Source organism: Nannocystis pusilla (assembly GCF_020073745.1).
Lineage (GTDB): Bacteria > Myxococcota_A > Polyangia > Nannocystales > Nannocystaceae > Nannocystis > Nannocystis radixulma.
In genome coordinates this window covers 57,672-115,342 of the sequence record NZ_JAIRAU010000043.1, presented here as the reverse complement: position 1 = coordinate 115,342, position 57,671 = coordinate 57,672, and the positions used below count along the sequence as shown (strand labels likewise).

Here is a 57,671-nt window from a genome sequence, read left to right as displayed (position 1 = left end):
ACCTGGGCGACGTCGGAGGCGATGAACACGATGGCGAAGTTGGCGGGCGTCGGGTTGGCGCTGGCGATCTCGACGACCTTCAGCGGGATCTCGCTCGGGTCCCGGTACTCGTCGAGCTCGACGCCCTTGAAGCTCTTCTGCAGCTCGATCGCCAGGCCCTTGCCGTAGGTGTTGCCCTCGTAGACCACCACCGCCCTGGTGACGGCCTCGTCCTGCATGTACTTGGCCAGCTTGGCGCCGAGCACCGAGTCGGGCGGCGCGGTGCGCCAGAACAGCCCCGGCCGGTCGGGGTCGATGTCGGTGAGGCTGGGGCTGGTGGCCGACGGCGAGACGATCAGCGTGCGCTCGGCGTGCTCCGACTTGGCCAGCTCCTTGTACACCGCCTCCGCCAGGCCCGAGGTGCCGGGGCCGATGATCGCCGGCGTGCCCAGCACGTCGACCAGATACTTCGCGCCGGCGATCGCGGCGTCCTCCGCCTCGAGATCGTCGAGCTGCGGGTTCTCCTGGTAGTCGCAGTGGACGATGGCGAAGCTGCGGTCGCCCAGCTCGCTCATGTTCGCCTCCATCACCGCCAGCGTCGCCGAGTTGACGAGGATCGTGTCGCCGGTGGTCTTGGTGTGGTCGAACAGCGAGCCGAGCACGATCACGTCGCGGTACTTCTCCGGCGCCTTGAGCAGGTCGACCGGATACACGCCCTCGCAGCGCTCGAGCGCCTCGCTCTTCTCGCACAGCTCCTCCGCGCCGCACACGTAGCCGAGCCCGAACGCGTTGCGACAGTCGGCGCTGCTCGAGCAGGGCGCGTAGTCGACACTCGAGACGGCCGAACAGCCGAGGACCGACGCGAACGCGGCCCACAACGCAGGCGAGCCAGCGCGTCGAGAAGAGAGGTGCTGCATCGGCGGCATCTTATGCAAAAAGACCCCGACTTCCTACCGCCGCCCTCCCGCCGCCACCGTGACCCGACACCACGCGGCCACGTCAATGCATCGTCAATTTACGGTTAAAATCCGCATTTACACCGTCGCCGACGGGTGCTCCCGCGGCCTTTGCAGGCGGGCGGCGCGAGCGCGCGCACGCTCGCGGCGAGCCCCGGGGGCGCCGATTTCTGGCCGTTCGGGCATGTCCAGGGGGACATGTCGTCAAAGCCACGTCAAGGCGACGGCTCACGCGGCTCGGTCGCCTCGGCGAGCAGCGCCGCGGCCTTGAGCGCCCCCTCGAGCGCGCGCGACCCCTGCAGGCGATCGCCGCTGGCGAGGTGACCCGCTGCCGCCGACCTGAACCAAGGGCCAGCCGCGGCCGCCGCCCGCCGGGCCCGTGCGCGCGCCGAGGCGGCCCGCAGCGCGAGCGCGAGGGCATCGGCGCCGGCGGACGCGGCGGCGCGGCGCCAGTGACCGGCGGCCTCGAGGGCGCAGCGGGCCTCGGCCAGCCGCGAGGCCCCGACCTCTTCCTCGGTGAGGCAGGTCGGACGCGGAGGCTGACGCGCCCGGGCGGCCTCGACCTCGCGCTCGCGGTCGCCGGCGATCTGCTCGTACAGCCCCGCCGCGGCCTCGGCGGCCTCCGCCGCTCCGACCTCGGCCCCGGCGTGGACCGCCCGCGCGGCCGCCTGCGCCCGCTCCAGCAACGCGGGCGTGATCTCGCCGGTCGCCGCGAGGCCCAGGTGACGCTGCAGCGCCTGCACCGCGGCGTCCGCCGCCGTCGTCGCGTCGACGTCCGCGAGCGACGCGAGGGCCTCCAGCACGCACCGGAGCGCGCGTCCGGCGGCTTCTGGAGCGAGCTGCGGTGCGTTGGGCTCGTGCGCCTCGCTCAAGCGTCCTCGGCGGGCCGGATGGTACACTGCCGGCCCGTTGGAGTCCAAGGAACCGAGCCGCCCGACGCATGCGAGCGTGAGCTTCGACCGCACGCTGGCCGGACCGGCGCAGCCGAAGCGGCCGCAGAGCCTGGTCGACACCCGGGCCGAGACCCACGGCGGCGGCGGCGACAGCCGCCAGGTGTCGGGGGACCGGCAGATCCAGCACGGCCACCTGGTCGGCCGTTACGTCGTCCTCAGCCCGCTCGGCTCCGGCGGCATGGGCGTCGTCTACGCCGCCTACGACCCACAGCTCGACCGCAAGGTCGCGCTCAAGCTGCTGCACCCCGAGGCGGTGTCGGCCAGCGGCGCGACCCAGAGCAAGATCGACGGCCAGGAGCGGCTGCTGCGCGAGGCCCAGGCGATGGCCCGCCTGCACCACCCCAACGTCGTCGCCGTGCACGACGTCGGCAAGTACGACGAGCGCATCTTCATCGCCATGGAGTTCGTCGAGGGCGGCACGCTCAAGCAGTGGCTGCGCGCCCGCCCGCGCACCCGGCAAGAGGTCATCGCCGTGTTCACCCAGGCCGGGCGCGGGCTGCAGGCCGCGCACGAGGCCGGCCTGGTCCACCGCGACTTCAAGCCCGACAACGTGCTGGTGTCCGACAAGGGCCGCGCGCAGGTCCTCGACTTCGGGCTCGCCAAGCAGACCGAGGACGGCGAGCGACCGATCCCCGAGCGGCCGACCACCGGCGGCACCGTGTCCCTCAACACCGCCCTCACCCAGGTCGGCGCGATCCTCGGCACGCCCGCGTACATGTCGCCCGAGCAGCACCTCGGCGAGGCCACCGACGCCCGCACCGACCAGTTCAGCTTCTGCGTCGCCCTCTACGAGGCGCTCTACGGCAACCCGCCGTTCTACGGCGACAGCCTGGTCAGCCTCGCCAACGCGGTGCTGTCCGGCGACGTCGCCGAGGCCCCGCGCGAGTCGTACGCCCGCGTGCCCCCGTGGCTGCGCAAGATCCTCCTGCGCGGCCTCGCCGTCGACCCCGAGGGCCGCTACCCCTCGATCGCCGCCCTCCTCGACGACCTCGCGCGCGACCCCAGCTCGCAGCGGAAGCGGTGGATCCTGGCCGTCGGGGCCGCCGCGGCGGTGGCCCTCGGCGCGGCCGGCTGGGCCCAGCTGCGGGCCGAGAGCGAGGCGGTGTGCGACGCGGCCCGCGATCAATTGCAGGGCGTGTGGGACCCCGCGCGCAAGCAGCAGGTCCAGGCGGCCTTCGCCGCCGCGGGCGACCCCGCGTTCACGGCCGAGACGTTCCGCCGCGTCGAGGGCGTGCTCGACGTCTACGCCGCGACGTGGGCCTCGGCGCAGACGGCCGCCTGCCGCGCCGCGCAGGAGGGGCTCGCCGTCAGCGACGAGGTCGCGCACCTCAAGAGCGCCTGCCTGGCGCGCCGGTTCGGCGAGCTGCGCTCGGCGGTCGACGTGCTGGCCCGCGCCGACCGCCAGGTCGTCGAGCGCGCCGTCAACGTCGTCGCCGGGCTCGGCGACGTCGGCGACTGCAACGAGGAGGACCTGCTGACCAGCAGCGCCGTCCCGCCGCCGCCGCCGGCCGCCCGCGCCCCGACCTCGCAGCTGCGCGAGCGCCTCGACGCCGCCCGCGCCGAGGCCCGCTCCGGCCAGTACGGCGCCGGCCTGTCGCAGGTCCAGGCGGTGGTGGTCGAGGCCCGCGCCCTCGCCTACGCCCCGCTGCTGGCCGAGGCCCTGCTCGCGCTGGGTGACCTCGAGGCCATGTCCGGGAGGGCACGTGAGGCCGAGGCCGCCTACGCCGACACTATCCGGGCCGCCGCCGAGGGCCGCCACCCGCGCGCCGCCGCCGAGGCGTGGATCCAGCTGATCGACAGCATCGGCAGCCGCCAGGCCCAGGCCGAGCGGGCGCTCGGCTTGCGCCTGGCGGCCGAGGCGGCGCTCGCGTGGGACGGCTCCGACCCTGTCCTTCAGGCCAGGTTCCTCACCGCCCTGGCGCGGATCCGCCTCAACCAGGGCGACGCGGTCGAGACCACCGAGCTGGCCACCCGCGCGCTCGCGCTGCTCGGCGACAGCGGCGGCGACGTCGGCCGTCAGCTCGAGCGGGCCAACGTCGACACCACGCTCGGCAAGGCCGCCTACTCGCGCGGCGAGTTCGAGGCGGCCGACCGTCACTTCCAGGCGGCGCTGGCGATCCGGCGCGAGGCGCTGGGGCCCGACCACCCGGACGTCGCCTCGGCGCTCAACGACCTCGGCGACAACGACCGCGCCCGCGGCCGCTACGCCGAGGCCCGCGAGGCGCTCGAGCAGGCCCTGGCCTCGCGGACACGCGTGCTCGGGCCCGACCACCCCGACCTCGGCAACACCGAGACCAGCCTCGGGGCGCTGTTCTCGGCCACCGCCGACTACCGGGCCGCCCGCGACCACTACGCCCGCGCGGTCGCCATCCGCAGCGCCGCGCTGGGGCCCGACCATCCGCGCACCGCCGGCGCCCTGATGAACCTCGGCAACGCCGAGATCGTGCTCGGCGACCTCGACCGCGCCTACGAGCACTACGAGGCCGCGCGGGCGATCCAGGAGCGCGTGCTCGGGCCGGAGCACCCCGAGCTGGCCTACTCGCTGACCAACCTCGGCTTCGTGCTGCGCAACTCGAGCGCGCCGGACGGCCTGGCCGAGAGCATCCGCTACTACGAGCGGGCGCTGCAGATCCGCGAGAAGACCCTCGCGCCCGACGACCCGGCGATCGGCCACACCCTCGACAACCTCGGCGAGGCCCAGGCGGCCGCCGGTCACCTGCGGCAGGCGCTCGCCACTCTCGGGCGCGCCCGCCAGATCCGCGAGAAGGCGCTCGGGCCCGACCACCCCGACGTCGCCGCCACCCTGCTCAACCTCGGCGACGCCACCGCCCGCAGCGGTCGGCCGCAGGACGGCCTGGCGCTGCTGCGGCGCGCGCTCGAGATCCTGGTCCGCGCCCTCGGGCCCGACCACCCCGACGTCGCCACCGCCCTCGTCACCCTCGCCCGGGTCGAGGTCGAGGTCGGCGACGCCGCCGCCGTCGAGCACGCCGAGCGGGCCGTGGCGATCCGCGACGCCACCGCCGACGTCGCCGCCAGCGACCGCGCCGAGGCCCAATTCCTGCTCGCGCGGGCCCTCCCGGCCGACCGGCGCGCGCGGGCGATCGACCTCGCGACCGCCGCGCGCGACAACTACGCCCGCGATCCCAACGCCGACCCGCAGGCGATCGCGCCGCTCGACGCCTGGCTCAAGAGACAGGGCAAGCGCTGATGGCCCGGCCCGCGCGACCCGCGCCCGGATCGGCCACTATGCGCATTGTCTCCCTGAGATCTATCATAATACATGGTCTCAGAGACATGTCCGATGTGACATAAAAACAGGCCGGGTCGATCACCGGATCGACCCGGCCCGGAGGACGGCGCTGCGAGGCGCGTTCAGGGGGTCTTGGTCCAGAAGTAGCCGTCGGAGACGTCGCCGAGCTTGGCGTCCTTGCAGTCCGGCAGGGCATAGCCGCTGCACTGGACGCCGGTGAGCTGGAACTCGGGGCGGCGCGGGCGGGTGACGCAGGCGGCGCCCTTGGGCCCGAAGAACGCCTCGGTCTTGAGCGTCGGGTCGAAGAACGTGTTGTAGCCCCACTTGTCCTCGAGGTCGATCGCCGTGCCCGACCGGGTCCACGAGTCGCCGTCGCCGCAGTAGTCGGCGCGGATCGTGCGGATGGCGCCCATGAACTCGTAGTAGCCGATGTCCCACGGGCGGTAGCCCCACAGCGCGGCCTTGCCGATGCCGCCGTCGAGACAGGCGATGTTGATCAGATCCGGCGTCTCCTTGACGTAGCCGCTGCCCATGTCGACGCGGAGGTTCTCGTACACCACCGCCTCGATGCCCTCGCCGTTGACGTTGCCGCAGGCGGCCGCCAGCGCGGTCTCTTTGATGTACTGGACCTTCTTGGTGTAGAAGTTCGCCCCGTAGCCCGCGTCCTTCGGGTAGCCGAACACGTACTTGTGATTGCCGTCGACCTCGTCGAAGCGGTACGCGTGGATGTACATCGTGCGCTTGACGGCGCCGCCGCCGTAGGTGGCGAGCTCCCAGCGCGAACCCTTGAACTGGTCGCCCTTGTAGATGACGTCCTTGTAACGGCCGTGGAGCTGGCCCTTCTCCGACCACTGCTCGTCGAGCTTGATCCAGGTGACCTGGTTCTTGTACGTCTGCTTGATGTAGACCGCGATCAGCTGGACGTTCTCGTGCAGCTTGCCGAGGCGGTTGATCTCGTGGAGCGGGTGATCTCCGAGCGCGTTGGTGTTGAGCAGCAAGCCGCCCGCTCCGAAGCCACCGGGGCGGAACGCGATGTCGTCGTCTTCGGCGCCGAACTCGTTGTCAAGGGCCTCGTCACAGGCAGAAGCGGCCGAAACGGCCAGGGCGAGGGCGAGGAAGAGATTGGTGCGGGACATCATACGCTCCGTTGTGGGGCTTCGCTTTCGCATTCTCCTTACAGGTGATCCTGGACGGTCGAACAATTGCGTCCGCGGCAAATTTTTTCCGCGCGCCACGACCCGATTTCGTGCGCCAGCGCTTGCAGACGCGCCGAATTTGGCGATCCGCCGGGGCCCCCTCGTGCACTCACGGTGGGGTATGATGTCGACGCCGATGCCTGACGATCAGCAGCTCCTCGAGTCCTGGCGGCGAGGTGATGAGGACGCCGGCGAGCAGCTCTTCGAGCACTACTACGAGGGGCTCGCTCGCTTCTTCCGCTCCAAGGCCGGCGACGGGGCCGCCGACCTCATCCAGCGCACGTTCCTCATCCTGCTGGAAACAAAGTCTCGCATGCGCGAGGGCACCAGCTTCCACTGCTATTTGTACGGCATCGCCCGCAACGTGCTCTATGAGCATTACCGCGGCAAGCGTCGCGACGGCGAACGCTTCCAGCCCGACGAGAACTCGGTCGAGGACCTCGGCCCGACGCCGACGACCCTCATGGCGCAGGCGCAGGAGACCCGGCTGCTGCTGCAGGCTCTGCGGCACATCCCGCTCGAGAGTCAGCTCATTTTGGAGCTGTATTACTGGGAGCAGATGACCGCGAAAGAGATCGCGGACGTGCTCGAGGTGCCCGAGGGCACCGCCCGCACGCGGATCCGTCGCGCCAAGCAGCTCCTCGAGGCCCAGCTCGCCGCGCTCGCCGATACCCCTCAGCTCCTGCAGAGCACCGTCACCGACCTCGACAGCTGGGCGCAGCACCTGCGTTCGGCCCTGAAGCCGCGCTGAATGCCGTTCTGCCGCGATTTGCCGTTGCGGCGATCGCGCAAACACGAATGGCGCAATTGCCGGACGGCCCTCGGACACTGATCCGGGGAGATGGTCCCTCTTCGCCGCGTCCCCGTCGTGACCGCCGACAAAGACATCAGCCTCGAGCAGACGGCCATCTCGGCCGATGGACATTTGTCCGCGCCACCGGCTCGTTCACGGGCGCGGATCGCCTTCCAGGAGACGCGCATCGGCGAGTCGAGCGCGGACGACGACGCAGACGCGGAGCCGCCGTCGAACGCCGACATCGGCCTGCTCGAGACGCACATCTCCGCGGCCCCACCCGGCAAGCTGGCGCTGCTCGCCGACGGCGACGACGAGCAGCGCATGAAGGCCCTGATCAAGGGCAAGCTGTTCCGCACTCGCAGCACCCCGCTCAAGATCAGCCGCTACACCGTGCTCGATCGCCTCGGCGAGGGCGGCATGGGCGTCGTCTACACCGCCTACGATCCGCAGCTCGACCGCAAGGTCGCGCTCAAGGTCCTGCGCGACGAGACCACCCGCACCGACGCGGTCGGCTACAAGCGCCTGCACCGCGAGGCGCAGGCGATGGCTCGCCTGTCGCACCCCAACATCGTCACCGTGCACGAGGTCGCCGAGCACGACGGCCAGCTGTTCGTGGCGATGGAGTTCGTGCGCGGCATGAGCCTCGACGCGTGGATGCGCCGGCGCGACCGCTCGTGGCGCGAGGTCCTCGCGGCGTTCGTGCAGGCGGGTCGCGGCCTGGCGGCGGCCCACGCCGCGGGCATCATCCACCGCGACTTCAAGCCGCACAACGTGCTCGTCGGTGACGACGGCGCGGTCAAGGTCCTCGACTTCGGCCTCGCCCGCGCCGTCGAGCACGCCGGCAGCGACGAGCTGCTGATCACCGCGAAGAGCGGCGAGTCGGCCGGGCTGCCGCTCCAGTCGTCGCTGACGCAGACCGGCGCGATCATGGGGACGCCGGCGTACATGGCCCCGGAGCAGCACGAGGGCCGGCCGGCCACCGCGGCCAGCGACCAGTTCGCGTTCTGCGTCTCGCTGTTCGAGGGCGTGTACAGGCGCCACCCGTTCTCGACCGAGTCGCTGGCGAGCCTCATCGGCGACGCGATCGTCGGCCGCGTCGCCGCGGCCCCGCCCGGGTCGGGCGTGCCGGGGCGGATCTACAAGGCGCTGGTGCGCGGCCTCGCCGTCGCCGGGGAGCAGCGCCACCCGTCGATGAACGCGCTGCTGGCCGAGCTCGAGCGCGATCCCGAGGCCCAGCGCCGCCGCGTGTTCGCCTCGACCGCGTTCGCCGGGTTCGTCGGCGCGGCCGGCTTCGGCCTGGCGGCGCTGCAGCAGCCGGCCGCGGGCGCGCCGCTGTGCGGCAGCGCGGCCGACGAGCTCGCCGGGGTGTGGAACAGCGAGCGCAGCGAAGCTGTCCGTTCGGCCATGTCGGCCAGCGGTGTCGCGTACGCGCGCGACACCTGGTCGCAGGTCCAGCCGCAGCTCGACGCCTACGCGAGCCGGTGGATCGCCATGCGCGAGGAGGCGTGTACGACCCACGCGTCCGGCCACCAGTCGGACCACCTGTTCGACCTGCGCACGGCCTGCCTCGACCAGCGGCGCGCCGGCTTCGCGGGGCTGGTCGACACGCTCGCCTCGGCCGACGCCGAGGTGATGGAGAAGGCGATGCAGGCGCTGTCGAGCCTGCCCCCCATCGAGCGCTGCGGCGACGTCGCGGCGCTCAACGCCGACGTCGCGCCACCCGACGATCCTCGCGCCGGTGTGCGGGTGCAGGCGGTGCGCGAGACGCTGGCGCGCGCCGCCGTGCAGGAGGGCGCCGGCCGCTATCAGGCCGGGCTGGCGACGATCGCGGCGGTGGCCGACGAGGCCTCCGCGATCGACTACCCGCCGCTACGCGGCGAACTGATGCTGCGCCAGGGCAGCTTGCAGATGGAGGCCGGCGACTTCCCGGGCGCCGACGCGGCCTTCAGCCAGGCGCTGTGGACGGCGCTCGCCGCCGACGACGCTCGCACCGCGGCGCAGGCGGTGTCGAAGCGGATGTTCCTGCGGGCCGCTCGCATGAATCAGCCGAGCGAGGCCCTGCGGGACCTCGAGCTCGCGCAGGCGCTGCACGTCCGCGTGCGCGGGGACGTCGAACTGGTCGCCGAGTTCGAGAACAACCTCGGCGCGGCGTACATGATGGCCGGCGACTACGCCGGCGCCCGCTCCCACATGCTCGCGGCCGTGTCCTCGCGCGCCGAAGCCGGCCTCGGCGACTCGGTGCTCAACGCCTACTCGCACAACAACCTCGGCTACCTCGCGACCTTCCTCGGCAACCAGGCCGACGCCGCCCAGCACTACGCCGACGCACTGCAGCTCGGCGCTCGCCTCCTCGGTCGCAACCACCCGAGCGTGCTCCTCGTGCGCCTCAACCTCGGCACGGCGCTGGTCTGGCAGAACCACCTGTCCGAAGGCGCATCCCTGCTGACGATCACCACCGACGCGCTGGAAGCAGCGCAGGCGACCACCTCGCCGACCTACGCGTGGGCGCGGACACGACTCGGGCTCGTCGCATTGAAGCGACGCGAACTCACGCGGGCCCGGACCGAGTTCGAGGCAGCACGCACCGCCTTCAACGCCACCGACCCCGACGAGACCAGCGCGCGCGAGGCCATCTACGGCCTCGGCGACGTCGCCGCGGCGAAGGCCGAGCTCGGCGAGGCGCAGGCGATCTACGACGGCATCGTCGACAGCGTCGAGCGCCGCTTCGGCGCCGACCACCCCGAGGCCCTGCTCGCCCGCATGCGCTTCGGCGAGATGTGGCTCGTCCACCTCGATCGTCCGCTCGAGGCGCTGCCGCAGTTCGCCCGCGTGACCGCAAAGTGCGGCGACGCGGCGCCCGACATGGCGGTGCTGTGCGGCGACGCGGCCCGCATGACGGGCGACGCCAAGCTGCGCCTCGGCGCCCCGGGCGAGGCGAGCGAGCCCCTGCAGCAGGCGCTCGCGCTGTACGAGCGGATCCAGGGCGAGTCGAGCCCGGAGATCGTGGCGACGCTGCGGTTGCTCGGCGAGGCGGAGCTGGCCCAGGGCCGAGCCGACGAGGGCGTGTCTCACCTGCGTCGCGCTGCCGCGCTGGCGCTCGCCGACTTCGACGCCGACCACCCCGACCTGGCCCAGACTCAGTTCAGCCTGGCGCAGGCGCTCGCCGCCGACAGCGCGACCGGGGCCGAGGCGCGCCGGCTGGCCGCCAGGGCGCTCGCCATCTACGAGGCCCGCGGCGAGGCGTTCGCGCCCGAGATCCGCAGCATCGAAGACTGGCAGTCGACGCACTCGACATGACCCGAAGGCCAGGCGCTCGGCGCTTCGGCCGGCCCCTCGACGGCGACCGCCGCCCGGGCAGCGGCGTCGCTGCCGAGGCGGCGGAGGTCGAGCGCGGCGCTCACACGCGCGACAGCGCGGCGAGCAATTGCTTCCCGAGCTTCTTGTCGGTCATGTAGATGTAGGCGATCCGGCCGGCCAGGCTGGACAGCGTCTCGCCTTCCTTCAGCGGCTTGCCGTGGGCCAGGTTGTGCACGGCGGCCCGGACCTCGCGCTTGAACTCGCGGGGCGCGCGGGGGCCCTGCCCGCCGTTCACGACCAGGCCGGTGACCTGCTGGCGGCCGCCGGAGCGGTGCACGCGGGTCTTGTCGGGGTGGACGGTGAAGCCCTCGGCGGCGGCGATCATGGAGATCCCGCCGAGCAGGCTGCCGACGTGCGGCTTGCCCTTGTGGTCGTTCGGCAGGCTGAACGTGAGGTCGTCGGCGTAGCGCGTGTATCGCCAGCCGTGCTTCTTGGCCAGGCCCTGCAGGCGGCGGTCGAGCCGCAGGCACAGCGTGTTGGTGATCGCCGGGCTGGTCGGGGCGCCCTGCGGCAGGCAACGTGGCCCGAGGGACAGGTAGTAGGTCGTGCCCTCGACCTCGGCGACGTGGCGCGGCGCCTCGGTGCACAGCAGCGCCAGCAGCGTCGCGATCTGCTCGCGGTAGCCGGCCTTGCGGAACACCCCCTTCACCCGCGGCAGCGTGACCGTGGGGAAGAAGTCCTTGAGGTCGACCTTCAGCAGGATCTGCGAGTCGCGGTGGACCGCCGCGTTGCTGGCGGTCGAGCGGCCGTGGAGGAACCCGTGGGCCGCGCCGTGGACCGGCAGGCGCTCGACCACCTCGCGCAAGATCCACCGCTGGGCCGCCTTGAGCGTGCGGTGCGGGGCCCAGATCGCCCGCTTGCTGCCGTCGCGCTTGGGGATCTCGAAGCGGTAGTAGTTGAGCTTGGTCGCCGCGTCGCGGTGGTAGGCCAGGCGGCGCAGCTCGGCGATGCTGACCCCGAGCGCCTCGGCCAGCTCCTTCGGCTTGTCGAGCTTCGGCAGCTCGTTCTCCGCCTGGCGCTCCTCGGCGCCGGGCAGGTCCCACTTGTCGTGGTCGAGCTGGTCGTTCCAGAACACGCCCTCGCCGAGGTGGACCAGGTGCGCGGCCTTGTAGGCGAGCCACGACTCCTTGGCGAGCCGGCGCTTCTCGGCCGCCTCGTCCTTGAGCGACTTCTTGTAGCGCTCGAGCTCGGCCTTGCTCATGCTCTCGGTCGGCTTGCGCTCGACCAGGTAGCCCTTCTCCTTGAGCTGGGCCTCGATGTACTTGTCGCGCCCGCCGGCGGACTCGACGGCCCGCCAGGTCTCGAGCATGCGGTTGTAATCAATGCGGTTGGTGGTGGCCATGGTGGTCTACCCCGCGCTCCCGTCGAGAAAGCCGCGCGCCTCGAGGTCGTCGACGCGCTCGAAGAAGGCCGCTCGCGCCTCGGCGACCGAGCCGAACACGAAGCTCTGCACGCGCAGCTTGGCGCCGCGCGGGCCCCAGCGGATCCGCAGGCGCTGGCGGTCGAGCGAGAGCTGCACGATCTCCTCCGACTCGCCCGTCGCCCCCGCCGCGACCGGCAGGCGGCGCGCGTAGGTGCGGGTCTCGAGCGTGATCGTCCCGCGCTCGGCCCCGCGGGCCTGGCGGCGCCGCTCCTCCTCCTGCGCCTGGGCGATCCGCAGCCCGATCAGGTGGGCGCACGGGCCCTCCTTGAGCTTGTGCTTGCGGTAGAACGCGCAGGTGCACTCGGCCCCGCGCACGCGGCCGTCGTCGTCGAGCGTCAGCTGCGGGCGGTAGTCGCGGCGGTCGGCGGTGACGGTGACCTTGCCGGTCAGCTCGAGGCCGACGCCGTAGATCCGGTTCTCGCTGGCGATCTTGACCGCGCCCTTGGCCACGAGGTCGTGCGCGGCCTTCTCGCGGGCGTTGCGGTAGACGAGGCGACCGAGGTCGATCGCGCCGCCGAGCAGCGGGCGGTAGCGGTAGCGGTCCTGCGCCAGGTCGTACATCACCTGGCCGTGCTGGCAGGCCAGCTGCAGCGCGGCGCGCACGTCGGCGATCGGCTTCTTGGTCGACTTCGCCAGCTCGTCGGCGGACGCGACCCACACCTTGCCGAGCTGCTCGAGCACCGCCGACAGCGTGGCCGCGGCCTCCTTGCCGCGGTCGCGCGGGAGCAGCTGGTCGAAGCCGACGGCCTGCGACCAGTTGGCCGAGGTGAAGCCCGACAGGCCGAGGGTGAAGGTGACCGGGCCGGCGCGCAGCACGTAGAAGCTGGGCAGGCCGGAGCCGAGCAGGTGGATGTCGACGGTCTCGACGAACGGCAGCAGGCGGCGCAGGAGGCTGAGGCGGCGGCGGCCCCAGATCCGCACGAGCGCCGGCTGGCGGCCGGTGAAGGGCCCGGCGCTGGTGGCGAGGACCAGCTCCCACGGCTCGAGCACCAGGCGCGGCGGCTCGCCGGGCACCAGCTCGACGCGTACGCCGCGGCCGCCCTGCTTCTTGTCGGCGTTGAGCCGCAGGTGACGCAGCACGTTGTAGAGGTCGATCGCGGCGATCCGCACCGCCGTGGTCGGCAGCGTCGCCGCGGCCTGGACCTGCAAGAACCCGCGCAGCCAGCTGTCGGGCAGCTGGATCGACTTCTCGATCACCGGCGGGCGCGTCGCGTCGCTGGCGACGGTGACGGCGTCGGTGCCGATCGCCAGCCGGGTCTCGCGGTAGCTGCGGATCCGCTGCACCCCGTCGAACAGCGCCTTGCTGTAGTCGATGTTGGTGGTGCCGTGGACCAGCTCGCCGACGCGGTCGACGGCCGACCAGTCGATCGCCATCTGCGCGTAGGCGCCCTCGTCCTTGGAGAACACCTCGAACAGCAGCTTGTCGGGGTGCACGGTGACGACCGGGTCGAGCACCACCCACGCCGACGGGTCGTTGCGCGCCAGCCAGTCGAAGTAGGCCTGCTGGGCCTGCCACGCGCTCTGGCCGGCGGTCTGCTTCTTCAACCGCATGTACGCGAGGTACGCGGTCCTGTCCTTCGGGACATAGCGGAAGTCGGAGCTGACGACCTCGTACAGCGCCGACAACGCCTCGCGCACCAGCAGCGGCTGCTTGAGCGCGCCCTCGGCCCGCACCGGCCGGCGCTCGGTGTTGGCGAAGATCTGCAGCTTCGCCGACCCCTCGCCCGCCTCCAGCTGACTGGCCCCGGCGTAGCCGAGGCGGACCGGCGTCCGCGGGTCCGTGAGCTGCTCCTCGGGCTTGCCCGACTCCGGTTCCTTGGTCTCCTCGCTCACAGCGACACCTCCCAGCGGCTACGGCGTACCTTCGGCGATGCGGCGGCGGCCTCGATCCGCTTGGCCCGCCTGAGCGCGCGCCAGGCCGCCTTGCGCAGCTCCTCGTCTTCCTGCTCGTCGGCGCCGACCTTGCTCAGCGCCTTGAACGCCGCGTCGTCGCCGATCTGGCCCAGCGCCTCGACCAGGGCCATCCGCGCCGTCTCGCTGGCGTTCTTGTCGGCCAGCGCCTTGGCGAGGCCGGCGACGTCGCCCAGCTTCACCAGCCAGGTCAGGACCACGCCCTGGCGGTGCGCGTCGCCGGCGGCGCCGCGCAGCGCGGGCTTGGCGTCGTCTGCCCCCTGGGACAGGAGCCGCGCCAGCGGCCCGGCGTCGTCGAGCACCGTCGCCGCCAGCGGGGCCGCGGAGCCCTTGCGCTGGCCGAGGCCGGCGGCGGCCAGCGTGCGCAGCTCGCCGTCGCTGCCGCCGAGCACCGCCTTGAGGGCCTTCTCGCCGGCGGCGCCACCTGCCCCTGCGGCCAGGTCGATGACGGCCTGGCGGCGGATCTTGCGGCCGTGTACGGCGTGGGCGGTGCCGTCGGCGGCGAGCGAGGCGGCGGCCACCAGTTCGTCGCCGCCGACGTCGAGGCGGGCGCAGGCCCACAGCAGCGCGAGGTACGGGCCCTCGAGCTCGCCGAGGCGGTGCGTCTCGCCGTGGACGAGGCGCCGGTACTCGCCGAGCCAGGCCTCGCGGTAGGCCTTCGTCGCGGCGACCAGCGCGTCCTTGTGCTTGTTGGCCCCGGCGCCGGCGCGGCCGATCACCTGGGCCGCGACCATCGCCGTGCGCGGGTGCGCGAGGCCGAGGTGCGGGGCCGCGGCGTCGATCGGCAGCGGGTCGCGGTTGGTGAGGATCTGGACCAGCGGACCCATGTAGAGGTCCTGCCGGCGCAGCTTCGGCAGCAGCGAGAACAGCCGGACCACGTCGCCGCGGTCGCGCAGGCGGTTCAGCAGCTCGCGCTCGAGCGGGGCGTGGTAGCTCAGCACCATCGCGTAGTCGGGCTCGAGCGAGTCGGGCCCGTGGTGCTTGCGCAGGCTGAAGGCCAGCGCCTGGGCGACCGCGCTGAAGCGCTCCTCGCCGAGGCGGGCGGTCAGCAGGTCGGCGGTGGTCGGGTCGGCGCAGTGCTCGAGCAGCGCGGCGACGGTCTGGCGCACGCCGGGGTCGGCGTCCTCGACGCGGCCGCGGATCAGGTCCCACGCCTCGCGCGTGCCGAAGTAGCGCAGGCCGATCAGGGCCCGGCGGGCGACGCCACCTGTCCCCTTGGCCAGGCGCGTGAGGATCCCGAAGATCCGCTGCGGCTGGCCCGGCTGGGCCTCGGCGGCCTTGCCCATGTGGCCGAGCGCCTCGGCGGCCTCCTCCTGCAGCGCGTGGCCCTCGTCGGACACAAGGCGCAGCAGCGTGTCGAGCGCGCGGATGTCGGCCAGGGCCCCGAGCGCCCGCACCGCGCGGCGGCGGATGTCGAGGTCGGGCTGGAGGTCGACGCTGGTGAGCAGCACGCTGCTGCCCTCGCCGCGGCCGCCGAGCGCCAGGCCCTCGGCGGCGAGGAACGACACCATCGGGTCGCTCGACTTGAGCGCGGCCAGCAGCGGCTCGGCCGGACCTGTCCTTTTGCGCAGGCGCCAGCCGAGCGCCTCGGTCGCGCGGGTCGCGATCTCCGGCTTCGGGTAGGTCCACAGCGGCGCGAGGCTGGGGTCGACCTCCTTGCCGCGGGCCCAGCGGAGGCCGGGCAGGATGTTCTGCAGCGTGCGGTCGTCGGACAGCCGGCGCGCGGCCTCGGTGATCTGGACCAGCACGGCGTCGTGGCGCGGGAACTGCTTCGACTCCCAGTCGGCGACGCGCGGGCCGCTGCTCACGTCGTCGTCGTCGTCGTCGTCGTCGTCGCTGGTGAAATCGTCGTCGTCGTCGTCGGTGAAATCGTCGTCGTCGTCGTCGTCGAAGTCATCGTCGTCGTCGTCGTCGTCGTCGTCGAGGCCGGCGTCGCGCAGCGAGGTCGGGCTCTGCGGACCGGTGTCGTCCGGATCCTCGATGCGCTGGTCGTAGCCGGAGATCGTGATCAGGGCGCCGAAGGCCGCGGCGCGGCGCTTGGGGTTGTCGACGTAGGCGAGGATCCGCGGGACCTCGGCGACCTGGCGGAAGCCGGCGGCGGCCTGCAGCAGGTTGTCGACGCGGGCGGTGCCGGCCGGGTCGCGGTCGATGCGGTCGAGGAAGGCCTGGGCCGCGCGACCGTCACCGAGCCGCTGCAGCGCGCGGATCGCCTCGCTCTGCTCGTTCGCCTGGTCGGAGCGCAGCATCTCGACCAGCACGTCGAACGCGGCCGCGTCCTTGTGGGTGGCCAGCTGCAGCGCCGCGGCGAAGCGGACCGCGCGGTACTTGGACTTCAGCGCGCCGCGCAGCGCCTGGGCCGCGGGGCCCTTGCCCTCCGGCTCGTAGGCGCCGGCCAGCCCCTGCACGCCGGCCAGCCGCAGCTTCTCGGCGCGGGCGCCGAGCGACAGCGTGTGCACGTACACCCACGCGGCAGCGCGGGCCTTTTGGCCGGCCTCGGTCTCGGCCTCGGGCGAGCCGGGGCGGACGCCGCTCTTCTTCTCCGCCAGCAGCTTGGCGGCCTCCTGCTCGAGGCCGTCGTCGCGCTGCAGCAGCGTCTCCTCGAGCACCTTGAGCCCGACCGCGGCGCCGCCCTCCTGCGACAGCAGGCCGAGGCCCCACGAGCCGGTGTCGCTCTGGCCGGTGGCCAGCGCCTCGGCGGCGAGGGTGGTGTTGTCGACCCCGAGCGCCTTCAGGCCGTCGAACGCCTGGCGGCGGATCGTCGCCTGGCCGTCGCCGAGCGCCGGGACCAGCACCGAGATGGCCGCGGCGACATGTTCCGGAGCACCTTTCTCTTTCGACTTGTGACCGGCGAGCGCGAGCACGCGGGCCAGCGCGGTCTGGCGGATCCGCGTCTCGGCCGGGCCGCCGGGCAGGCGCGACAGCGCCGCGTAGGCGCCGAACACGATCTGGCGCAGCTCGCCCGGCGCGTAGGCCAGCTTGGCCGCGCCGCGCTGGCCGGCCTGCGTCTTGGCGGCCGCGAGCGCGCGGTGGAACCGCTTGCTGAACACGGCCCACTGGCGGTCGAGGCCCTCCTGCTTGTCCTCCTGCAGCGCCTCGAGCAGGCGGGCGGCGCGGACCTTGAGCTGCGGGTTGGCCCGGCTGTCGCCGAAGGTCGCCAGCTCGGCCAGGGCGCGCACGTTGGCCTCGGGGAAGGTCCACTTGGCCCGGCCCTCGCCGCGGTCGTTGAACAGGTCGGTGACGAACTTCGCGAACGCCGGGTCGTCGCCGAAGCTCTCGAGCGCCTGCGCGGCGAGCAGGCGCACGCGCGGGTGGGCCGACGACAGCGCGGCCAGGCAGCGGTCGGGCACGCCGTCGCCCTCGACCATCTCGCGCATCATCAAAAGGAGCAGCGCGCGGCTCTGGATCTTCTCGTCGTTGGAGTCGAGGAACGCGACCAGCAGGTCCTCGTTGGCGAGCGCGAGCGCGGCCAGCAGCGCCTGCGCCGGCGGCGGCGCGGCCTTGCCGGGCGTGAAGATCAGCGACGCGCCGGCCGGGTCGCCGATGAACGCGAGGCCGAGCGCCGCCTCGCTCTGGACCGCCGGGTCGGAGTGTTGCAGCGCGGCCTGGAGGGCGAACACCGCGTTGGCGTTCTCGGGCCGGGCCATCCACGACAGCGCGGTCGCGGCGGCGCGGCGGATCTGGCCCTCCTTGTGCTGCAAGAGCGGCAGCACCGCGTGGCTCGGCGTCGGGTCGCCGAGCTCGGCCAGGCCGCCGAGCGCGCGCACGACCCGGTCGAGCCACTTGGCCCGCAGCGGCTGCACCTCGGGCTCGGGCGCCTCGACCATCGCCTGCAGCGGCGCGCGCACCGAGCTGTCCCCGTGGACAGCCAGGGCGCAGGCGGCCCGCACGACCACGTCGGGGTACTTGCTGGTGAGCGCGGCCGGCAGCGCCTCCTCGCCCTCGCCGGTCAGCAGCGCGTCGACGGCCAGCTGGCGGACCGTCTCCTCGTCGTCGTCGATCGCCTTGACCAGCAGCTCGTGGGTGCCCGGCGCCTTGCGCTTGGCCAGCACCTTGACCGCCTCGACGCGCAGGTCGATCCAGCGCCCGGCGAGCGCGACCGACAGCGGCTCGGCGCCGATGCCCTTGGTCCGCTTGAGCGCGAACTCGAAGGCGTCCTTGCGCAGGCTGGGGTCGGCGTCGCCGAGGAGCTCGAGCAGGAGCGGCCAGGCCCACGACTGGGAGATCTGGCCCATCACCTCGTTGAGCACCTCGCGGCGCACGTCGGCGTGGATGCTCTTGAGGACGAAGCGCAGGCTGCCGGCCCCGCCGCCGCCGACCTCGAGGCTGAGCGCGGCCTTGAACGCCTCGGAGCGCACGGTCTTGCCGGCGTCGCCCAATGCGCGCTCGAGCAGCGCGATCGCCTTCGGGTCCTCCTTGCCCTTGCCGGCCTTCTTGATCTGCTTGACCAGCAGGTCGAGGCCGCGGCGGCGCACGTCCTCGTGCTCGGCGAACAGGCCGGCCTCGGCGACCGCGAGCGGGCCGCCGTCCTCGAGGCCCGCGAGCGCGGTGAAGGCCGCGTCGCGCACGCTGGCGTCGGCGTCGCGCAGCATCAGGCGCAGGCGCGCCCCGCCGCGCGGGTCACCGAGCTCGGCCAGCGCCTTGCACGTGTCGACCCGCACCGCCGGGGTGGTCTCGCGGCTCAGCTGCAGCAGCGTGCCGAGGGCCCGCGGGTCCTGCAGCGACGCCAGCGCGGCCGCGCCGGCCAGGCAGGTGTCGAGCGCGCGGCTGGCCATCGCCTCGAGCAGCGGCCGCTTGTCGGCCTCCACCAGCTCGGACAGCGCGACCTGCTTGGCCTTCGGCAGCTCGTCCTCGACCTTGCCCTTGGAACCTGTCTCTTTGGACTTGCCCGAAGAGCCAGACTCGGCCGCGGCCGCCTTGACCTCGTCGACCGGCGAGCGCGCGGTCTCGATGTCGTGCAGCTGGCGGTGCAGCGGCTTGTCGCGGCAGCGCAGCGCGGCGGCCAGCTTGGGCCGGGCCAGCAGCGAGATCAGGAACGCCGCCTGGCGCACGCCCGGGTCGGTGTCGGCGGAGAAGCGGCGCAGCGCCGCCTGGACCTCCGGCAGCGCCAGCATGTCGCGCTGGTAGAAGCGGATCAGCGCGGTGCGGCGGATGTCGGCCTGGGTCGCGCGCAGGGCGATGAGCTCGGCCTCGGGCGAGCTGGCGTCGTGCAGGTCCTCGAGCGCGGCGAGGGCGGCGACGCGGACCTCGCGGTTCGAGCCCGACAGCGCGGTGACCAGGCGGGTGAACGCGAGGTCGTCCTTGCGCGCGAGCTCGGTCAGGGCGGTGATCGCCGCGGTGCCGATGTCGCGCTTGCCGACGGCCAGCGCGAGGTCGAAGATCCGCAGCGAGTCGGCGCCCTCGAGCTTGAGCAGGCCGGCCAGCGCGGCCAGGCGGACCGCCTCCTCGCCGGCGCGCAGCAGCGGCTCGAGCAGCTTGATCGCCCGCGGGCTGCCGGACGCGCCGAGCAGCTCGGTCGCCAGCACCTTGAGGCCGTGATCGTCGTCGTTGCTGACCCGCTGCGCCAGCGTCTCGAGCGACTTGGCGTCGTTCCAGCCGGCGAGGGCCCGCAGGGCCACCTCGCGCAGCTTGGGGTCGCGGCGCTTGAGCTCGTACTCGGCCCACTGGTGCGCGCCGTAGTAGACCAGCTCGCGGTCGCCGAGCTTGCCCTCGGCGTCGATCGGGAACAGCCGCAGCGTGTTGTCGATGCAGGCGGCGACCAGGTGGTCCTTGCCCTTGTACTGGCCGAGCGCGAGGGCCACGACCTTGGCCAGGCCCTCCTTTTGCGCGGCCGGCTTGCGCTGGCCGGCGCCGCGGACCCACGCCTTGATCTGCGAGTCGAGGCCGGAGGTGTAGAAGCGGTCGCCCGAGCCGTTGACGATCGCCGTCGTCTTGTCGGTGTGGCCGTTCTTGCCCGAGCGGTCCTCGGGGTCGAGGTCGCCGCGCACGTGGGTGAGCAGCAGCTTGTGGTCGACCGCGGCCGACATCACGCGCAGCTCGTCGGGCTCGAAGCACAGCGCCGTGACCGCGCCCTCGTGCAGCTTCTTCGACTCGCCGGCGTAGAACGCCTCCTTGTTCTCGCAGTCGAACACGCTGAGCGTGCCGCGGTCGCTGCCGACCACCAGCCACGTGCCCGACGGGTCCGACGCGATCGCCGTGGCGAACTCGCTGAGCTCGATGCGCTGCAGCTCCTTGCCGTCCTTCTTGGCGAGGATCACCAGCTGCTTGCCGGCGACCACCGCGAGGCGGCCGTTCGCCGCCGGCGCGAGCGCGACCGGCGGCGGGTCGAACACCGGCCCGAGCGGCTTGGGCTCGCCCTTGTCGAGCCCGGCCTTGTAGACCCGGCCGTCGCTGCCGGCGACGAACACGTGGCCGTCGTCGGCCGCCAGCGCGACGCCGCCGGCCGGCAGGTCGCCGACCACCAGCTCGCCGGTGTCGAGGTTGAGGCGGTACAGCGCGGTCGCCTGCCCCTCGGGGTGGACCGCGGCGATCAGCAGCTGGACGCCGTGGGCGAGGATCGCCTTGAGGTCGCCGCGGATCTGCGTGTACTTGTCGTTCGTGAAGCGGTCGGTGACGGGCGTCGACATCAGGCGGCCTCCGGCGAGAGCTTGAGGTCAGGGTGAGCGGCGCCGACGCGCGCGAGGGCGACCAGGCAGGCCGCGCGCTCGCTCGCGCCGCGCGAGCCCATGAATTCGACCAGCACCGGGCCGGCCAGCCCCGCGAACACGCGGTCGGCCTCGGCCAGGTCGCGCATCGCCTCGACCAGCGCCAGCTTGGCCTTGCGCGCCGGCAACGGCCGGAGCTTCCTGGCCTTCGGGGCATGTTCCAAGGGCGTCGTGACGCCCTCGGCGTCGGCCTGCTTGGCCTCCGCGCTCGGCTTGGTCGGCGGGATCGTGAACAGCATCCGGCGCATGAAGTCGCGCAGCGCCTCGCCCGCGGCCGGCAGCCCGCTCGGCCGCGCCGGCGCGCCCGGGCCCTCCGGCGGCTCGATCTCCGCCTTCTTCGCCGTCGGCTTGGGCCCCGGCGCCGCCTTCGGCTCCGGCCGCGGCGCCGGCTTCCAGCCGTCGGTGATGCCGCGGTCGCGATAGAGGTGCCAGATCGTGCGGACCACGAAGGCGACGACGTGCCGGTCGGGGCTCTCGCTCAGGCGGAACAGCTCCTCGGGGATCGCCAGGCGAGCGTCGCGGCGGACCAGGCCCATGCCGATCGCGCGGACCTCGGGGATCAGCGACTCGCAGAACGGGTAGACCGCGGCCGGCGTCAGCGTGGTCGGGTCGATGCGGAAGCGCTTGTTGTCGGCGTTGTCCTCGGCGAAGAGCGCCTTGGCGATGAACTCACGCACCTCGGCGTAGGGCGACTCGACCACGCCGAGCAGCTCGGACAGCGGCGGCGACCAGCGGGCCAGCTCCCAGCGCGCGAGGTCGAGGCCGAACTGACGCACCGGCGCGCGGCTGTCGGTGAGCAGCGGCTTGACGCGCGCCCACGACAGGAACTCCGCGGGGACCTCCGCGCCGGGGTCGACCGGGCGGTCGGTGAGCGCGAGGCTGATGTCGGGGTGGTGGCGGCGGACGTACTGGCGGGCGAAGTCGGCCTGCGGCGCGTCGGCCGGGCCGGGGCCGGTGGCCATCTCCCACAGCCGCTCGCAGCCGGCCTGCACCGAGTCGCCGCTGAAGCTGCGCTGCTCGCCGGCCAGCATCTGCAAGAACGCGGTCTCGGAGATGATCTTGATCGGCGCGCCCTTCTCGACCAGCTTCTCGGCCGCGACCTGCTTGCTGCCCTTGCGGCCCTGGCCGTACAGGGGCGAGCCCTCGTCGCCGATCACCAGGTAGTCGAGCTTGGCCGTCACGCTGCCGGCGTTCTTGCCCTTGGCGCCGGTGACCTTCGCCTCGGCGTCGTCGCGCTTCATCGTCGCCAGCTTGCCGGTGAAGAGGAAGGTCTTGCCGCCGAGGTCGACGCTCTTGGCCGCGCCCTTGGCCTCGGCCTTGGGGGCCTCCTCCTGCTTGGGCGCGAAGTCGGCGGGCACCAGCGCCTTCGTCATGTACTCGAGCGCGAAGCCGCGGTACTGCGGCTCGGGCCGCAGCGCCAGCTGCATCAACCAGTCGAAGCCGAGCTGGCTCGGACGGAACCGGCGCACGTCGCTGAGGAACCCGAGCGCGGTGGCGGCGAGGCCGTCGTCGAACTCGAGCGCGCGGGCCCACGGGCGCCCGCTGGCGATGAGCTCGGCGATCCACTTGTCCTCGGCCCAGGTCGGCTGGAACGCGACGGCGCGCCAGAACCCGGCGTCGATGTCCTCGGCCTTGACCTTCTCCTCGGCGATCCACTTGAGCAGGGTCTGGCGCGCGTACGGGTGCAGGACCATGCGCGCGAGGAACTCCTTGCCGAGCTCCTCGCCGGGGAAGCGCGACAGGGCGTCGAGCGCGAAGTTGGTGGCGTTGGCGGAGATCCGCGGGTCGTCGAGCAGGTCGCGGAAGTACGCGGCGCCGAGCGACTTGTAGGTGTGGACCTTGGGCAGCAGGTCCGACGCGAACGCGAACACCTTCTGCCGGCTGTCGAGCAGGCGGTCGGTGAACCACGCCGGCGTCAGCTCGCGCGCGCCGAAGTGCTTCCGCAACGCGGCGACCGCGAGGTCGTGGCCGTACTGGGTGCCGAGCAGGCGACCCCACGCGTCGAGGCCGATGTCCTTGCGCGGGTCACGATCGCCGAGCAGGTCGGCGACCAGCTTGCGCACCTCGACGTTGCTGTTGTTGGCCAGCAGGATCAGGCGGTCGAGCGCCAGGTCGCGCGCGTGCGTGCGCGCGTAGTTGGCCGCGTAGGCGCGGGCCGAGTCGGCGCGCGAGTCGAGCAGCTGCAGCACCGGCTCGTGCAGGCCGAGCTCGCGGAAGCTGCCCTGGTCGAACTTCGGCACGTTGGACAGCAGCCAGATCACGAACTCGTCGACCGTCGCCGAGCCGACGGCGATCAGCCGCGCCGCCCACGGCGCCTCGACCTCGCGCAGGTTGGCGCGGAAGTCGGTCTTCAGCGCCTGCACCGCGAACTTGCGGACCTGCTCCGACCTGGCCCGCTCGAGCAGCTGCAGCACCGGCCGCGGCGTCCGCCGCCACAGCTCGGCGTAGGCCCGCTCGTTCAGCTGCGGCGCGCCGGAGCGGTACAGCTTGAAGTTGCGGCGCGTGTACTTCTTCGTCTCGTGATGGATGATGTGGTTGTAGACCCACGTGTTCTGCCACGTGGTGTTGTCCTCGTAGTGGCAGAGGAACGACACCGCCGCGTCGACGTAGGCCGGCGCGGCCGACTCGCCGAGGCGCCGCAGGAACCGCCACGCGCGGCGGACCAGGTAGCCCAGCGTGTGCCGCGAGATCTCGCCGACCTTGCGCTGCTTGGTCGCGTACGCGTGGTCGAAGCGGACCGCGAGCGCGCCGAGGATCTCGACGTCGCCCCTGGCCTCGGCCTCCTTGAAGATCTGCTTGAGCCCGCGCCACGGGCCCCAGCGCAGCGGGACCTTCTGGATCGCGTCGAGCAGCGCGGCGCGCTCGTAGGCGCCGGCGGAGCGCTGCCACAGATCGAGCAGGACCTCGTGCAGGCGCAGCCGCGGCGGCAGCGGCGACTCGGCGTCCTTGGCCTCGAGCGCGCGCATGCTGTCGATGCGGTAGCGGGCCCGCTCCTGCGGCTTGCTGCGCGTGAACTTCCAGCTCGTCAGCTGTTGCGTGAAGCTCGCGTAGGTCAGCGCGCCTTCTCGCGGCGGCTTGTCCGGTCGTGGGTCGGCCGCGTTGGCGAGGCTCACGATCAAGGTGGACAGATCCGGATCCCGGCTGTCCCACGCGCGGCGGATATCATCGAGGCTGAGTTCGAGGGCCATCGCCTGCTCCCGAGAGAGGGAGCCGGAGCATGCCGCGAACGGTCGCGGGCTTTCAACTGCCGCAGTCGCGCCTCGGCTGTCCATGTGGACAGGTAGAGCGCTCGATCCCGCGCTCGAGCTCGGGACTTCCCCCGTGATTCCATGGGACCCCGACGAATGTCCTTGCAGGTACAGATCGCGCCGAGATCCTCCGCTCTGCCCGTGATAAAAGCGTTCGCATGACGACCACCCGCAACCCGTGGACCCTCGCGCTCTTGTTCGTCACCGTCGCCGCCCTGCCCGGCTGCAAGAAGGAAGCGACGAGCTCGCCCGACGCCGGCGGCGGTGATGCGGCCGCGGACGACGGCGACGGCGGCGGCGGTGACAACGGCGGCTACGACGGCCCGACCGAAGATGTCCTCACCGTCGACGCGTTCGAGGAGACGATGCAGACCAAGCAGAGCGACGTCGCCGACTGCTTCGCCCAGGCGAAGGAGGCCAAGCCCGACCTCGCCGGCAAGCTCTCCCTCGAAATCACCGTCGCCGGCGACGGCTCGGTCCAGACCATCAAGTTCGAGGACTCGAGCACGATCAAGGAGGCCAGCATCACCTCCTGCGTCGAGGAGAAGGCCAAGGGCTGGAAGTTCCCCAGGACCCGCGACGGCAGCCCGATGACCCTGCCCTACTCGCTCAACCTGTCGTGAGCCCGACGACGACCACGGGGTGTCGCGAGCGCGAGGGCTGCGTGACCGGCTGATCGGCGTCGTCGGGATCGAGCGACGGACCAGCGGCGGCGTATTCGAGGTCGGGGCCGCGTGACAGACCCCTGCCGGCGGTGGCATGCTGCCTGGCGTTCATGTCGATCGCCCGCCTGGAGCTCCAAGACTTCACGGTCTTCAAGCAGGCCGAATTCGAGTTCTGCCCGGGGATCAACGTGCTCATGGGCGAGAACGGGACGGGCAAGTCGCACGTGCTCAAGGCGATGTACGCGGCGCTGCGCGGCGCCGCGGGCGAGGCTCCTCCCGGAGCCGGCTGCTTCGCCAAGGTCGTGACCGTGTTCCGCCCGGACTCGCGGCGCACCGCCCGGCTCGTTCGCCACGGCTGCGGCGGCTCCTGGTCGCTGCGGCTGCTCGACGGCCGGGGCGCCCGGCTGCACATGTGCTGCGAGCAGCACGGGGCCGACGTCCTGTCCGTGACCGCCGACATCCACCCGGCGCCGAGCCTGTTCGTCCCGCCGCGCGAGGTCCTGGCGATGTACGACGGCTTCGTCGCCGCCTACGAGGGCCGCGAGCTCGAATTCGACGAGACGTACCGCGACATCTGCGAGGCGCTCGGCGCGGCGCCGCTGCGGGGCGCCGGCGCCGAGGCGGTCCGTGGCCTGCTGGAGCCGCTCGAGCAGGTCCTCGGCGGGAAGGTGCTGCTCAGGGGCAACCACTTCTACGTCCAGCGCGGCGACTGCGAGACCGAGGCCCACTTGCTCGCCGAGGGGCTGCGCAAGCTCGCCTGCCTCGCCTACCTCGTCGCCAACGGCGCCATCACCCGCGACAGCGTGGTGTTCTGGGACGAGCCCGAGGCCAGCCTCAACCCCCGGCTCGTCGTGCAGGTGGTCGAGTTCGTGCGCGCCCTGGCGCGGGCGGGGGTGCAGGTGTTCCTCGCCAGCCACGACTTCTTGCTGCTGCATCGGCTGTCGCAGCCGGCCGAGCACGCGCTCGATCCGGACGTGCCGATCCGGTTCTTCTCGCTCTACCGGCCGCGGCCCGCCGCGCCGGTCGAGGTGGAGACCGGCGCCACGCTGGCCGACATCGAACACAACGCGATCCTCGAGGAGTTCGCCCGCTACTACGACGACGAGCGCGCCTACGCCTGGCGGGAGATGGCGGACGAGGCCGCGTCGACGGCGGGGGCGAAGCGAGCGGGCAAGAAGATCGCGCGCGCGGCCACGCGGACGCGGCCGCGGCCGCAGACCGGCAGGGCCCGCGCGAAGAAGGTCGCGAAGGCCGCGAAGGCGAAGAAGGCCGCGCGGAAGGTCCGGACCTGAGCGCCGCGCTCACACGCCGGTGACGTAGAGGATCCCGAGGCACATCTCGTCGCCGGTGCCCTCGCCCCACAGGATGTCGCGCGGCTGTTGCTGCACCCCGTCCTCGACCGGCTGGTTGGCGGCGGTGTTGTCCCACTCGCACTCGATGCGCAGCTGGTCGCCGGGGCGCACGGTGACCGGCTGGGTCAGCTGATAGCTGCCCTGCCAGTTGAAGTCCCAGCGCGGGATGTCGAGCAGGCAGGTGCTCTGGCCGCCGGTGAGGCCCAGCGAGCCGCGCACGCCGCGGGTGTGCATGTGCAGGGCGGCGGCGTGGACCATGAAGGGGTCGCCGGCCGCGAACTCGCCGCCGGGGAACAGCAGCGGCAGGTAGTTGCTGATGTCGGCGGCGAACTCGTGGACCACCCGCGGCTCGCCGGCGGGGATCAGCATCGGCTCGCTGCCCTGGACCCACGCCGGGTTGGTGAACGGCATCATCGCCGCGACCTTGTCGACGCTCGCCGCGGTGCGGATCTGGATCCGCGACTGGTCGGGCCGGGCGCCCGGGTAGGTGTGGTAGTGCATCTGCACCGCGACCAGCGAGCCCGGCTGCACCTTGATACCTGTTCCTTCGGGCATGTCCCCGGGGTCACCTCCGGGCACCCACGCGCCGATCCACGGCACGCGGCCGCCGCTCTGCTGGCCGCCGGGGCCGCCGTAGCACAGGTAGCCGGGGTCGGGGTCGGCGTCGTCGAGCGCCTGGAACTCCTCGACCCGGTCGGGCGGGATGGCGAAGGCGATCACGTGGTGCACGATCTGCCGCTCGCCGGGGGTCACGCTGAGCGCGGTGATGAAGGTCTCCTGGTCTTCGGGCCAGGGCAGCAGGAAGCAGCGGTACTCGTCCGGCGCGATCGTCGGGGTGTAGGGCTCGGGCAGCGCCAGCTCGATGTCGAATTCGATCTCCTCGGGCGCGGGCGGGGCCGGCGGCGCGTCGGCGGGGTCGCCCTCGGGCGCGCCGAGCTCGACCCACTTCAGCAGCGCCTCCTGGTCGGCCTCCGCGAGCGAGCGGTCGTGGACGTAGGTCCCGCAGGCGGCGTCGGGCGGCCACGGCGGCATCGTGCCGGCCACGATCGAGGCCGGCAGCGCGCCGGCGACCGCGCTCGCGTCGGCGTACGAGGCGAGCGAGAACGGCGCGAGGTTGCCGGGGCTGTGACAGCCGACGCACTTGGCGTCGAGGATGGTCTTGATGTCGCGCCAGTAGGTGACCTCGGGGGCGTCGCCGCCGGTCGAGGTCCCGGCCCCCGTCTCGTCGGTGGTGCCGGCGCTGTCGCCGGGGGCGTCGCCGCAGGCGACGAGGAGGAGGCCGAGCGGGATGATCGCGGAGAGGCGCTGCATGGCCTCGAGTTCAGCACCCAATTTGTGGAGAGTGTGTGGAGCCGCGGCACGAAGGGTGCCTGTCCGCGGGGACATGTCACTCGCGCGGGGGCGGGCCCGCGGTGGCGCCGGTGATGGTGGCCCGCAAGCCGCGAGGCTGCTCGCCGGTGAGCTCCAGGACGAAGCCCGCGCGGCTGCACACCTCCCGGGAGATCGCCAGACCGAGGCCGCCGCCCTTGGGATCGCGCCGGCGCGCCTCGTCGGTGCGGAAGGTCCGCTCGCCGATCTTCGGCAGGTCGGCGGGCGGCACCCCGGGGCCGTCGTCGACGACGGTGAGCGTGAAGCCGGAGTCACCTGTCTCTTCGAGCAGGATCGCCACGTGGCCGCCGGGCTCGCCGTGGGCGACGGCGTTGTGCACGAGGTTGGCCAGGGCCTGCTCGGCCATCGCCGGGTTGCAGCGGGCCCACAGCGCGGCGTCGGGGCGGGCGCCGTGGACCTCGATGCCGCGGGTGCGCCCGAGCGCGGCGAAGCGGCGGGTCACGCGGTCGACGAGGGCGCACAGCTCGACGCGCAGGTCGCCGTGCAGCGGGTCGGCGCCCTCCTGCAGGCGGCACGCGAGGGACAGGTTGTCGATCAGCGAGCCCATGTAGACGACGTCGCCGATGGCCCCGCGCACGAGGTCGGCGTCGGCGTCGGGGCGGGCGACCTCGGTGAGCTGCTCGAGCGCGAGCTGCAGCGAGGCCAGCGGGGTGCGCAGGTCGTGGGCGATGTTGGCGAGGTGCTGCTCGAGCGCGCGGTGGCGGGCCTCCATGCGCGCGGCGTCGGCGGCGATCCGCGCGTGGGCCTGGTCGAGCAGGGCCGACAGCTGGCCGAGGTCGTCGCGCGTCGGGTCGGCGGCCGAGGCGTAGCCGGCGGCCTGCCCGACCTGCTGGGTGGCGCGGCGCAGCTTCTCGACCCGCAGCGCCATCGGTCGCACGGCGAAGAAGCTGGCGAGGCCGACGGCGAGGGCGACGCTGAAGGCGAGCATGCCGAAGATGACGAGCAGCGAGAAGCGGCGGTCGGGCGCGCTGACCTTCCAGCGCATCTGGACGATCGCGCACGGGCCGTGGTCGGCGGCGCGGCGCAGGGCGGCGCCGCCCCACGGGTCGAGGAAGTACATGCGCGACGGCGCGGCCTCGCCGGCCTGCAGCCGCGCCAGCAGGACCGGGTCGAGCGGCGTCGCCTCGGGGCGCGCGGGCGCCAGCGTGTCGCCGTCGTAGACGTTGAACTCGAGCTCGGGGCCGTGGCCGCGGGCGAACCCGGCCGGGTCGCGCTCGCACTGGGCCAGCGTCAGCGCGTCGATCTGCGGCGTCAGGGCGCTGATGCGCTTGATCGCCTGGTCGATGAACAGCGACGTCATGACCACCGCGACCACGGCGACGCTGAGGCCGGCGCAGATCGCCGCGGCCAGGAACACGCGGCCCGACAGCCCGCGGAGGACCCGGGTCATGGCGGCTCCGGGGCGTCGAAGCGGTAGCCGATGCCCCACACGGTGGCGATCCGCCCGCCGGCGAGCCCGAGCTTGCGCCGGATCCGGGCCACGTGCGAGTCGACGGTGCGCTCGCTGCGGTCGCCGCCGGCCGGCAGCGCGGCCTCGGCCAGCTGGCGCCGGGTGATCGCACGAGATGGCCTTTCGACCAGGTACAAAAGGACGTTGAACTCGTGGGCGGTGAGCCCGAGCGGCTCGCCGGCGAGGGTGACGGTGCGGGCGTCGAGGTCGAGGACGGCGTCGTCGAAGGCGAGCCGGCGCGTCGGCGCGGCCGCGTCGGGCAGGCGCAGGCGGGCGCGCACGCGGGCCAGCAGCTCCTCGATCCAGAACGGCTTCGGCAGGTAGTCGACGGCGCCGCCGGCGAAGGCCTGCAGGCGGGCGTCGAGCTCGGTGCGCGCGCTGAGGACGATCACCGGGGTCGACAGCCGGCCGCGCCACAGCTCGAGCACCTCGAAGCCGCCGAGCTCGGGCAGCATGAGGTCGAGGATCACGAGGTCGAACGGGCGCGCCAGCGCCAGCTCGGCGCCGCGGCGGCCGTCGTGCGCGAGCTCGACGTCGAAGCCCGCGCCCTTGAGCCCGCGCACGACGCCGGCGGCGATCGCGGGGTCGTCCTCGACCACGAGGATCGTCGGGGTGCTCCGGTCGCGGGACGACATGCGCGGGCTCTCGTGCGACGGTAGCAGCGCGGGCCCGCGGAAGGATGGAGGAATTGTGGAGCGCGTGCGAAGCTGGCCCGGCATGACGGACGAGGCCCCGGTCCACGCGCGCGCGATCCTCCCCGACGGCTGGCAGCGGCCGCGCGGCTACAGCAACGGCATGGCGGCCCGCGGCGAGCTGCTGGCGATCGCCGGCATGATCGCCTGGGACGCGCGCGAGCAGCTGGTGTCCGACGAGTTCGCGGCGCAGTTCCGCCAGGCGCTGGCCAACGTGGTGGCGGTGGTCGCGGCCGCGGGCGGGCGGCCGGAGCACGTGATCTCGCTGACGGTCTACGTGACCGACAAGCGCGAGTACGTCGCCGAGCTCGCCGCCGTCGGGGCGGCGTACCGCGAGCTGATGGGCCGCCACTACCCGGCGATGGCGCTGGTCGAGGTGGCGGGGCTGCTCGAGCCGCGGGCGAAGGTGGAGATCCAGGGCCTCGCCGTGCTACCAGTTCCGGCGTGACCGACCCCGACCTGCGCGACCTGCCGCTGCCCCGCCCCGAGAGCTTCCTGTACGAGGAGCGCGAGCGCGTCGGGGTCATCACGCTGACCCGACCGGACCGCTTCAACGCGCTGACCTTCCAGGTCTACCGCGAGCTGACCGACCTGTTCACGGTGATCGACCGCCGCGCCCACGCGGAGGGCGGCGCGCGGGCGCTGGTGCTGCAGGGCGCCGGGCGGGCGTTCTGCGGCGGCGGCGACGTCGACGACATCATCACCCGCCTGTTCGAGCGCGACGCCGAGGCGCTGCTCCGCTTCACGCGCATGACGGGGGAGCTGATCCACGCGATGCGCCGCTGCAAGCTGCCGATCGTCGCCAGCGTCAAGCGCGTGGCCGCCGGCGCCGGCGCGGTGATGGCCCTCGCCAGCGACCTGCGGGTGATGGGCAAGGGCTCGTTCTTCGCGTTCCTGTTCCCGCAGGTCGGGCTGTCGGGCGCCGACATGGGCGCGAGCTGGCTGCTGCCGCGGGTGGTCGGGCTCGGCCACGCCAGCGAGATCCTGCTGCTCGGCGACCGCGTGCCGGCCGAGCGCTGCGCGCAGATCGGCCTGGCCACCCAGGTCGTCGACGACGAGCCCGACCGCGAGGCGGTCGACCGCGCCGCGTTCGCCCTCGCCAAGCGCCTGGCCGACGGGCCCCACTTCGCCGCGCGCATGACCAAGACGATGCTGCAGCAGGAGCTCGACATGGACTTCACCGCCGGCATCGAGGCCGAGGCCCAGGCCCAGGCCCTGTGCATGCAGCACCCCGACTTCGCCGAGGCCGACCGCGCGCGCCAGCAGAAGCGCCCGCCCGTGTGGCGCTGAGGACATGTTCGGACGAGCATGCGCTTTTGACCCTGTTCTTGCGGGCATGTCTCGACGGACAGCCCGCGACGACCGACCTGACCCCCGGAGCATGCCCCGATGAACATGTTGCTCACCCCCTACGTGACCGAGCGGGCGCTCGGGTTGCTCGACGGGCCGCGCTGGCGCGGGCTCGAGGACGCGCTGGCCGGCTTCGTCGCCGAGCTGCGGGCGCGGCCGGTCGACGAGGAGGCCGGGGAGGACGCGGCGGCGCGCGCCTACCTCGAGCGGCTGGCCGCGGCCGGGCTGCTGAAGTGGGTGGTGCCGGCGGCGTACGGCGGGGCCGACCTCGGTGCGCCGTCGGCGGCCCCGGCCCTGTCGTCGACGGCGATCTGCCTGATCCGCCAGTGGCTGGCGCGCGAGAGCGGGGCGCTCGACACCGCCTTCGTGATGCAGGGCCTGGGCTCGTTCCCGGTCGCGCTGGCCGGCGGCGCGGCGCTGCGGCGCGAGCTGCTGCCGCGCGTGGCCGCCGGCGCGGCGGTGTGCGCGTTCGCGTTGACGGAGCCGGAGGCCGGCTCGGACGTGAAGAACCTGCGCACCACGGCCACGGCGGTCGACGGCGGGGTCGTCCTCGACGGCACCAAGTGCTTCATCAGCAACGCCGGCCTGGCCGACAGCTACGTGGTGTTCGCGCGCGAGGCCGGCGGCGACAGGCCGCGCTTCTCGGCGTTCTTCGTGGCCGGCGACGCACCTGGCCTTTCGGTCATCCGCACGCGCGTGCTGGCGCCGCACCCGATCGGCACGGTGCGGCTCGAGCGGGTGTTCGTCCCCGCGGCCCACCGCGTCGGCGAGGCCGGGGCCGGGCTCAAGCTGGCGCTCGGCAACCTCGACGTGTTCCGCGTCAGCGTCGGCGCCGCGGCGCTCGGCCTGGCCGACCGCGCGCTCGCGGAGACGGTGGCCCACCTCAAGCGCCGGGTCCAGTTCGGCAAGCCGCTGGCCGAGCAGCAGGGCCTGCAGTTCGCGCTGGCCGACCTGGCGACCGAGCAGCTGGCGGCGCAACTGCTGGTCTACCGCGCGGCCGCGGCCCGCGACGCCGGGCGGGCCACGTCGGACATGGCGGCGATGGCGAAGATGCACGCGACCGAGTCGGCGCAGCGGGCGATCGACCGCGCGGTGCAGAGCTTCGGCGGGCTCGGCGTGACCGTGGGCCAGGTGCCCGAGCGGCTGTACCGGGAGATCCGCGCCCTGCGGATCTACGAGGGCGCGACCGAGGTGCAGAAGCTGGTCATCGCCCGCGCGCTGCTCGACGAGCGCGGCTGAGGCCCCTCGCAAGATCACGACGCGTCCCCGCAGGTGGGGCCGCCGCGCCCGGTGGCAGGCGAGGGACCGCCAGAGGCTCGCCCGGCCGCCGCTGCTCGTGGTTTCAAAACCGCTTGCTCGCCGGAGCGCGCGATCGCTACGCTCCCGGCATGCGGTCCCCCTCGCGGAGCGGCGCGGCGATGTCCGGAGCGCTGGTGCTCCTCGCCTGTTCGTCGCCCGCGGGCGCGCCGACCGGGGCCGAGCTGCACGTCGCGGCGGCCATGTCTTTAAAAGAGGCGTTCGTCGAGCTCGAGGCCGGCTTCGAGGCCGAGCACCCGGGCGTCGACGTCGTCTACAACTTCGCCGGCTCGCAGATCCTCGCGGCGCAGATCGTCGCGGGCGCGCCGGCCGACGTGTTCGCCTCGGCCGACCAGGCGCAGATGCAGCGCGCGGCCGCCTCGAGCCGCATGCAGCCGGCGCGGGTGTTCGCCAGGAACAGGCTGGTGATCGTCACCCCGATCGCCGACGGCACGATCGAGGGGCCCGCCGATCTGGCGCGGCCCGGCCTGCGCCTGGTGCTCGCCGGTGAGGCGGTGCCGGTCGGCGCCTACGCCCGCGAGGCCCTCGGGCGCGCCGGCGTGCGCGACGCGGCGCTCGCCAACGTGGTGTCCAACGAGGAGAACGTGCGCGGGGTGGTCGGCAAGGTCGCGGCCGGCGAGGCCGACGCCGGGGTCGTCTACGCCACCGACGTCACCGACGCGGTCGCCGGCAAGCTGCGCACCGTCGCCTTCGCCGGCGCCGACGACGTCGTCCCGGCCTACGAGATCGCCGCGCTGACCGACAGCCCGCAGCCGGCCCTCGCCGCCGCGTTCGTCGAGCTCGTCAGCGGCCCGGCCGGGGCCGCCGCGCTCGGCGAGCGCGGGTTCCTCCCGCCGTGATTCGACCTGTCCGAAGGCACCTGTCTTGCACGACATGTCCTTGAAGCCCGGTCGCCCGGGCCACGCGCACCTGGCGATCGGCCTGCTCGCCGGGGCCGCGGTGGCGCTGCTGGCCCTGCCGCTGATCGGCCTGCTGGTGCGCGTGGCGCCGGGCGAGCTGTGGCGGCAATTGCAGGCGCCGGCGGTGCGGGACGCGCTGCGGCTGTCGCTGCAGGTGTCGCTGGCGGCCGCCGGGCTGTCGCTGCTGCTCGGGCTGCCGCTGGCGTACGCGCTGGCGCGGCTGCCGTTCCCGGGGCGCGGGCTGGCGCGCGCGCTGGTGACGTTGCCGATGGTGCTGCCGCCGGTGGTCGGCGGGACCGCGCTGCTGGCGGCGTTCGGCCGGCGCGGGCTGCTCGGCGGGTTCCTGGAACATGGCCTCGGGGTCATCTTGCCGTACACCACCGCCGGCGCGGTCGTGGCGGCCACCTTCGTCGCCGCGCCGTTCCTGGTGATCACCGTCGAGGGCGCGCTGCGCGGGCTCGACCCGCGCTTCGAGCAGGCGGCTGCGACGCTGGGGGCCAGCCGCCTGCGGATCGTCGGGACCGTGGTGCTGCCGGCCATCCGCCCGAGCCTGGTCGCCGGGCTGGCGCTGTGCTGGGCCCGTGCGCTCGGCGAGTTCGGGGCGACGATCACGTTCGCCGGCAACCTGCAGGCGCGCACGCAGACGATGCCGCTGGCGGTCTACGAGGCGCTGCACGCCAGCCCCGACGGCGCGGTGGCCCTCAGCCTGCTCCTCCTCGCCGTGTCCCTCGCCCTCCTCGCGGCCCTGCGCGGCCACCTGTTCCGCACATGAAACACCCGGCGCCCGCCACGAAGACATCGACGACGCGCGCGGGCTGCACTTGCGAGCCCGGCGGCGGAGGGCGGCGGCGATGAGCCCGGGGCTCCACGCCGACATCGCGGCGCGCCGCGGCGAGTTCTCGCTCGAGCTGGAGTTCTCGCTGGCGCCCGGGGCCACCGCGGCGGTGCTCGGGCCCAACGGAGCCGGCAAATCGACCCTGGTCGACGCGCTCGCCGGCCTGGTGCCGCTGACCCGCGGCGAGGTCGTGCTCGGCGGCCGCGCGCTCGAGCGCCCGGGCGAGCGGCTGCGCCTGACGCCGCAGGAACGTGGCCTCGGGGTCATGTTCCAAGGATACTGTCTGTTCGGACACATGAGCGCGCGCGACAACGTCGCCTACGGGCTGCGGGCGCGCGGGGTCGGGCGGGCGCGGGCGCGGGCGGAGGCGCAGGCGTGGCTCGAGCGCCTCGGCGTGGCCGAGGTCGGCGAGCTGCGGCCGGCCGCGCTGTCGGGCGGGCAGGCCCAGCGGGTCGCGCTGGCGCGGGCGATGATCACCCGCCCCGCCCTGCTGCTGCTCGACGAGCCGCTGGCCGCGCTCGACGTGTCGGCCCGCGCCCAGGCCCGCCGCCTGCTGGCCGGCTGGCTGGCCGAGGCCGGGGCGATCTCGCTGATCGTCAGCCACGACGTGCGCGACGCGGTGGCCCTCGCCGACGAGCTGCTGGTGGTCGAGGGCGGCCGCCTGACGGCCCGCGGCACCGCGGCCGAGCTGCGCGCGCGGCCGCCGACCGCCTACGTCGCGGCGGTGCTCGCCGAGGACGCGTGAGGCTCCGGCTCTCCGCGCCGTCGCCCGGCAGCACCCGAACGACCCGGCCGCCGACGACTGGATGGTCCAGACGTCCGGACTAGCCTTCAGGACATGCCCTATCGGTCATATCCTTAGATACTTACAGGTCCATGGCCATGACAGAGCCGCTCACTCGCTGCTGAGGCGCCGGACCCACGAGGCCCAGTTGCCGCCATCGTCGTCGATCGGGCCCTCGTTCCAGAGCCCCAGGGCGACGATGAACCCCGGCCCGAAGGCGGCGGCGAAGCCCTGCTCCTGCGTCGCCTCGGCGCTGTTCAAGAAATGGGACGACCACACGGACGCGCCCTGGCCGGTCAAACGGCGGGCGTAGCTGTAGATCACCGGGGAGTCCGGGACCCGGCCGGTGCCGATGACGACGATCGCCTCGTCGGGACCGACGGCGACATCGAGGAACTGCTCGGTCGTCTCTTCGTCGATGAAGCTCCACACCTGCGTGCCGTCGGCGCGGACGCGCCGCAGCACGGCGCCGTACCCGTTGATATCGATGCTGGCGTCGAGGCCGGCCAGCAACAGGTCGCTGGCGCCGCCGATCGCCGCGACGCTGAGCCAAATCCCATCGACCTGCGCGTCGGCGGCGCTCGAGACGACCTCTCCCTGTTCGTCGAGGACGACCACGAGCGGGTGTGTGGGCTCGTCTTCGTCCTGGTGGATGCCGCCGACGGCGACGATCGTCGAGCCGGACACCGCGAGGTCGGTGGCGAAGATGAGCGCGTCACCGTGGTGGGTGTTCCACAGCACCGAGCCGGTGGCCGGGTCGAGGCGACGGACGATCAGGTCCTTATTGCCATCCGGCTGAAGCCCGCTGTTCGCCACGTACAAACCGCCAGAGCCGGCCGCGAGCGCGGGTGAGTCGTCGGCTGCGTGGCCGGGGAAGGGCTCGTGGAACGACCACAGCGTCTCGGCGTCCGGTCCGAAGCCGTGGAGCAGCAGATCCGACGCACCCGGGATGCCCTCGCGCCCCGCGACGAAGATCCGCCCGCCATCGTCGACGACCACGTCGGAGAACCCCGCGTACGTGAAGCCCGGGTCGAGGACGGTCCGCTCCCAGACGAGGCCGCCGTCCGGGTCCAGGACGCGCACCAGCGCCTCGTTGCCCTCGCTGCCGGCGAGGACGATCCGTCCGGACGGATCGACGGCGACGGCGAAGACGTCAGCTCCGTCCTTGCGCGTCCACTCGACGGTGGCGCTCGGCCGACACTCGAGATCGCAGCCGTCGTCGGCGACGTCGTTGCCGTCGTCGCAAGCCTCGTCGCCGTCGACGCTCCCGTCGCCGCACACCGCCGGCCCAGACGCCGTCGTCGACGAGGACCCGGAGTCGTCACTCGCTGTGGCCTGGGGATTCTTGCCGACCTGATAGTCGAGGACGCACCCGGACAGGCAGACGGAGGCGAAGACGACTGCTCGATGCGATATTCCTTGTGAAAGACGAGAAGATGTCATGGCGGGCTCCTTGTTTGTGTTCTTCTCCGGCCCGCGGAGGTTCCGTCACGACGGCTGTCGCGCGAGTTCGCGAGCCGGCGGAGCCGCCGCGTGGGCAGCGGCGAGCAGGGCGGCGGCAGCGCGACGGTCAGACGCTCCTCTCCATACGCCGGCAGGTCGAGCAGACGACCCGGCCGCCCGGGCTCGCGCGCCCGGGACAGTCCATGGCTTCGCTACATGCCCCAGTGGCCATGCCTTTATGGACATGTCCATAAAGGCATGGCCAAGAGGACATGCCTTTTTTAGAAATTGCCCGGCCGCGCTCACGCGTAGCGGGTCGGATCGGGCACGCCGGCCGCGGCGAAGCCGTCGCGGCGCAGGCGGCAGCTGTCGCAGCGGCCGCACGCGCGCGGCAGCTCGGCGACGACGACCGGGTCGTAGCAGGACACGGTGTCGGCGTAGTCGACCCCGGCGGCGCGGCCGGCCTGGATGATCTGGCTCTTGGACCAGTCGATCAGCGGCGCCCGCACGTGCAGCGGCTTGCCCTCGACGCCGGCGCGGGTGGCCTCGGCGGCGAGGCGCTCGAACGCGGCCAGGAACTGCGGGCGGCAGTCGGGGTAGCCGGAGTAGTCGACGGCGTTGACGCCGACCCAGATCTCGGCGGCGCCGAGGACCTCGGCCCAGCCGAGCGCGTAGGCGAGGAACAGGGTGTTGCGCGCCGGCACGTAGGTGCTGGGGATCTCGCCCGCGCCCGTCGGGCTGTCCTTGGGGACAGCTTCACCGCTGGCCCTCAGCAGCGAGGTGCCGGCGGCGACGAGGCGGCCGAGGTGAGCCAGGTCGACGACCTCGTGGGCGCGGGCGCCGAAGCGGGCGGCCTGGCGGGCCGCGCTGGCGAGCTCGACCTCGTGGCGCTGGCCGTAGCGGAAGCTCAGGGCGTGCAGCGCGCGTCCCTCGGCGGCGGCGAGGGCGAGGACGGTGGTCGAGTCGAGGCCACCGCTGAGGAGGACGACGGCACGGACGGGTTCGCTCATGGCGAGGTCATACCGGCGCGAGGCCGCGAGCGCCAGCCGGCGACCGCGGCGAGCGGGCTCACGCTGGCGAGAAGGTCGAGTCGATGCTGTTGACGATCTCGACGCCCATCTGGCCGGCGGCGATGTTGGTCGTCGACGACGAGGTGCGGCGCACGGGGATCTGGTCGTCGAGGTTGAACAGCACCGTGCCCTCGGCGGCGACCTCGAGGGTGATCAGCTGCTTGCCCTGCTCGACCGCGCCGGACGACTCGGACTCGTACTTGACCTCGGCGATCCGCTTGCCCGACGAGCTGTCGATCTTGATCAGCGTGAACTTGCTGGTGGTGTCGACCGGGATCACCAGGCCCTGCAGGTTCTCGTCCTTGCGCTCGGTCGTCTCGACCTGCTTGCCCTCGACCAGCGGGGCCTTCGGCAGCTCGGGCAGGCCGAGCACGCCGGTGGCGAAGCCGGCCACCGCGGCCTCGACGCCCTTCTTCTCCTTGGCGGCGGCGGTCTCGGGCAGCGCCTTGGTGGCCGCCTCGTCGAGCTCGCCGCGCATGTCGGCGACGAAGGCGCCGGTGAACGACTGGACCGCGGCCTTGGGGTCGACCGGGGTCTCCCCCTCCTTCGGCGGCGGCAACATGTCCTTGCCGAGGACGAAGTCGCGGACCTCGGCGACGGCCAGGGCGACCTTGATCTTGTCGCCGGCGTCGCTCACGTCGAGCAGGCCGGAGATGTCGCCCGAGGCCTCGTTGACGCCCTGCGGCGAGGTCGCCTTGAACGAGAACTTCACGTCGGCCTTGAGCTTGTACGCGCCGGCCTTGTAGCGCAGCTCCGTGCCGCCCGCGACCGCCGCGCCGGAGCCCCCGGCGCCGTCAGGACCGGCCGTGTCGGCGCCCTTCTTGCAGGCGAGCGGGGACGAGGCGAGCGCGACGAACAGGGCGAACAGCGCAGAACGGCGGCACAGCAGGGCACGTGAGGTCGACATCGGCGGCAACGCTAACCGCGCGAGCCAGGCCGCGCAACGGTCCCGCAGGCGTACGCCCGTGAAAAAGCTCTGCCTCTCTGCTAAGAAGTCGCCGCCTCATGGTCCTGGCTCTCTTCAAGCGGCTCCTCGGGCGCCGGCCCAAAATGCCGCGCGACCAGATCACCCGCATCCCGCGGGCAGTTCGCAAGGCCACCGAGCCGCAGGTCGCGGCCGTCCAGGCCGCGCTCGACGAGCTCGCCGCGCTGCCGGGGCTCGCCGACATCGCCCTGAACAAGCGCGCCCCCAAGGGCTTCTACGCCGCCGCCGCCCGCTTCGTCGCCGCCTACGACGCCTACGTCGAGGCTGTCTCCAAGCACATGAACCTCGGGACAGCCGCCCGCCCCGGCACGCCCGAGGGGTTCCGCTGCTGTCACGAGCAGCCGGTCGGCGTCAGCGGCGTCGAGGCGCTGCTGATCTACCGCACGATCCGCCCGTGGCGCGACTTCGCCGACGTGGCCAAGCGGCTGGCCGAGCTCGGCGAGGCGCAGTTCAAGGAGATCCAGCAGCGCCACACCGGCAAGGACCCGGAGAAGATCGCCATGACCGACGCCGCGGTCGAGGACGGCCGCCTGGCGTTCGCCCAGCGCGGCGACCTGTGCCCGCTGCTCGACCCGCAGACCCACCGCTGCCGCGTCTGGGACGTGCGCCCCAACGCCTGCCGCATGCACTTCGTCACCACCGACCCCGCCTGGTCCGACCCGCGCGATCCTTCGTTCGCCAGGGTGACGGCCCGCAACATCCGCCTGCCGGTGCGCCAGCAGGTCGCGCTGATGCAGATCGAGAAGCGGATGATGCTCGGCGTGGCGCCGTTCCTCAACGCGGGCCTGCTGCAGATGCTGCACTTCTGCGAGGGCCAGACGATTCCCGAGGTCGGCGAGGCCCCACCGCGCTTCGCCGCCGATGGCCAACCGGCCCCCAAGGCCAATCGCAACAACCCCTCGGCCAAGAAATTCCAGAAAGAGCGCGCCAAGGAACGCAAGCGCGCCGCGAAGAAGTAAGCCCGGCGAACGCGGCGGTGCCGACGACGTCACGCCCGCGAGCCGCGAGCGCGCCGCCGAGACCCACGCGAGCCCGCGGCCCCCGGGCCTGGCGGCGCGTGAACGTGGCCCCAGCTCACGGCGCGGCCGGCGGAGGCTGCGTCCAGCGGTAGCTGACGAAGGCCGTGAGCGTACCGTTGGCGTCGCCGCAGATGAACATCACGCGCTGGCCCTCGGCGTCGCCCGAGAGCGTCACGCGACCGTCCTTCTCCTCGCGCTGCACGGTGGGCACGATCTTCGCCAGCGCGGCCGCCAGCGGATCGGTGCAGTCATCGAGGCTGGCGCCCGCCGGAAACGCGAACAAAATTTGAGCCGTGAAGCGGCCCTGGTCATCGGAGGGCGAGCGACCCTTCTTCGTCACCGTCGCGCCCGGCAACAGCGCCGGCGAAAACCACGCCGGGTCGGGCACCGTCGACGCCGACGCCTTGCTCGAGAACTGCTGGCCCTCGGACGGCGCCGCCGCCGGTGCTGCCCCGGGTGTAGCCGACTTCACAGACTCGGCTGTCGGACTCGCCTTCGACGCCTCGGGCGAGGGGCCACAAGCGACCGGCGCGAGGGTCAGGACGAACAGGGCACTCGGGACAGACCGAAGGGACGCGAGCATGCGCGAAAGTGTAGCGGAATCTGTTACAAGGGAGCCGGTATGAGCGGGCCGTCGGTCACTGCCACCACGATGTCGTCTTCGCCGTACGAGCAGGCGCAGCCGCTGCGCAACGGCGTCGTCATCGCGTACAGCCACCGCGAGCGCGATCTGCTGGGCGAGCTGCAGGTCCACCTCAAGCCGCTGCAGAAGGCCTGGATGCTCGACCTGTGGGACGACCTGCGGGTCGCAGGCGCCGGCCCGGAGTTCCGCCGCGCCCTCGCCGGCGCGCGCGTGACGGTGCTGCTGATCTCCCCCGGCTTCCTGTCCTCCCCGTTCATCACCGAGCACCGCCTGCCCGCCCTGCTGGCCGGTCAGACCCACCCGCGCGCGGCCGTCCAGTGCCTCTACATGCGCCCGGCGATGGACGCGTTCGCCGAGTTCCAGTTCGTCGAGCCCACCACCCGCGCGACCAAGAGCGTGCGGATCTCGAGCTTCTACGGCCTCAACGATCCGATGAAGCCGCTCGCCGCGTTCGACCGCCGCGGCCGCGCCGAGGTCCTGGCCGCCGCCGCCGACGAGATCATCCGCGCCGCCCACCGCGCTCCGGTCACCCTCGGCTCCTGACCTGTCCCCACGGACAGGGCCGGTGCGACCGCGGCGACGCACCTGCGGTCCGTCGCTACCGGCGCCCAGGTCCGCCCGCGCGCCGGTGTCAGCGTTCGGCGCGGCTTGTGTCGCCCGCAGGCGGCGATCTATCCTCGCCTCGCCGCGTCTGCCCGCGCGGAACCGCGCTTTTCGCATGCTGAACTCGCTGGCGACCTCGTCCTCGCGCGCCCGCTGGAGCGGGCTGGTCGTCGCCGCGGCGCTGGCCGGTCCGCCGCGGGCGGCGGTCGCGAACGAGCCGCCGCCGATCCCCGAGGCGGCCCAGCGCGCGTACGACCGCGGCCTGGCCGAGCGCGACGCCGGACAGTTCCCCGCGGCCGCCCGCGAGTTCGCGGCCGCCTACTCCCAGATCCCCGAATCCGAGCGCGAGCTGCGGGCGGCGATCCTCTTCGACCTCGTCGACGCCCACCGCGGCGCCTTCACGGCCGGCGGCGAGCGCCGCGGCAACGAGCACCCGGCCGCGCACCTGTGCGCCGCCGATCGGGCCCTCGCCGACTTCATCGAGACCGAGCAGGAGCGGAAGCGCGGCCGCAAGTCGCCCGACATGGTCAAGGCGACCGGGCTGCGCGAGGAGGTCCGGAAGGACTTCGTGGTCGCCAAGTCCCGCGAGAGCGACCTCGACTGCGCCGCGCTCGAGCTGCCGCGCGTGCACGACAAGGCGGGGCCGCCGACGCCGCCCCCGAGCGACGCGCCGAAGCCGGTCCAGGCGACGCCGAAGAAGCTGCTGATCGCCGGCGGCGTGACGACCGGGGTCGGCGTGGCGCTGCTCGGCCTGATGATCGGCGGCCTGGTCCGCGGCCAGCGCACCGAGGACGAGGCCGCGGCGCTGGTGCAGGCGATGCCCGAGCTCGCGGCCGACGATCCCCGGTTCGCCGCGTTCGAACGCCGCGGCAACGGCGACAACGCCATGGCCATCGTCGGCGGCGTGTTCGGCTCGCTGGCGCTCGGCGCCGGCGTGGCGCTGCTGGTCGTCGGCGTGCGCGCCCACAAGTCGGCCGGTCGCCCGCCCGCGGCGGCCGAGCCGGCGCTCGCGGTGTGGCCGGTCGCCACCCCGGCGGGCGGCGGCGCGGCGGTGCGCTGGCGGTTCTGAGGCCGCGCCGGTCTCTGTCCCTCGAGACAGACGAGGGGGGCCGCGCCCGGCCACCCGCGGAGATCGCGGCGCGGCGACTTCCGCTATGCTGGGGCCGCCGATGCCCTTGCGTCCATCTGGCTCGCGCAGGTCCGTCAGCGGCCGAACGCACGGGATGTGGCCCGAGGCGCCCGACCCGCTGCTCGGCCACACGCTGGCCGACCGCTACCGGCTCGAGAAGGTGATCGGCCACGGCGGCATGGGCACGGTCTACCGCGCCGAGCACGTCGTGATCCGCAAGCCGGTCGCGGTCAAGGTGCTCGACGCGGCCCATAGCGAGCGCCGCGTCGAGGTCCAGCGCTTCCTCAACGAGGCCCGCGCGGCCTCGAAGATCCGCCACGAGCACGTGGTCGACATCACCGACTTCGGCTCGACCGACGACGGCCTGGTGTTCCTGGTGATGGAGTACCTCGAAGGCGAGGACCTGGCGGCCACCAGCGACCGCGAGGGCTCGCTGCCGTGGCGGCGCGCGGCGGCGATCGTGCTGCAGATCGCGGCGGCGCTGGAGGCCGCGCACGCGCAGGGGATCATCCATCGCGACATGAAGCCGGAGAACTGCTTCCGGATCCGCCGCGGCAACGACCCCGACTTCATCAAGGTGCTGGACTTCGGGATCGCCAAGGTGCTCGAGGACAGCGAGGTCGAGCGCCCCTCGAGCGCGGGCAGCGGCCTGCTCGGCACGCCCGAGTACCTCGCGCCCGAGCTGATCCGCGGGCTCAAGCCCGACGCGCGCGTCGACATCTACGCCGTCGGCGTGATGCTCTACGACCTTTTGGTCGGCAAGCTGCCGTTCGCCGGCGAGAGCTTCATGTCGACGCTGACGGCCCACCTGATGGAGCTGCCGACGCCGCCGTCGCAGGCGCGCCCCGCCGCGGAGATCCCCGCGGCCCTCGACGCCGTGGTGCTGCGCGCGCTGGCCAAGGACCGCGACCTCCGCTACGACACGATCGGCGAGTTCGCGGCGGCCCTGCGCGCCGCGATCGCCGAGGCCGACGTGGTGGTCGCGCCGCCGCCGACGCCGCCGCCGCTGCCGCCCCCCCTGCCCGAGCCGCCGCGGACGTCGCCGCGATGGATCGCGGCCGGCGTGGTGGCGCTGCTGGTGCTGTTCTCGGCTGTCCTCTGGACCATGGCCAAAAGGTTTTATACCACGGGACAGGTGGCTCCCGCCCCGGCCGCGGCCACGGTGGTCGCGCCGATCGCCGCGGCGGCGCCGGTGCTCGCCGCGCCGGTCGCGGCGACGAAGGTCGAGGCGCCGGTCGAGGTCGCGAAGGTCGAGGTCGCGAAGGCCGAGGCTCCGCCCGTCGCCGCGCCGCCCGTCGCCGCGCCGCCGGTCGAGCCTCCGCCGGTCGAGCCTCCGACCGACGAGGCCCCCGCGGACGAGGCCCCCGAGCCCGCGACGGTGCGCGGGCCCGCGACGCCGAAGGGCCCGCGCAACGGGCCGGCGCCGCTGACGGCCGACGAGTTCGCGGCGGGGATGGCCAAGCTCGGGGCGCGGGTCAAGCTCGAGTGTTCGCGCTACGCGCTGCGCAAGATGGCGGTCACGGTGCAGGTGGTGGTCGGGGCCGATGGTTCGGTCAAGAGCGCCGAGCCGACCGGGTCGCAAGCCGGCAGCACGCTCGGCAATTGCGTGGCGCGGGTGGCCAAGACGGCCCTGCTGCGGCCGTCGCGGGCCAAGTCGTCGCACCGTCACACCTTCACGATGTGAGGCGTGGCCGCGTGGGCGCGCGGGTGTACCGGCACACCTCCACGATGGGAGGCGTGGTAGCGTCGCCCGCGATGAAGCGACTCACGGGCAAGCGGGCGCTGGTCACCGGAGCGACCAGCGGGATCGGGCGGGCGATCGCGTCGCGGTTCGCCGAGGAGGGTGCCAGCCTGGCGATCACGGGGCGACGCCTCGAGCGGCTGAAGGAGACGGCCGAGCGCGCGCGCGCGGCCGGAGTCGAGGTGGTGGCGATCGCGGCCGACCACACCCGCGGCGAGGACAACGAGCGCGTCGTCGAGGAGGCGCTGCAGGGCCTCGGCGGGCTCGACATCCTCGTCAACGCGGCCGGGGTGCTCGGCAACGACTCGATCCTCGACAGCCCCAAGCCCGACGAGTGGCGGCGCATCATGGACGCCAACCTCGAGTCGGTCTACGACCTGACCCGAAGGGCAGCCCCCTCGATCGTCCAGGGCCGCGGCGGCTCGATCGTCAACCTGTCGAGCATCGCCGGCCTGCGCCCCTACCCGACGATCCTCTCGTACTGCGTCAGCAAGGCCGCGCTCGACATGCTGACCCAGTGCCTCGCGCTCGAGCTGGCGCCCCGCGGCGTGCGCGTCAACGCGATCTGCCCGGGCGTGGTCGTCAGCGAGCTGCACATCACCAGCGGGGCGGTCACCGACTACGCGGCGTTCCTCGAGCGCGCCAAGTCGACGCACCCGCTCGGCCGCCCCGGTCAACCGGAGGAGATCGCGGCCCTCGCGGCGTTCCTCGTCAGCGACGAGGCCGGCTGGATCACCGGCGGCCTGCACGCGATCGACGGCGGGCGCACGCTGACCTCGTTCCGCTGAGTCGCCCCTGCCCAGTCACGGGCTGACGCCGTCAGCCGCGGATCAGCGCCTTGAGGTCGTCGAGCTTGACGCCGACGGAGATCGCCCAGCCGCGGATCTTCTTGCGCGTCACCTTCGACAGGCCCGAGCTGCGCAGGAGCTCGGGGTGGAGCCGCTGCATGCGGGTGTCTCGCTGCAGCCAGGCCAGCCACACGGTCGGCGGCGACCAGCTCGCCAGCAGCTCCTTGATGAACTTCAGCTCGTCGGCGGCGAGCTCGTCCTCGAGCAGGGCGGTCGTCGTGATGAGGTGCGCGTCGGGGTCGGAGGCGGAGCGGCCCACGAGCACGTGGGCGTCGGACGCGAAGCGGTGCAGCTCGCCGCTGCGGAGGAGGGCGCGGAACGTCCGCTGCTCCGGCCAGCGGTCGCCCTTCTTGCCGGTCAGCGGCTGGATCCACGAGTCGATCTCGGCCTGGTCGATGCGCACGCGGCGATCGTACGCCCCGGCTCGCCCGGGCGGAATGCTACGGCGGGCTGATGCCGAGCCTGGATCCCACGGCGGGATCGGCGACCGGGTAGACCTCCTCGCGCGGGGTCAGCAGCGCGGCGCGGTCGCCCTCGAGCCACACCTGGCGCTGCTCGGCGACGAACGGGGAGATGTCCTCGATGCCGACGATCCACTCGCTCGCGTAGGCGGCGATCGCCGCTCCGCGCAGGCCGAGCTGGATCGCCCGGCGCTCCTGCTTGTCGCCCGCGGGGCCGTGGTCGGGGTCCCACTGCAGTCGCACGTCGGAGCGCTTGCCGAGCTGCTCCCACGCCTTGCGCTCGCCGTAGACCTCCGGGACATGCGTCGAGTGGATCGCCGCGGCGAGGATCGCGTCGAAGGCCGGCCGGCGGATCCGTACCGCCAGCGTCACCTCCTGGCCCTCCTTCGTGCCCCAGCCCGAGCGGTACATCATCCACAGGAAGTTGGGCTTGATCCAGCTCATCCGCTCGAGGCTGAAGGGGCCGCCGAAGCGCTGGTGGGCCGCCGCCCAGTGACCGATCGCCGGGCGGTAGGCCTGGTAGACCACGACCGAGTCGGCGTCGAACTGGGCCAGGATGTGCCGGCCGGCCCGCGGCCAGCGCTGCTTCTGGGTGGAGTATGGCTCGATGAGCAGGTTCATGAGGACATGTCTAACTGGGCATGTCGTCAGGGACATGTCCCGAGAAGTGACTGAACTCCATGTGCACGGTCGCGCCGATCGCCACCATGCGGGCGGTCAGGCCGGGGTCGGCCTCGGCGACGATGCCCATGTTGGCCACGCCCGGGCGGGCGTGCGGGCGCAGGCCGGCGAGCAGGGGGGCGGCGTAGTCGGGGTCGGCGAGGCGGAACGGGAACGCGCCGGGGAAGTCGGGGTTGAACGAGGCGAAGCCGAGGCCGAGCGCGGCGGGGTCGGCGGGGTCGGCGAGGCGGACCAGCACGCGGCCGGCCGCGCGCCCCGCCGCGAGCTGTCCTCTGGGCAAGGTGAACGCGGCCTCGATCGCCGCGTCCTCGTCCGGGTCGATCGTGCGCGTCTGCAGCCCGCGCGCCGGCAGCCTGAGGGCCTCGGTCTGCGGCCACAGGAACCGCAGCGCGGTCGAGCGGTAGGCCTCGCGCAGGCCGAGGCGCTCGTAGAGGCGGACCGCGGGCAGGTTGCCGGGCTTGACGTTGAGGCACCAGGTGGCGCAGCCGGCCGCGCGCAGCTCGGCGGCGGCCGCTCGCAGCATGGCGAGGCCGAGGCCGCGCCCGCGCTGCTCGGGGACGACGACGACGTGGCGGATGTAGCCGACGCCGGCCAGGCGCTCGAAGTAGAGGTAGCCGGCGGTGGCGCCGTCCTGTTCGAAGAGCCAGGTGTGCGGGGCGATCTCCGCGGCCCAGTGCGAGCGCAGCGGGACCGGGTCGCCGGTGTCGAGCTCGGGGAACAGGCGGGCGAAGGTCGCGTAGTCGTCGTCCGCCGCGGGACGGTGCGCGAGGGCCATCGCTCGATGGTACTCGGGCGCGCGACGCCGGTTCAAGCGCACGCGGCGACCTCCCGCGCTCCGCGAGCGCGCGCGACGTCGAGGTCACGCGGTCGCGGGTCCACCGCGCGCTCGCGTCGGACCCGGGGCGGTTGAAATCCGCGGCGCGCGGCACTACGGTCGCCCGTCGTGTCGGCGCGCGCTCTCCTGCTGGCGATCGGGCTGGCCGCGGGCGCGGCCGGCGAGGCGCGGGCGGCCCCGGCGTGGCGGCTCGCGGGCCACGAGACGCCGAGCTCGCTGGCGCCCGGCCAGGGCGCGACGGTCCGCGTCGAGCTCGTCAACCTGAGCCGAGAGACATGGTCCGAGGGACAGAAGGACCGGCTGTCGTACCACTGGGAGGACGCGGGCGGCGCCGTGGTCGAGCGCGACGGGGCGCGCACGCGGCTGCCGTTCCCGGTCGGGCCGGGCGAGCGGGTCGCGGTGGCGGCGACGCTGGCGGCCCCGGCCGCGGCCGGGCGCTACGTGCTGCGCTGGGCGCTCGTGCGCGAGAACCGGTTCTGGTACGACGCGCCGGTCGGGGGCGGCGACGCGATCGAGGTCGACGTCGGGCCGGCGCCGGGCACCTGGTCGATCGAGCAGGTCGAGGTCCCGCGCGAGGTCGCCGCGGGGGCGCGGGCGGAGGCGCGGGTGCGGCTGTGCAACACCGGCGCGAACACGTGGGCCGCGGCGCACGGCGACGCGCTCAGCTACCACTGGCTCAGCGGCGAGGGCGAGCGGCTCGAGGGCGTGCGCACCCCGTTGCCGGCGGCGGTCGAGCCGGGCGGCTGCGTGGTGCTGCCCGCCGAGCTGCGCGCGCCGGCGCGGCCGGGGCCGTACACGCTGCAGTGGCAGCCGGTCCGCGAGGGCCGGGCCTGGTACGGGCCCGGGGCCGGCGAGGCCGCGGCGGCCGTGGCGGTCGGCCCCCCGCGCGACGCGTTCGCGGCCCTGGCGCTGAGCCTGCCGCCGCTGCAGGCCGGGCTGCCCGCCGAGGCCCTGCTGACGCTCGAGCACCGCGGCGAACAGGCCTGGCTTCCCGGACAGGGTCTCAAGGTCAGCTACTTGTGGACAGGTCCCGACGGACATGTCCAGGAGGGCATCCGCACCGAGCTGCCGGGCGAGGTCGAGCCCGGCGAGGTCGTCGAGCTCGCGTTCAAGGTCCGGCCGCCCGACGCGCCGGGGACCTGGCTGCTGGCGCCGCGGCTGGTCCGCGAGGGCGAGGCGTGGATCGCCCCCGAGCACGAGCTCGCCGCGGCGGCGACGGTCGGACCGCCGGCGCTCGCGTGGGAGCTGGTGGCCGCCGACTGGCCGACCCGCCTCGCCGCCGCCGACAGCGACGAGTTCACCGTCACCGTGCGCAACACCGGCGCCGAGACGTGGTCGCCGGCCGCGGGCGACCGCCTGTCGTACCGCTGGCGCACCGACGACGGCGCGCCGCTGCAGCACGAGGGCATGCGCACCGAGCTGCCCCACCCGGTCGCGCCCGGCGAGACGGCGACCGTGTCCGTGCGCGTGGCCGGCCCGCCGCGCGCCGGCAGCTACGCGCTCGCGCTGGCGATGGTGCGCGAGCAGGTGCGGTGGTTCCCGCCGCCGACCGGCGGTCCTTCGGAACATGTCGTCGAGGTCATGTTGCGCTCGACCCGCTGGCAGCTGGCGCTGATCGCCGCGACCCTGGCGGCCGTGGTCGCGGCGCGGCGCCGCCGGCCGGGCCCCGGCTCGTGGCGGTGGGCCGCGCTCGACCTGGTCCCCGCGCTGTGGCTGTGGGCGGCCGGGGCGGTGCTCACGTTCACGTTCGCCGAGCTGGCGGCGATCGAGCTGTGGCAGGGCGGCCGCGCGGCGGCGTTCAGCGCGGCGGCGGTCCCGGCCCTGCTCGTGCTGCTGGTGCCGGCGCGGGCGCGGCCGTGGCTGGCGTTCGTCCTGTCCCTCGGGACAGCCGTGCTGCTGCTCGCCGATCTGCTGTACATGCACGTGCTCGGGGCGATCGTCCCGGTGCAGGCGCTGGTCGGCGCGCACCAGGTCGGCGACATCGGCGCCAGCGTCAAGGCGCTGCTGCGGCCCGAGTACGCCTGGCTGGCCGCGGCGCCGATCTCCGGGCTGGCGCTCGCGGGCGCGTGGCCGCGGGCGCGCGAGCGGGCCGGCGAGACGGCCCGCCGCCGGGCGACGCTCGCGGGCCTGGCGACGCTCGTCGCGGCCAGCCTGCCGATCGCGGTGATCCTCGGCGGGGCGATGCGCAGCGGGCTCGGGGCGCGCGTGTTCTCCGAGCAGCACAACGCCGGCCGCTTCGGCGTGCTCGGGGCCCACCTGTTCGACGTGGTCCGCACGCTCGGGGGGGCGTTCGGCCGCGGCTCGCTGACCCCGGAGGAGCGGGCCGAGATCGCGGCGTTCTTCGCCGAGCGCGCCGGGGCGAGGCCGCCGGATTTCGCGGCGGCGCGCGGGGCCAACCTGCTGGTGATCCAGGCCGAGGCGCTGCAGGGCTGGACGATCGGCGCCAGCGTCGCCGGGCAGGAGATCACGCCGTTCCTCAACCGCCTGCGCCGGCGCGCCCTCTATTTCCGCGCGATCGTCGACATCACCGCCCAGGGCATGACCTCGGATGCGGAGTACGCGATCCTCAATTCACAGTACCCGCTGGGCCAGGGCGCGGTCGCGTTCCTGCGCGCCGGCAACCAGTTCGAGACGATCGCCCACGCGCTGAAGGCGGCCGGCTACTCGACCCTGTCGGCCCACCCGTTCAAGCGCGGGTTCTGGAACCGGGCCACCCTGCACCCGCGCTACGGCTTCGAGCGCTCGCTGTTCGACCGCGAGCTCGGCCCCGGGCCCGTGATCGGCTGGGGCCTGGCCGACGAGGCGTTCTTCGCCCGCATGCTGCCGGAGCTGGCCGGGGCCCCGAAGCCGTTCTTCGCCTTCCTCGTCACGCTCAGCCTCCACCACCCCTACGACGAGTTCCCGCCGGGGCTGCGCCGGCTGCAGCTCGGCGCGCTCGAGGGCACGAGCCTCGGCAACTACCTCCACGGGATCCACCACCTCGACGCGGCCCTGGCCGAGCTGTTCGCCGGGCTGGAGGCGACTGGCCTGGCGGACAGCACGGCGGTGGCGATCTACGGCGACCACGACGCCCGCCTCGGGGTCACGCCGGAGATCGCCGCGCTCGCCGGCGAGCCGGCCGGGTCGCCGTCGCTGCCGCTCCGGCTCGAGCGCGTGCCGGGCTTCCTCGTCTTGCCCGGAGGACAGGCGGGCGAGGTCGACGCCGTCGGCAGCCACGTCGATTTGGCCCCGACCTGGCTGCACTACCTCGGCGTCCCCGCCCCACCCGCCTTCGTCGGCCGGCCTCTGGTCCCGGGTCGGGCGGGCCCGGGGGTGGCGGCCCTCCCCGACGGCTCGGCGGTGGGCGACGACCGCCTGTTCGCGGTCGCCGGGCGGGATATCCCGCCCGGAGGGGCCTGTTTCGCGGCCGAGGGGGCCCGGATCGAGCGCGAGGCCTGCACCCCGGAGGTCCAGCGGGCCCGGCGCGCGCTGGCAGTGTCGCGAGCGATCGCCGACCATGACCTCGCTCGAGCGCTCCCTTCGGGGCCAGACCCAGGTCCGTGATAGCCTGAGCCGACGCGCCGTGAGCTTCGACCTCGCCATCGATGCCGAGCCGGAGGAGGCCGCAGGACCCGAGGGCGACTTCCCCCCGGGCACGGTCCTGGTCGAGCGCTACAAGGTGATCCAGGTCCTCGGCCGCGGCGGCATGGGCTCGGTGTACCTCGCCGAGCACATCGAGGTCGGCCGCAAGGTCGCCATCAAGGTGCTGCTGTCGCAGTGGAGCAAGACCGACTCGATCGTCCGTCGGTTCCGCGCCGAGGCCCGCACCGCGAGTGCGATCGGCCACCCGAACATCGTTCAAGTGTTCGACGCCGGCATGCTGCCCGACCGCCGCCTGTTCCTGGTGATGGAGCACCTGGCCGGCCGCGACCTCGAGGCCGAGCTCATCGAGCACGTCGCGCTCGAGCCGCGCCGCTCGTGCGTGATCATGCGGCAGATCGCCCTGGCCCTCGGGGCAGGTCACCGCGCCGGCGTGGTCCACCGCGACCTCAAGCCGAGCAACATCATGCTCGTGCCCCAGTCCGACGGCGAGGCCGTCAAGGTGCTCGACTTCGGCATCGCCGCCAACGGCGGACTCATCGTCAGCGGCGCCGAGCGGATCACCAGCCCGGGCTCGCTGATGGGCACGCCCGAGTACATGGCCCCCGAGCAGGCCACCAACATGCCCGCGCGCCCGACCTTCGATGTCTACGCGATGGGCGTGATGCTGTTCGAGATGCTGTCCGGCGACATCCCGTTCTCGGCCAGCAACGCGTTCGAGCTGCTGGCCTTCAAGCTCAACCGGCCGGCCCCGTCGATCGAGACCCGCCGCCCCGGCCTCCCCCCCTCGCTGGTCAAGCTGATCGCCGACTGCCTGGCCACCGACGCCGCCGAGCGCCCCAGCGACGGCGACACCGTCGCCGCCCGCCTCGACCAGGTCCTGCAGGAGATGCGGCGGTCGAGCACGTCGCACGGACTCGGCCCGATCGACCCCGACGAGCCCGAGCCCGCCGACACCCTCGGCGCCGCCACGGCCTTCGCCGCCGCCGAGCCCTCGCTGCCGCCCTTCAAGTCCAGCCCGGGCGCCACGCTCCCGCCGGTGCACCGGCCCGCGCCGCGCAAGTTGGCGGTGCCGCTGCTGCTCGGGCTGCTCGCCGTCGCCGGGCTGATGCTCACGTTCTCGCTGCTGCGCTCGCCGCCGCCCGAATCACCGCCCGAACTCGCCGCCGTGGTCCCGCCCGCGCCGGCGCCGGTCGAGCCGCCACCTGTCCCGAAGGACACGTCGCCGCCGCCGACGCCCCCGCCCGTCGAGCCCGCGCCGCTCGAGCCCGCGCCGCTCGAGCCCGCGCCCACTCCGCCGGAGAGCGCGCGTCCGACCCCGAAGGCGAGTACGCGCGACGCCCACCTGACCCAGCGCTGCCAGCGGGTCCGCACGTCGGCGGAGACCGCCCGCCGATCCCAGCGCTGGGCGATCTTGCGAGACTATAGCCGTCAGCGCGAGTGCTGGGCCTCGGCCGCCGAGGCCCGCAAGCTCGAGACCAAGGCGCTGATGGAGCTGGGTGACTTCACGGGATGCATGTCCGTAGGGAAAGGTCTCAAAGACCAGGAGGCTCAAGGTTGGCTCAAGCTGTGCCAAAAGCGCGTCGGGGGCTGAGCCTCGCCGCAGCCGTGTCCCTCGCCGCGGCCCCGCTCGGCCCTGCCCGCGCAGCCGCGCCCGCGAACCCACCCACGCCCGCGAACGGGCCGGCCGACAAGGCCGCGCCCGCGGACGCGAACACCCCGGCGAAGCCCGCCGCGACCGCGAGCCCGGCGGCCCGCCCCGAGCTCGCGCCCCCCGGCGAGACGATCGCCCGCGCGAGCCTGGCGATCGACACCAACGCGGCCGGACCCGCCGGCCCGATCATCCACGAGCGCCTCGACGAGGTCGGCAACCGCCAGCTGCGCCGCTTCGAGGTGCTGCCCGGCCGCGGCCCGAAAGACCCGTGGATCCGCCTCACCGTGCGCGCCCTGCCCGGCGAGGAGCCCGGCTACATGATCGACTCGGGCCTCTACGTCGGCGAGGAGGCGGTCGGCGACAGCCTGCACCAGACCGAGTGCCGCCTGTGCACCGAGGGCGAGGCGGTCGAGCGCGGGACGGCGGAGATCGAGCGGCTGGTCCCGTTCGTCCGCGACTTCGCCCAGGCCCAGCGCGAGGCCCAGCTCAAGGCCGCCGCGCCGCCGCCCGAGCCGCCCAAGCCGGAGCCCCCGCCGCCCCCGCGCGGCCTCGGCCCGCGCGGCAAGGCCGGCGTCGCCCTGCTCGTCGTCGGCGGCGTCGGCGCGATCACCGGCCTCGGCCTGGCGATCAAGGAGCCGAAGCCCGACCCCGACATGCCGCTCTACGAGATCTCCACCCGACCCGCCGGCTTCGCCGTGCTCGGCATCGGCGCCGCCGCGGTGATCACCGGCGCGGTCCTGCTCGCCCTCGACCGCAAGGCCACCCAGCGCCGCGTGTCCTGGCTGCCCAGCGTCGGCCGCGGGGCCGCCGGCCTGACCCTGGCCGGCTCGTTCTGAAAATTGCTCTTAAAACAGGTTGTTCGGAACATGTCCTGGAGAACATACGCCGCGCTCGCCCTCCTCGCCGCCGGTTGCTCGGTCCCCAACACGAGCCACTGCGGCAACCAGTCCGGCGACCTGACCTGCGCCGAGCGCGACGCGAGCCGGCCGTACTGCAGCCTGTGCGAGGCGAGCAACGACGGCTGCGTGGCCGAGCCGGTGACCGTCGAGGCGTGCCGCCGCGACTCGGACAGCGGCCCGCCGCTGACGACCAACGATCCGTCGACCACGACGACCGCCGCGATCCCGACCACCGGGATCCCCACCACCGATTCGACCACCACGACCAGCACGAGCACGTCGACCTCGACCAGCACGAGCACGTCCACCTCGACCGGCACGAGCGCGGACACCAGCACGAGCACGACGACCGGCACGACCGGGGAGACGACCACCGACGACACGACCACCGCCGGCACCACCGACACGACCACCGAGACCGGCAGCACGACGATGACCGAGCTGTGCGGCAACGGCGTCGTCGAGGACCAGGAGGCCTGCGACGGGGCCGACCTCGACGGCAAGAAGTGCACCGACCTCGGCGCCTACGGCGGCGGGATCTTGAAGTGCGCCGCCAACTGCACCTTCGACGTCACCGGCTGCTGCAAGCCCAACGGCGCCAGCTGCGGCAACGGCTCCGAGTGCTGCTCCGGCAACTGCCCGCTCCTCGTGTTCAAGTGCGGGGCGTGACGGGCAGCGAAAAGGACATGCCCTGAAGGGCATGTCCTTGAAGCCACCTGCGGGCCGCCGTACTAGAACTCGCGCACGCCGGGGATCACGTCCTCGGCCGGCTTCGGCTTGCTGTTGTCGTCGTCCTTCTTCGACTCGAACTGGTTGTGGTCCTCGGGGAAGTGACCGGACCAGTAGAGCAGGCGGCCGCACGACTCGCAGGCGGGGATCTCCCGGCCCTTGAGCAGGCGCGTGTACATGATGTGGGGGATGACCATCTTGCAGGCGGTGCAGCGCTCGCGGTGGGCGGCGACGAAGGCGAGGCCGCCCAGGCGCTTGCGGATGCGCTCGTAGGAGGCCAGCGTCTCGCGGTCGATGTCCTTGACCAGGCGGGCGCGGACCTTCTTGGCCTTGTCGATCGACTCGTTGAGGCGGCCCTGTTCCTCGCCGAGCTTGGCCTTCTCGGCCTCGGCGGTCTGGCGCAGCGCCTGCAGCTGCGCGTCCATCTTGGCGATCTGCGCCTCGGTGCGGTTGACCGCCTCCTGCAGCTTGCCGATTTCGCCGGTGCGGGTCTGGACCATGCGGCGGGTGGTCTCGAGCTCGCGCTGCTGCGCGTTGAGCTCGCGGGCGGTCTTGATCGCGCCGAGCTTGGCCTTGCTGCTGCGGATCAGGTCCTCTTCGTCGTGGAGCTGCATCTCCTGCCGCTGCTGGAACGAGCGCGTGTCGTCGAGCTTGTTGCGCTCCGTCGCAAGCATTTGCTCGAGCTTGTGTAGGTCGGAGTCGAGGGTGACGATCCGGCTGGGGATCTCCCTCAAGCGCCGCTCCATCAGCGTGAGGCGACGGTCCTGTCGCTGGAGCGTTCGAAGGGCGGGGATTTGCGGGTGGATATCTGTCATGGGACGCCTGTGGGTGGGCCCACCTGGGCTTGAACCAGGGACCAACCGGTTATGAGCCGGCCGCTCTGACCGACTGAGCTATGGGCCCGTGCGACGCTGGGGGATCGTCCTCCCCAGAGTAGGTAACGGAGGGCATGGACGTCAAACTCAGCGGCATCGCGCGTTCACCGCAGGCGCGCCTTCCGCTGCCTGCGACGACCGCCCCGGGGGCCCGCGTTGGGGCTGCTCGCTGCATCGTGCTAGTGTGCGCGACCCGTGGCCACAGATGCCAGCGAACTCAGCAAAGGCGGCCTCTCGCTCGGCTTTGCCAAGCTCTTCTTCCTGATCGCCGGCTACGCCGTCTCGATCGCCCTGACCCGACTCGTCCCCCCGGGCACGTTCGGCGATTACACGGTCGTCAGCCAGATCATTGCCATCCCGAACATGGTGCTGATCCAGACGCTGCTGTTCGCGGTCAGTCGTCCGATGTCGGCCGAGTTCGACGCCGGCCTGCCCTCCTACGACGGGCTGCGCCGGCGGGGCTTCCGCCTCGCGGCCGGGCTCGGCGGCCTCGTCGCCGTCGTCTTCATCCTCGGCGCCGACCTCCTCGCCGAGTACGCGCTCAAAGATCCGGCGCTGGCCGGCGCGCTGCGCATGGTCGGCATCATCCCGCTGATCTACGCCGCCTACGCGGTCAACGTCGGCACCCTCAACGCGATCCGCAAGTTCCAGTTCCAGGCCGGCCTCGACATCTTCATGGCGATGACGAAGACGACGCTGATCGTCGGCGCCGCGGCCATGGGCTTCGGTCTGGCCGAGATCCTCGGCGGCTTCACGTTCGCGTCGCTGCTGGCGTTCGCCCTGTCGATCCTGTTCGTCGCCCGCTGCCGCCCGCGCACCGCCGGCGGCGGCGCCGGCCCGCTGCCGGCGATGGCCGAGTTCACCGGCCTCCTGCTGGTGTTCACCGCCGGCGTGAACCTGCTGCAGGCGCTCGACCTGGTGCTGCTCAAGCAGTTCACCACCACCGCGGCGCAGAAGGACGCGCTCGGCTTCTACTCGAGCGCCAACCTGGTCGCGCGCGTGCCCTACAGCATGATGAACGCGGTCAGCCTGGTGATGTTCCCGCTGATCGCCAGCCTGCAGGCCCAGAGCGACCGGGCGCAGATCGAGCGCTACGTCACCGCGACGGCCAAGGTCAGCCTGTTCCTGCTGTGCTTCATGAGCAGCGTCGGCGCCGGCGCGGCGCCCGAGGTCCAGCGGCTGCTGTTCCCCGCCGCCTACGGCGAGGCCGCCGGCGAGCTGCGCCTCCTGGTGTGGGGCATGTCGGGCTACTCGCTCACGGTCACCGCCGCGTGGATCTTCAACAGCAGCCGCCGCTCGCAGCTGGCGCTGCTGCTGATCGCCGTGCCGCTGGTGGTCGTCAGCGCGGCCGGCTTCGTCCTGGTGCCGCAGAGCTTCACCTCCGGCGCGGCCACGGCGGTGGCGATCGGCGGCGCCGCGGGGGCGATCGTCAGCCTCGTCGCCCTGGCGCGCAGCCTCGGCGCGGCGCTGTCGCCGGTGTTCCTGGTCAAGCTGCTGGCCGCGGTGGCCCTGGTCGAGGTCGTCTCGCGGACGTGGGCCCCCACGAGCAAGCCGCTGATCCTCGTCAAGCTGGCGCTGCTCGCCGCCGCGTTCCTCGCCGCCATCGTCGTCACCCGCGCCGTCACGCCGGCCGAGCTCCGCGAGCTCCGCAAGAAGCGTGCTCCTTAGGACATGTCCCAAAAGCCCTGGCTCATCATCTCCAAGCCGCTGCGGCCGCCGTTCCGCGACGGCAGCACGGTGCTGCTGCGCGACCTGGTGACGCACATGCCGCCGGGCCGGGCCCTGGCCTACCTCGGCGACCCGAACGCGCCGCTGCGGCCGGGCGCCGATCGGGTGATCGGCGCGCCGGCGGCCGGCTACGCGCCGACGATGGGCGACAAGCTGCGCGCGCTGGCGGCGATGCTGCGCCACCCGGGCCTGCCGGTGCACCTGTCCTTCACGCCAGGCAAGGCCACGGCCGCGGTGGTGTCGCTGCTGCGGCGGCTGCAGCCGCGGCGGCTGTTCGTGCAGAGCCTGATGTCGTCGCACGGGGCCGAGAGCTGGACGCCGCTGCTGCGCCCGCTCGACGCCGTGGTCGCCCTGTCCCACGGGACAGCCCGGCGCCTGCGCGACGCCGGCGTGCCGGAGGCGAAGATCGCCACGATCCGCCCGGCCGTGGCCGCCTGCCCGCCCGACGCTCCGGCCGAGGTCGCCGCGCGCAAGCGCCTGCTCTACGCCGGCGACCTCGACCAGGAGATCGCGGCCCGGCTGGTCGCCCTGGCCCGCGCGACCGCCCCGAGCGGCTGGTCGCTGACGATCGCCTGCCGGCCCAAGGCCGAGGGCGACGCCGACGCGCGCACGCACCTCCAGCGCGAGCTCGCCGGCGACCTCGCCTCCGGCCGCGTCGAGCTGCTGGCCGAGGTCGCCGACATGGACGCGCTGTACCGCCGCAGCGCCCTGCAGCTGTTCGCCGCCACGCACACCCGGCGCAAGGTCGACCTGCCGCTGGCGCTGCTCGAGGGCCTCGCGCGCGGCGTCCCGGCGGCGATCGTCGACGTGTCCCCGGCCGCCGAGCTGCTGCACGTCGGCCACGAGGCCGGCCTCCGCCCCGGCCTGGCCGCCCCCGCCGAGCCCGACGCGTTCGCCCGCGCCGTCGCCGAGGTCGTCCACGGCGACACCGTCGCCGCCTGGTCCGAAGCCGCCGCCGCCCTGGCCGCCCGCGAGTTCTCGCTGGCGCAGATGGCCAGCCGCTACGACGCGCTCTACAGCGACCTCGAGAGCAAGCGCCGCGCTTGAGCCTGTCCCTCGGAACATGTCCGCTCAGACATGTTCGCCAGCACCTGTCTGAAAAACAAGGCGGGAGGAGGAGCGGACGAGCGGGGTCGTAAGCCGGGTTCTGTCCCTGGGATCGTCGCCTCACCCAGGTGGCGGTCATTCTTCTACGCGGCACTACCCGGGACGGGACGGGCAGCCCCTGGTGGCTTCCTTGCGGAGAGCCACCGTGTCCCTGTTTGGCCTTGCTCCGGGTGGGGTTTACCGTGCGGTCCCTGTCGCCAGGTCCCCGGTGCGCTCTTACCGCACCTTTTCACCCTTACCCGCGCGGACGCGGGCGGTCTGAGTCTCTGTGGCACTTTCCTTCGGGTCGCCCCGACTGGCCTGCGCCAGCACCCTGCCCTGCGGAGCCCGGACTTTCCTCGATGAGCTCGGGGCTCACCGCGAACGCCTTGTCCCCCTCGGCCGCTCCTCTCCCGCCGCGGTGTGTAGCACGCGTGAGCGGCGGGGCCAAGCGAGCGCGGCGCGCGGCGCTCACGGCAGCGAGGGCAGCGTATCGGTGGCGGTCTTGCTGAGCTGGCGGACCGCGTGGCGTTCGTCGTGGTCGTTGCAGGCGAGCACGACGACCACGGTGATGTTGTCGTCGCCGCCGCGCTCGAGCGCCAGCTCGGTACAGACCTGCGGCAGCTCGGAGTACAGGTTGTCGCGGGCCAGCGCGGCCAGCTCGTCGAGCGACACGTAGTTGGCGAAGCCGTCGGAGCAGAGCAGGTACACGTCGCCGAGGTTGACGTTGACCGGCACGATGTCGGCCTCGACCAGGCGTTCGAAGCCGACCGAGCGGGTGATGATGTGCTTGAGGTCGGACTCCTGCGCCTCTTCCTCGGTGATGAGGCCGGCGAGCACCTGCTCGTTGAGCCAGGAGTGGTCGGTGGTCAGCTGGCAGGCCATCGCCGAGCGCAGCAGGTACGCGCGGCTGTCACCGACGTGGACCACGTAGCCGCGGTCGCCGTGGAACAGGATGCCGGTGAGCGTGGTACCCATCCCGTGCAGCGAGCGGTCCTGCTGCGCCTGGTCGTAGATCCGCGCGCTCGCCTCGCTCGCCGATGCTTGCAGGATCTCCGCGATCGCCTCCGACCACGCCTGTTGCGGCATCCCGTGCAGGCGCGCCATCCCGCGGCGCACGACCTTGTTGACGACGTCGGCGCACATGGCACTGGCATGCG

41 protein-coding genes, 1 tRNA gene and 1 other RNA gene (2 of these 43 cut by a window edge) are annotated in these 57,671 nt (G+C 73.2%); 22 read left to right on the top strand and 21 right to left on the bottom strand.

Annotation, left to right across the window (positions count from 1 at the left end; all coding sequences use genetic code 11):
- Together K7C98_RS29915 and K7C98_RS29910 are read right to left on the bottom strand one after the other, a co-directional pair.
- Nucleotides 1-896, bottom strand: partial view of a hypothetical protein gene (locus tag K7C98_RS29915; protein WP_224195213.1) — the 5' portion only. Its footprint begins 568 nt before the window's first position; only the first 896 of its 1,464 coding nucleotides appear in the window; the start codon lies at nt 894-896; the stop codon falls past the left edge of the window.
- 254 nt (nt 897-1,150) lie between these two features.
- Nucleotides 1,151-1,738 (bottom strand): hypothetical protein, encoded by a 588-nt coding sequence (locus K7C98_RS29910; RefSeq protein ID WP_224195212.1) that lies wholly within the window; start codon nt 1,736-1,738, stop codon nt 1,151-1,153.
- A gap of 145 nt (nt 1,739-1,883) precedes the next feature.
- Here K7C98_RS29910 and K7C98_RS29905 point away from each other — a divergent pair, with 145 nt between their 5' ends.
- Entirely contained in the window at nt 1,884-5,096 is a 3,213-nt protein-coding gene (locus K7C98_RS29905) for a tetratricopeptide repeat protein (RefSeq protein WP_224195211.1), read from the top strand.
- A gap of 164 nt (nt 5,097-5,260) precedes the next feature.
- Here the strand turns inward: K7C98_RS29905 and K7C98_RS29900 are convergent, their stop codons facing one another.
- The gene (locus K7C98_RS29900) at nt 5,261-6,274 is read right to left on the bottom strand and encodes an ADYC domain-containing protein (RefSeq protein WP_224195210.1); all 1,014 of its coding nucleotides are present in this window, start codon (nt 6,272-6,274) and stop codon (nt 5,261-5,263) included.
- 196 nt (nt 6,275-6,470) lie between these two features.
- Here K7C98_RS29900 and K7C98_RS29895 point away from each other — a divergent pair, with 196 nt between their 5' ends.
- Both K7C98_RS29895 and K7C98_RS29890 read left to right on the top strand, forming a co-directional pair.
- Nucleotides 6,471-7,085 carry an RNA polymerase sigma factor gene (locus K7C98_RS29895; protein WP_224195209.1) on the top strand — a complete coding sequence of 205 codons (615 nt, stop codon included), beginning with the start codon at nt 6,471-6,473 and terminating at the stop codon, nt 7,083-7,085.
- Between the two features lie 117 nt (nt 7,086-7,202).
- Nucleotides 7,203-10,427, top strand: coding sequence for a protein kinase domain-containing protein (locus tag K7C98_RS29890; protein WP_224195208.1), 3,225 nt, complete (start codon nt 7,203-7,205; stop codon nt 10,425-10,427).
- Between the two features lie 100 nt (nt 10,428-10,527).
- On the opposite strand, the gene K7C98_RS29885 is transcribed toward K7C98_RS29890, so the two are convergent.
- The 4 genes from K7C98_RS29885 to K7C98_RS29870 are packed head-to-tail and all read right to left on the bottom strand — an operon-like array spanning nt 10,528 to nt 23,710.
- Complete coding sequence (locus K7C98_RS29885) at nt 10,528-11,829, bottom strand: reverse transcriptase family protein (RefSeq protein WP_224195207.1); 1,302 nt, start codon at nt 11,827-11,829, stop codon at nt 10,528-10,530.
- Between the two features lie 6 nt (nt 11,830-11,835).
- Complete coding sequence (locus K7C98_RS29880) at nt 11,836-13,743, bottom strand: SWIM zinc finger family protein (protein WP_224195206.1); 1,908 nt, start codon at nt 13,741-13,743, stop codon at nt 11,836-11,838.
- Nucleotides 13,740-20,444, bottom strand: coding sequence for a HEAT repeat domain-containing protein (locus K7C98_RS29875; protein ID WP_224195205.1), 6,705 nt, complete (start codon nt 20,442-20,444; stop codon nt 13,740-13,742). Before K7C98_RS29875 ends, K7C98_RS29880 begins: the two co-directional genes overlap by 4 nt.
- Nucleotides 20,444-23,710 carry a hypothetical protein gene (locus K7C98_RS29870; protein ID WP_224195204.1) on the bottom strand — a complete coding sequence of 1,089 codons (3,267 nt, stop codon included), beginning with the start codon at nt 23,708-23,710 and terminating at the stop codon, nt 20,444-20,446. The genes K7C98_RS29875 and K7C98_RS29870 overlap by 1 nt, the downstream gene beginning before the upstream one ends.
- A gap of 218 nt (nt 23,711-23,928) precedes the next feature.
- Here K7C98_RS29870 and K7C98_RS29865 point away from each other — a divergent pair, with 218 nt between their 5' ends.
- Nucleotides 23,929-24,393, top strand: coding sequence for an AgmX/PglI C-terminal domain-containing protein (locus tag K7C98_RS29865; protein WP_224195203.1), 465 nt, complete (start codon nt 23,929-23,931; stop codon nt 24,391-24,393).
- Nucleotides 24,394-24,545: 152 nt separating this feature from the next.
- On the top strand, nt 24,546-25,727 hold the full coding sequence (locus K7C98_RS29860; protein ID WP_224195202.1) for an AAA family ATPase: 1,182 nt from the start codon (nt 24,546-24,548) through the stop codon (nt 25,725-25,727).
- Nucleotides 25,728-25,736: 9 nt separating this feature from the next.
- On the opposite strand, the gene K7C98_RS29855 is transcribed toward K7C98_RS29860, so the two are convergent.
- The 3 genes from K7C98_RS29855 to K7C98_RS29845 all read right to left on the bottom strand — a co-directional run bounded on the left by K7C98_RS29855 (nt 25,737) and on the right by K7C98_RS29845 (nt 29,261).
- A complete protein-coding gene (locus K7C98_RS29855; RefSeq protein WP_224195201.1) occupies nt 25,737-27,098 on the bottom strand; it encodes a monooxygenase in 1,362 nt (453 codons plus the stop codon).
- 76 nt (nt 27,099-27,174) lie between these two features.
- A complete protein-coding gene (locus K7C98_RS29850; RefSeq protein WP_224195200.1) occupies nt 27,175-28,566 on the bottom strand; it encodes a sensor histidine kinase in 1,392 nt (463 codons plus the stop codon).
- Nucleotides 28,563-29,261, bottom strand: a complete 699-nt coding sequence (locus tag K7C98_RS29845; protein WP_224195199.1) for a response regulator transcription factor — start codon at nt 29,259-29,261, stop codon at nt 28,563-28,565. Before K7C98_RS29845 ends, K7C98_RS29850 begins: the two co-directional genes overlap by 4 nt.
- Nucleotides 29,262-29,343: 82 nt before the next feature.
- Here K7C98_RS29845 and K7C98_RS29840 point away from each other — a divergent pair, with 82 nt between their 5' ends.
- The 6 genes from K7C98_RS29840 (at nt 29,344) to K7C98_RS29815 (ending at nt 34,464) form a co-directional block, all read left to right on the top strand.
- A complete protein-coding gene (locus K7C98_RS29840) occupies nt 29,344-29,766 on the top strand; it encodes a RidA family protein (RefSeq protein ID WP_224195198.1) in 423 nt (140 codons plus the stop codon).
- Nucleotides 29,763-30,608: an enoyl-CoA hydratase family protein gene (locus K7C98_RS29835; protein ID WP_224195197.1), complete on the top strand. Its 846-nt coding sequence runs from the start codon at nt 29,763-29,765 to the stop codon at nt 30,606-30,608. Before K7C98_RS29840 ends, K7C98_RS29835 begins: the two co-directional genes overlap by 4 nt.
- Nucleotides 30,609-30,707: 99 nt before the next feature.
- Nucleotides 30,708-31,907 carry an acyl-CoA dehydrogenase family protein gene (locus K7C98_RS29830; protein WP_224195196.1) on the top strand — a complete coding sequence of 400 codons (1,200 nt, stop codon included), beginning with the start codon at nt 30,708-30,710 and terminating at the stop codon, nt 31,905-31,907.
- Between the two features lie 149 nt (nt 31,908-32,056).
- On the top strand, nt 32,057-32,824 hold the full coding sequence (modA, locus tag K7C98_RS29825; protein ID WP_224195195.1) for a molybdate ABC transporter substrate-binding protein: 768 nt from the start codon (nt 32,057-32,059) through the stop codon (nt 32,822-32,824).
- A gap of 34 nt (nt 32,825-32,858) precedes the next feature.
- Nucleotides 32,859-33,656 carry an ABC transporter permease gene (locus K7C98_RS29820; protein ID WP_224195194.1) on the top strand — a complete coding sequence of 266 codons (798 nt, stop codon included), beginning with the start codon at nt 32,859-32,861 and terminating at the stop codon, nt 33,654-33,656.
- Nucleotides 33,657-33,735: 79 nt separating this feature from the next.
- Nucleotides 33,736-34,464: an ABC transporter ATP-binding protein gene (locus tag K7C98_RS29815; RefSeq protein ID WP_224195193.1), complete on the top strand. Its 729-nt coding sequence runs from the start codon at nt 33,736-33,738 to the stop codon at nt 34,462-34,464.
- Between the two features lie 150 nt (nt 34,465-34,614).
- Here K7C98_RS29815 and K7C98_RS29810 read toward each other — a convergent pair whose 3' ends face one another.
- From K7C98_RS29810 to K7C98_RS29800, 3 genes are all read right to left on the bottom strand, one after another.
- Nucleotides 34,615-35,946 (bottom strand): hypothetical protein, encoded by a 1,332-nt coding sequence (locus K7C98_RS29810; protein ID WP_224195192.1) that lies wholly within the window; start codon nt 35,944-35,946, stop codon nt 34,615-34,617.
- A 302-nt stretch (nt 35,947-36,248) separates the two neighbouring features.
- A complete protein-coding gene (queC, locus tag K7C98_RS29805) occupies nt 36,249-36,956 on the bottom strand; it encodes a 7-cyano-7-deazaguanine synthase QueC (RefSeq protein WP_224195191.1) in 708 nt (235 codons plus the stop codon).
- 58 nt (nt 36,957-37,014) lie between these two features.
- Nucleotides 37,015-37,923 carry a hypothetical protein gene (locus K7C98_RS29800; RefSeq protein WP_224195190.1) on the bottom strand — a complete coding sequence of 303 codons (909 nt, stop codon included), beginning with the start codon at nt 37,921-37,923 and terminating at the stop codon, nt 37,015-37,017.
- Nucleotides 37,924-38,021: 98 nt separating this feature from the next.
- On the opposite strand from K7C98_RS29800, the gene K7C98_RS29795 reads away from it, so the two are divergent.
- On the top strand, nt 38,022-38,960 hold the full coding sequence (locus K7C98_RS29795) for a YkgJ family cysteine cluster protein (protein ID WP_224195189.1): 939 nt from the start codon (nt 38,022-38,024) through the stop codon (nt 38,958-38,960).
- 115 nt (nt 38,961-39,075) lie between these two features.
- Here the strand turns inward: K7C98_RS29795 and K7C98_RS29790 are convergent, their stop codons facing one another.
- Nucleotides 39,076-39,492, bottom strand: a complete 417-nt coding sequence (locus K7C98_RS29790) for a hypothetical protein (protein ID WP_224195188.1) — start codon at nt 39,490-39,492, stop codon at nt 39,076-39,078.
- Nucleotides 39,493-39,672: 180 nt separating this feature from the next.
- On the opposite strand from K7C98_RS29790, the gene K7C98_RS29785 reads away from it, so the two are divergent.
- From K7C98_RS29785 to K7C98_RS29770, 4 genes are all read left to right on the top strand, one after another.
- The gene (locus K7C98_RS29785) at nt 39,673-40,206 is read left to right on the top strand and encodes a toll/interleukin-1 receptor domain-containing protein (protein WP_224195187.1); all 534 of its coding nucleotides are present in this window, start codon (nt 39,673-39,675) and stop codon (nt 40,204-40,206) included.
- Between the two features lie 175 nt (nt 40,207-40,381).
- Nucleotides 40,382-41,335, top strand: coding sequence for a hypothetical protein (locus tag K7C98_RS29780; protein ID WP_224195186.1), 954 nt, complete (start codon nt 40,382-40,384; stop codon nt 41,333-41,335).
- A 100-nt stretch (nt 41,336-41,435) separates the two neighbouring features.
- Complete coding sequence (locus K7C98_RS29775) at nt 41,436-43,079, top strand: serine/threonine-protein kinase (RefSeq protein ID WP_224195185.1); 1,644 nt, start codon at nt 41,436-41,438, stop codon at nt 43,077-43,079.
- A 71-nt stretch (nt 43,080-43,150) separates the two neighbouring features.
- Complete coding sequence (locus K7C98_RS29770) at nt 43,151-43,924, top strand: SDR family NAD(P)-dependent oxidoreductase (protein ID WP_224195184.1); 774 nt, start codon at nt 43,151-43,153, stop codon at nt 43,922-43,924.
- Between the two features lie 31 nt (nt 43,925-43,955).
- On the opposite strand, the gene K7C98_RS29765 is transcribed toward K7C98_RS29770, so the two are convergent.
- Genes K7C98_RS29765 through K7C98_RS29755 form a run of 3 tightly spaced genes read right to left on the bottom strand, consistent with a single transcriptional unit; the run spans nt 43,956 to nt 45,901 of the window.
- Nucleotides 43,956-44,387 (bottom strand): hypothetical protein, encoded by a 432-nt coding sequence (locus K7C98_RS29765; RefSeq protein ID WP_224195183.1) that lies wholly within the window; start codon nt 44,385-44,387, stop codon nt 43,956-43,958.
- A gap of 37 nt (nt 44,388-44,424) precedes the next feature.
- A complete protein-coding gene (locus K7C98_RS29760; RefSeq protein WP_346660316.1) occupies nt 44,425-45,066 on the bottom strand; it encodes a DUF4291 domain-containing protein in 642 nt (213 codons plus the stop codon).
- Nucleotides 45,067-45,076: 10 nt separating this feature from the next.
- The gene (locus K7C98_RS29755) at nt 45,077-45,901 is read right to left on the bottom strand and encodes a GNAT family N-acetyltransferase (protein WP_224195181.1); all 825 of its coding nucleotides are present in this window, start codon (nt 45,899-45,901) and stop codon (nt 45,077-45,079) included.
- Between the two features lie 168 nt (nt 45,902-46,069).
- Here K7C98_RS29755 and K7C98_RS45095 point away from each other — a divergent pair, with 168 nt between their 5' ends.
- Genes K7C98_RS45095 through K7C98_RS29735 form a run of 4 tightly spaced genes read left to right on the top strand, consistent with a single transcriptional unit; the run spans nt 46,070 to nt 52,762 of the window.
- Nucleotides 46,070-49,504 (top strand): sulfatase-like hydrolase/transferase, encoded by a 3,435-nt coding sequence (locus K7C98_RS45095; protein ID WP_224195180.1) that lies wholly within the window; start codon nt 46,070-46,072, stop codon nt 49,502-49,504.
- A 19-nt stretch (nt 49,505-49,523) separates the two neighbouring features.
- Nucleotides 49,524-51,134 carry a serine/threonine-protein kinase gene (locus tag K7C98_RS29745; protein WP_224195179.1) on the top strand — a complete coding sequence of 537 codons (1,611 nt, stop codon included), beginning with the start codon at nt 49,524-49,526 and terminating at the stop codon, nt 51,132-51,134.
- A gap of 14 nt (nt 51,135-51,148) precedes the next feature.
- Entirely contained in the window at nt 51,149-52,030 is an 882-nt protein-coding gene (locus tag K7C98_RS29740; RefSeq protein WP_224195178.1) for a hypothetical protein, read from the top strand.
- A gap of 30 nt (nt 52,031-52,060) precedes the next feature.
- The gene (locus K7C98_RS29735) at nt 52,061-52,762 is read left to right on the top strand and encodes a hypothetical protein (RefSeq protein WP_224195177.1); all 702 of its coding nucleotides are present in this window, start codon (nt 52,061-52,063) and stop codon (nt 52,760-52,762) included.
- Between the two features lie 62 nt (nt 52,763-52,824).
- On the opposite strand, the gene K7C98_RS29730 is transcribed toward K7C98_RS29735, so the two are convergent.
- Together K7C98_RS29730 and K7C98_RS29725 are read right to left on the bottom strand one after the other, a co-directional pair.
- A complete protein-coding gene (locus K7C98_RS29730) occupies nt 52,825-53,556 on the bottom strand; it encodes a zinc ribbon domain-containing protein (RefSeq protein WP_224195176.1) in 732 nt (243 codons plus the stop codon).
- 95 nt (nt 53,557-53,651) lie between these two features.
- Nucleotides 53,652-53,725: transfer RNA gene (locus K7C98_RS29725), tRNA-Ile, on the bottom strand.
- A gap of 167 nt (nt 53,726-53,892) precedes the next feature.
- Here K7C98_RS29725 and K7C98_RS29720 point away from each other — a divergent pair.
- Nucleotides 53,893-55,365: a lipopolysaccharide biosynthesis protein gene (locus tag K7C98_RS29720; RefSeq protein WP_224195175.1), complete on the top strand. Its 1,473-nt coding sequence runs from the start codon at nt 53,893-53,895 to the stop codon at nt 55,363-55,365.
- 3 nt (nt 55,366-55,368) lie between these two features.
- Complete coding sequence (locus K7C98_RS29715) at nt 55,369-56,472, top strand: glycosyltransferase (RefSeq protein ID WP_224195174.1); 1,104 nt, start codon at nt 55,369-55,371, stop codon at nt 56,470-56,472.
- A 73-nt stretch (nt 56,473-56,545) separates the two neighbouring features.
- Here K7C98_RS29715 and rnpB read toward each other — a convergent pair.
- Both rnpB and K7C98_RS29705 read right to left on the bottom strand, forming a co-directional pair.
- An RNA gene (gene rnpB, locus K7C98_RS29710) (RNase P RNA component class A) lies at nt 56,546-56,912 on the bottom strand.
- Nucleotides 56,913-56,982: 70 nt separating this feature from the next.
- Nucleotides 56,983-57,671: the 3' portion of a PP2C family protein-serine/threonine phosphatase gene (locus K7C98_RS29705; protein WP_096328098.1), read on the bottom strand. The gene runs 130 nt beyond the window's last position; 689 of the gene's 819 nt are visible here — the last part of the coding sequence; its start codon lies beyond the right edge, outside the window — the gene reads right to left on this strand; its stop codon occupies nt 56,983-56,985.

What these genes read in the sequence shown, in the direction of transcription:
- K7C98_RS29900 (WP_224195210.1), bottom strand. Translation starts at nt 6,274, where the DNA reads ATGTCCCGCACCAATCTCTTCCTCGCCCTCGCCCTGGCCGTTTCGGCC.
- K7C98_RS29895 (WP_224195209.1), top strand. Translation starts at nt 6,471, where the DNA reads ATGCCTGACGATCAGCAGCTCCTCGAGTCCTGGCGGCGAGGTGATGAG.
- K7C98_RS29885 (WP_224195207.1), bottom strand. Translation starts at nt 11,829, where the DNA reads ATGGCCACCACCAACCGCATTGATTACAACCGCATGCTCGAGACCTGG.
- K7C98_RS29875 (WP_224195205.1), bottom strand. Translation starts at nt 20,444, where the DNA reads ATGTCGACGCCCGTCACCGACCGCTTCACGAACGACAAGTACACGCAG.
- K7C98_RS29870 (WP_224195204.1), bottom strand. Translation starts at nt 23,710, where the DNA reads ATGGCCCTCGAACTCAGCCTCGATGATATCCGCCGCGCGTGGGACAGC.
- K7C98_RS29865 (WP_224195203.1), top strand. Translation starts at nt 23,929, where the DNA reads ATGACGACCACCCGCAACCCGTGGACCCTCGCGCTCTTGTTCGTCACC.
- K7C98_RS29860 (WP_224195202.1), top strand. Translation starts at nt 24,546, where the DNA reads ATGTCGATCGCCCGCCTGGAGCTCCAAGACTTCACGGTCTTCAAGCAG.
- K7C98_RS29855 (WP_224195201.1), bottom strand. Translation starts at nt 27,098, where the DNA reads ATGCAGCGCCTCTCCGCGATCATCCCGCTCGGCCTCCTCCTCGTCGCC.
- K7C98_RS29850 (WP_224195200.1), bottom strand. Translation starts at nt 28,566, where the DNA reads ATGACCCGGGTCCTCCGCGGGCTGTCGGGCCGCGTGTTCCTGGCCGCG.
- K7C98_RS29845 (WP_224195199.1), bottom strand. Translation starts at nt 29,261, where the DNA reads ATGTCGTCCCGCGACCGGAGCACCCCGACGATCCTCGTGGTCGAGGAC.
- K7C98_RS29840 (WP_224195198.1), top strand. Translation starts at nt 29,344, where the DNA reads ATGACGGACGAGGCCCCGGTCCACGCGCGCGCGATCCTCCCCGACGGC.
- K7C98_RS29830 (WP_224195196.1), top strand. Translation starts at nt 30,708, where the DNA reads ATGAACATGTTGCTCACCCCCTACGTGACCGAGCGGGCGCTCGGGTTG.
- modA (WP_224195195.1), top strand. Translation starts at nt 32,057, where the DNA reads ATGCGGTCCCCCTCGCGGAGCGGCGCGGCGATGTCCGGAGCGCTGGTG.
- K7C98_RS29820 (WP_224195194.1), top strand. Translation starts at nt 32,859, where the DNA reads ATGTCCTTGAAGCCCGGTCGCCCGGGCCACGCGCACCTGGCGATCGGC.
- K7C98_RS29815 (WP_224195193.1), top strand. Translation starts at nt 33,736, where the DNA reads ATGAGCCCGGGGCTCCACGCCGACATCGCGGCGCGCCGCGGCGAGTTC.
- K7C98_RS29810 (WP_224195192.1), bottom strand. Translation starts at nt 35,946, where the DNA reads ATGACATCTTCTCGTCTTTCACAAGGAATATCGCATCGAGCAGTCGTC.
- queC (WP_224195191.1), bottom strand. Translation starts at nt 36,956, where the DNA reads ATGAGCGAACCCGTCCGTGCCGTCGTCCTCCTCAGCGGTGGCCTCGAC.
- K7C98_RS29800 (WP_224195190.1), bottom strand. Translation starts at nt 37,923, where the DNA reads ATGTCGACCTCACGTGCCCTGCTGTGCCGCCGTTCTGCGCTGTTCGCC.
- K7C98_RS29795 (WP_224195189.1), top strand. Translation starts at nt 38,022, where the DNA reads ATGGTCCTGGCTCTCTTCAAGCGGCTCCTCGGGCGCCGGCCCAAAATG.
- K7C98_RS29785 (WP_224195187.1), top strand. Translation starts at nt 39,673, where the DNA reads ATGTCGTCTTCGCCGTACGAGCAGGCGCAGCCGCTGCGCAACGGCGTC.
- K7C98_RS29780 (WP_224195186.1), top strand. Translation starts at nt 40,382, where the DNA reads ATGCTGAACTCGCTGGCGACCTCGTCCTCGCGCGCCCGCTGGAGCGGG.
- K7C98_RS29775 (WP_224195185.1), top strand. Translation starts at nt 41,436, where the DNA reads ATGCCCTTGCGTCCATCTGGCTCGCGCAGGTCCGTCAGCGGCCGAACG.
- K7C98_RS29770 (WP_224195184.1), top strand. Translation starts at nt 43,151, where the DNA reads ATGAAGCGACTCACGGGCAAGCGGGCGCTGGTCACCGGAGCGACCAGC.
- K7C98_RS29760 (WP_346660316.1), bottom strand. Translation starts at nt 45,066, where the DNA reads ATGAACCTGCTCATCGAGCCATACTCCACCCAGAAGCAGCGCTGGCCG.
- K7C98_RS29755 (WP_224195181.1), bottom strand. Translation starts at nt 45,901, where the DNA reads ATGGCCCTCGCGCACCGTCCCGCGGCGGACGACGACTACGCGACCTTC.
- K7C98_RS29735 (WP_224195177.1), top strand. Translation starts at nt 52,061, where the DNA reads ATGTCCTGGAGAACATACGCCGCGCTCGCCCTCCTCGCCGCCGGTTGC.
- K7C98_RS29715 (WP_224195174.1), top strand. Translation starts at nt 55,369, where the DNA reads ATGTCCCAAAAGCCCTGGCTCATCATCTCCAAGCCGCTGCGGCCGCCG.